Origin of the sequence: Paenibacillus sp. RUD330, from assembly GCF_002243345.2 — a bacterium.
In the GTDB taxonomy this organism is placed as follows: Bacteria; Bacillota; Bacilli; order Paenibacillales; family Paenibacillaceae; genus Paenibacillus_O.
In genome coordinates this window covers 3,264,934-3,320,700 of the sequence record NZ_CP022655.2, presented here as the reverse complement: position 1 = coordinate 3,320,700, position 55,767 = coordinate 3,264,934, and the positions used below count along the sequence as shown (strand labels likewise).

56 protein-coding genes (2 of these 56 cut by a window edge) are annotated in these 55,767 nt (G+C 60.2%); 41 read left to right on the top strand and 15 right to left on the bottom strand.

Features of this window, described 5'->3' with window-relative positions; translation table 11 throughout:
* A protein-coding gene (locus CIC07_RS15075; RefSeq protein WP_076354999.1) for a cytochrome ubiquinol oxidase subunit I crosses the window boundary here: on the bottom strand, positions 1–313 show its 5' portion. Its footprint begins 1,022 nt before the window's first position; 313 of the gene's 1,335 nt are visible here — the first part of the coding sequence; it begins with the start codon at positions 311–313; the stop codon falls past the left edge of the window.
* 162 nt (positions 314–475) lie between these two features.
* Here CIC07_RS15075 and CIC07_RS15070 point away from each other — a divergent pair, with 162 nt between their 5' ends.
* From CIC07_RS15070 to CIC07_RS15045, 6 genes are all read left to right on the top strand, one after another.
* Positions 476–898, top strand: coding sequence for a hypothetical protein (locus CIC07_RS15070; RefSeq protein WP_076355001.1), 423 nt, complete (start codon positions 476–478; stop codon positions 896–898).
* 238 nt (positions 899–1,136) lie between these two features.
* Entirely contained in the window at positions 1,137–2,294 is a 1,158-nt protein-coding gene (locus CIC07_RS15065) for a YhgE/Pip domain-containing protein (protein WP_076355003.1), read from the top strand.
* 68 nt (positions 2,295–2,362) lie between these two features.
* A complete protein-coding gene (locus CIC07_RS15060; RefSeq protein ID WP_076355005.1) occupies positions 2,363–2,968 on the top strand; it encodes a TetR/AcrR family transcriptional regulator in 606 nt (201 codons plus the stop codon).
* An 82-nt stretch (positions 2,969–3,050) separates the two neighbouring features.
* Positions 3,051–3,338, top strand: a complete 288-nt coding sequence (locus CIC07_RS15055) for a hypothetical protein (protein ID WP_076355007.1) — start codon at positions 3,051–3,053, stop codon at positions 3,336–3,338.
* A 140-nt stretch (positions 3,339–3,478) separates the two neighbouring features.
* Positions 3,479–3,760 (top strand): phage holin family protein, encoded by a 282-nt coding sequence (locus tag CIC07_RS15050; protein WP_076355009.1) that lies wholly within the window; start codon positions 3,479–3,481, stop codon positions 3,758–3,760.
* Between the two features lie 6 nt (positions 3,761–3,766).
* The gene (locus CIC07_RS15045; protein ID WP_157741919.1) at positions 3,767–3,934 is read left to right on the top strand and encodes a hypothetical protein; all 168 of its coding nucleotides are present in this window, start codon (positions 3,767–3,769) and stop codon (positions 3,932–3,934) included.
* Between the two features lie 390 nt (positions 3,935–4,324).
* Here CIC07_RS15045 and CIC07_RS15040 read toward each other — a convergent pair whose 3' ends face one another.
* Positions 4,325–4,480: a hypothetical protein gene (locus CIC07_RS15040; RefSeq protein WP_157741918.1), complete on the bottom strand. Its 156-nt coding sequence runs from the start codon at positions 4,478–4,480 to the stop codon at positions 4,325–4,327.
* 109 nt (positions 4,481–4,589) lie between these two features.
* Here CIC07_RS15040 and CIC07_RS15035 point away from each other — a divergent pair, with 109 nt between their 5' ends.
* The 4 genes from CIC07_RS15035 (at position 4,590) to CIC07_RS15020 (ending at position 6,352) form a co-directional block, all read left to right on the top strand.
* A complete protein-coding gene (locus CIC07_RS15035; RefSeq protein WP_076355011.1) occupies positions 4,590–4,841 on the top strand; it encodes a DUF3892 domain-containing protein in 252 nt (83 codons plus the stop codon).
* Between the two features lie 145 nt (positions 4,842–4,986).
* The gene (locus CIC07_RS15030; RefSeq protein WP_076355013.1) at positions 4,987–5,199 is read left to right on the top strand and encodes a hypothetical protein; all 213 of its coding nucleotides are present in this window, start codon (positions 4,987–4,989) and stop codon (positions 5,197–5,199) included.
* A gap of 208 nt (positions 5,200–5,407) precedes the next feature.
* The gene (locus CIC07_RS15025; protein WP_076355015.1) at positions 5,408–5,968 is read left to right on the top strand and encodes a stalk domain-containing protein; all 561 of its coding nucleotides are present in this window, start codon (positions 5,408–5,410) and stop codon (positions 5,966–5,968) included.
* Positions 5,969–6,043: 75 nt separating this feature from the next.
* Positions 6,044–6,352 (top strand): DUF1292 domain-containing protein, encoded by a 309-nt coding sequence (locus CIC07_RS15020; protein WP_076355017.1) that lies wholly within the window; start codon positions 6,044–6,046, stop codon positions 6,350–6,352.
* Positions 6,353–6,416: 64 nt separating this feature from the next.
* Here CIC07_RS15020 and CIC07_RS15015 read toward each other — a convergent pair whose 3' ends face one another.
* On the bottom strand, positions 6,417–7,886 hold the full coding sequence (locus CIC07_RS15015; protein ID WP_076355019.1) for an aminotransferase class I/II-fold pyridoxal phosphate-dependent enzyme: 1,470 nt from the start codon (positions 7,884–7,886) through the stop codon (positions 6,417–6,419).
* 122 nt (positions 7,887–8,008) lie between these two features.
* Here CIC07_RS15015 and CIC07_RS15010 point away from each other — a divergent pair, with 122 nt between their 5' ends.
* Positions 8,009–9,259 (top strand): MFS transporter, encoded by a 1,251-nt coding sequence (locus CIC07_RS15010; RefSeq protein ID WP_234992893.1) that lies wholly within the window; start codon positions 8,009–8,011, stop codon positions 9,257–9,259.
* Between the two features lie 69 nt (positions 9,260–9,328).
* Here the strand turns inward: CIC07_RS15010 and CIC07_RS15005 are convergent, their stop codons facing one another.
* Positions 9,329–10,015: a YktB family protein gene (locus tag CIC07_RS15005; protein ID WP_083687921.1), complete on the bottom strand. Its 687-nt coding sequence runs from the start codon at positions 10,013–10,015 to the stop codon at positions 9,329–9,331.
* 281 nt (positions 10,016–10,296) lie between these two features.
* On the opposite strand from CIC07_RS15005, the gene CIC07_RS15000 reads away from it, so the two are divergent.
* Both CIC07_RS15000 and gndA read left to right on the top strand, forming a co-directional pair.
* Complete coding sequence (locus CIC07_RS15000; RefSeq protein WP_076355021.1) at positions 10,297–10,893, top strand: YkzI domain-containing protein; 597 nt, start codon at positions 10,297–10,299, stop codon at positions 10,891–10,893.
* Between the two features lie 389 nt (positions 10,894–11,282).
* On the top strand, positions 11,283–12,704 hold the full coding sequence (gene gndA, locus CIC07_RS14995; protein ID WP_076356906.1) for an NADP-dependent phosphogluconate dehydrogenase: 1,422 nt from the start codon (positions 11,283–11,285) through the stop codon (positions 12,702–12,704).
* Between the two features lie 46 nt (positions 12,705–12,750).
* Here the strand turns inward: gndA and CIC07_RS14990 are convergent, their stop codons facing one another.
* Positions 12,751–13,050 (bottom strand): hypothetical protein, encoded by a 300-nt coding sequence (locus CIC07_RS14990; protein WP_076355023.1) that lies wholly within the window; start codon positions 13,048–13,050, stop codon positions 12,751–12,753.
* Positions 13,051–13,187: 137 nt separating this feature from the next.
* Between CIC07_RS14990 and CIC07_RS14985 the strand changes: the two genes are divergently transcribed.
* The 5 genes from CIC07_RS14985 (at position 13,188) to ptsP (ending at position 19,386) form a co-directional block, all read left to right on the top strand.
* Positions 13,188–13,742, top strand: coding sequence for a shikimate kinase (locus CIC07_RS14985; RefSeq protein ID WP_234992894.1), 555 nt, complete (start codon positions 13,188–13,190; stop codon positions 13,740–13,742).
* A gap of 36 nt (positions 13,743–13,778) precedes the next feature.
* Positions 13,779–15,077, top strand: coding sequence for a 3-phosphoshikimate 1-carboxyvinyltransferase (gene aroA, locus CIC07_RS14980; RefSeq protein WP_076355027.1), 1,299 nt, complete (start codon positions 13,779–13,781; stop codon positions 15,075–15,077).
* A gap of 46 nt (positions 15,078–15,123) precedes the next feature.
* A complete protein-coding gene (locus tag CIC07_RS14975; RefSeq protein ID WP_076355029.1) occupies positions 15,124–15,552 on the top strand; it encodes a CoA-binding protein in 429 nt (142 codons plus the stop codon).
* 184 nt (positions 15,553–15,736) lie between these two features.
* Positions 15,737–17,632 carry a glucose PTS transporter subunit IIA gene (locus CIC07_RS14970; protein ID WP_076355031.1) on the top strand — a complete coding sequence of 632 codons (1,896 nt, stop codon included), beginning with the start codon at positions 15,737–15,739 and terminating at the stop codon, positions 17,630–17,632.
* The gene (ptsP, locus tag CIC07_RS14965; protein WP_076355033.1) at positions 17,629–19,386 is read left to right on the top strand and encodes a phosphoenolpyruvate--protein phosphotransferase; all 1,758 of its coding nucleotides are present in this window, start codon (positions 17,629–17,631) and stop codon (positions 19,384–19,386) included. The genes CIC07_RS14970 and ptsP overlap by 4 nt, the downstream gene beginning before the upstream one ends.
* A gap of 108 nt (positions 19,387–19,494) precedes the next feature.
* On the opposite strand, the gene CIC07_RS14960 is transcribed toward ptsP, so the two are convergent.
* The gene (locus tag CIC07_RS14960) at positions 19,495–20,022 is read right to left on the bottom strand and encodes a type 1 glutamine amidotransferase domain-containing protein (RefSeq protein ID WP_076356908.1); all 528 of its coding nucleotides are present in this window, start codon (positions 20,020–20,022) and stop codon (positions 19,495–19,497) included.
* A gap of 331 nt (positions 20,023–20,353) precedes the next feature.
* On the opposite strand from CIC07_RS14960, the gene CIC07_RS14955 reads away from it, so the two are divergent.
* The 4 genes from CIC07_RS14955 to CIC07_RS14940 all read left to right on the top strand — a co-directional run bounded on the left by CIC07_RS14955 (position 20,354) and on the right by CIC07_RS14940 (position 22,941).
* A complete protein-coding gene (locus CIC07_RS14955) occupies positions 20,354–20,737 on the top strand; it encodes a hypothetical protein (RefSeq protein WP_327205364.1) in 384 nt (127 codons plus the stop codon).
* Positions 20,738–20,792: 55 nt separating this feature from the next.
* Positions 20,793–21,131 (top strand): bacillithiol system redox-active protein YtxJ, encoded by a 339-nt coding sequence (ytxJ, locus tag CIC07_RS14950; protein ID WP_076355035.1) that lies wholly within the window; start codon positions 20,793–20,795, stop codon positions 21,129–21,131.
* A gap of 92 nt (positions 21,132–21,223) precedes the next feature.
* Positions 21,224–22,234: a catabolite control protein A gene (ccpA, locus tag CIC07_RS14945; RefSeq protein ID WP_076355037.1), complete on the top strand. Its 1,011-nt coding sequence runs from the start codon at positions 21,224–21,226 to the stop codon at positions 22,232–22,234.
* Positions 22,231–22,941, top strand: coding sequence for a 5'-methylthioadenosine/adenosylhomocysteine nucleosidase (locus tag CIC07_RS14940; protein ID WP_076355039.1), 711 nt, complete (start codon positions 22,231–22,233; stop codon positions 22,939–22,941). The genes ccpA and CIC07_RS14940 overlap by 4 nt, the downstream gene beginning before the upstream one ends.
* Before the next feature lie 134 nt (positions 22,942–23,075).
* On the opposite strand, the gene CIC07_RS14935 is transcribed toward CIC07_RS14940, so the two are convergent.
* Together CIC07_RS14935 and CIC07_RS14930 are read right to left on the bottom strand one after the other, a co-directional pair.
* Positions 23,076–24,257: an acetoin utilization protein AcuC gene (locus CIC07_RS14935; protein ID WP_076355041.1), complete on the bottom strand. Its 1,182-nt coding sequence runs from the start codon at positions 24,255–24,257 to the stop codon at positions 23,076–23,078.
* 19 nt (positions 24,258–24,276) lie between these two features.
* Positions 24,277–24,909, bottom strand: coding sequence for a GNAT family N-acetyltransferase (locus tag CIC07_RS14930; protein WP_076355043.1), 633 nt, complete (start codon positions 24,907–24,909; stop codon positions 24,277–24,279).
* A 270-nt stretch (positions 24,910–25,179) separates the two neighbouring features.
* Here CIC07_RS14930 and acsA point away from each other — a divergent pair, with 270 nt between their 5' ends.
* Positions 25,180–26,901, top strand: coding sequence for an acetate--CoA ligase (gene acsA, locus CIC07_RS14925; RefSeq protein ID WP_076355045.1), 1,722 nt, complete (start codon positions 25,180–25,182; stop codon positions 26,899–26,901).
* Between the two features lie 137 nt (positions 26,902–27,038).
* Here acsA and CIC07_RS14920 read toward each other — a convergent pair whose 3' ends face one another.
* Positions 27,039–30,149, bottom strand: coding sequence for a transglycosylase domain-containing protein (locus tag CIC07_RS14920; RefSeq protein ID WP_076355047.1), 3,111 nt, complete (start codon positions 30,147–30,149; stop codon positions 27,039–27,041).
* Positions 30,150–30,691: 542 nt separating this feature from the next.
* Between CIC07_RS14920 and tyrS the strand changes: the two genes are divergently transcribed.
* The 3 genes from tyrS to CIC07_RS14905 all read left to right on the top strand — a co-directional run bounded on the left by tyrS (position 30,692) and on the right by CIC07_RS14905 (position 34,193).
* Positions 30,692–31,984: a tyrosine--tRNA ligase gene (gene tyrS, locus CIC07_RS14915; protein WP_076355049.1), complete on the top strand. Its 1,293-nt coding sequence runs from the start codon at positions 30,692–30,694 to the stop codon at positions 31,982–31,984.
* A 114-nt stretch (positions 31,985–32,098) separates the two neighbouring features.
* Positions 32,099–32,623, top strand: coding sequence for an NfeD family membrane protein (locus CIC07_RS14910; protein WP_076355051.1), 525 nt, complete (start codon positions 32,099–32,101; stop codon positions 32,621–32,623).
* Positions 32,624–32,633: 10 nt separating this feature from the next.
* Complete coding sequence (locus CIC07_RS14905; RefSeq protein ID WP_076355053.1) at positions 32,634–34,193, top strand: flotillin lipid rafts scaffold protein FloT; 1,560 nt, start codon at positions 32,634–32,636, stop codon at positions 34,191–34,193.
* A gap of 99 nt (positions 34,194–34,292) precedes the next feature.
* Here CIC07_RS14905 and rpsD read toward each other — a convergent pair whose 3' ends face one another.
* Positions 34,293–34,892, bottom strand: a complete 600-nt coding sequence (gene rpsD, locus CIC07_RS14900; protein ID WP_076355055.1) for a 30S ribosomal protein S4 — start codon at positions 34,890–34,892, stop codon at positions 34,293–34,295.
* A gap of 291 nt (positions 34,893–35,183) precedes the next feature.
* Between rpsD and CIC07_RS14895 the strand changes: the two genes are divergently transcribed.
* From CIC07_RS14895 to CIC07_RS14880, 4 genes are all read left to right on the top strand, one after another.
* The gene (locus tag CIC07_RS14895; protein WP_076355057.1) at positions 35,184–35,930 is read left to right on the top strand and encodes a hypothetical protein; all 747 of its coding nucleotides are present in this window, start codon (positions 35,184–35,186) and stop codon (positions 35,928–35,930) included.
* 93 nt (positions 35,931–36,023) lie between these two features.
* Complete coding sequence (locus CIC07_RS14890; protein ID WP_076355059.1) at positions 36,024–37,139, top strand: aminopeptidase; 1,116 nt, start codon at positions 36,024–36,026, stop codon at positions 37,137–37,139.
* A gap of 126 nt (positions 37,140–37,265) precedes the next feature.
* Positions 37,266–37,508, top strand: a complete 243-nt coding sequence (locus CIC07_RS14885) for an HPr family phosphocarrier protein (protein WP_021878361.1) — start codon at positions 37,266–37,268, stop codon at positions 37,506–37,508.
* Positions 37,509–37,670: 162 nt separating this feature from the next.
* A complete protein-coding gene (locus CIC07_RS14880; RefSeq protein ID WP_076355061.1) occupies positions 37,671–37,967 on the top strand; it encodes an Fpa/YlaN family protein in 297 nt (98 codons plus the stop codon).
* Between the two features lie 89 nt (positions 37,968–38,056).
* Here CIC07_RS14880 and cax read toward each other — a convergent pair whose 3' ends face one another.
* Positions 38,057–39,133 carry a calcium/proton exchanger gene (gene cax, locus CIC07_RS14875; protein WP_076355063.1) on the bottom strand — a complete coding sequence of 359 codons (1,077 nt, stop codon included), beginning with the start codon at positions 39,131–39,133 and terminating at the stop codon, positions 38,057–38,059.
* 173 nt (positions 39,134–39,306) lie between these two features.
* Here cax and CIC07_RS14870 point away from each other — a divergent pair, with 173 nt between their 5' ends.
* A complete protein-coding gene (locus CIC07_RS14870) occupies positions 39,307–39,696 on the top strand; it encodes an Asp23/Gls24 family envelope stress response protein (protein WP_076355065.1) in 390 nt (129 codons plus the stop codon).
* A gap of 51 nt (positions 39,697–39,747) precedes the next feature.
* On the opposite strand, the gene ftsW is transcribed toward CIC07_RS14870, so the two are convergent.
* Together ftsW and CIC07_RS14860 are read right to left on the bottom strand one after the other, a co-directional pair.
* The gene (ftsW, locus tag CIC07_RS14865; protein WP_076355067.1) at positions 39,748–40,953 is read right to left on the bottom strand and encodes a putative lipid II flippase FtsW; all 1,206 of its coding nucleotides are present in this window, start codon (positions 40,951–40,953) and stop codon (positions 39,748–39,750) included.
* Positions 40,954–40,966: 13 nt separating this feature from the next.
* On the bottom strand, positions 40,967–41,314 hold the full coding sequence (locus CIC07_RS14860; RefSeq protein WP_076355069.1) for a YugN family protein: 348 nt from the start codon (positions 41,312–41,314) through the stop codon (positions 40,967–40,969).
* Positions 41,315–41,583: 269 nt separating this feature from the next.
* On the opposite strand from CIC07_RS14860, the gene CIC07_RS14855 reads away from it, so the two are divergent.
* From CIC07_RS14855 to CIC07_RS14815, 9 genes are all read left to right on the top strand, one after another.
* On the top strand, positions 41,584–42,741 hold the full coding sequence (locus CIC07_RS14855) for an amidohydrolase (protein ID WP_076356912.1): 1,158 nt from the start codon (positions 41,584–41,586) through the stop codon (positions 42,739–42,741).
* Between the two features lie 97 nt (positions 42,742–42,838).
* A complete protein-coding gene (locus tag CIC07_RS14850) occupies positions 42,839–43,276 on the top strand; it encodes a CBS domain-containing protein (protein ID WP_076355071.1) in 438 nt (145 codons plus the stop codon).
* A 154-nt stretch (positions 43,277–43,430) separates the two neighbouring features.
* Positions 43,431–45,086, top strand: a complete 1,656-nt coding sequence (locus CIC07_RS14845; RefSeq protein ID WP_076355073.1) for a DNA repair helicase XPB — start codon at positions 43,431–43,433, stop codon at positions 45,084–45,086.
* Positions 45,083–46,840, top strand: coding sequence for a hypothetical protein (locus CIC07_RS14840; RefSeq protein WP_139334412.1), 1,758 nt, complete (start codon positions 45,083–45,085; stop codon positions 46,838–46,840). The genes CIC07_RS14845 and CIC07_RS14840 overlap by 4 nt, the downstream gene beginning before the upstream one ends.
* A gap of 86 nt (positions 46,841–46,926) precedes the next feature.
* Positions 46,927–47,388, top strand: coding sequence for a YlbF/YmcA family competence regulator (locus CIC07_RS14835; protein WP_307721783.1), 462 nt, complete (start codon positions 46,927–46,929; stop codon positions 47,386–47,388).
* Complete coding sequence (locus tag CIC07_RS14830; protein ID WP_234992895.1) at positions 47,388–47,693, top strand: YlbG family protein; 306 nt, start codon at positions 47,388–47,390, stop codon at positions 47,691–47,693. Before CIC07_RS14835 ends, CIC07_RS14830 begins: the two co-directional genes overlap by 1 nt.
* Before the next feature lie 195 nt (positions 47,694–47,888).
* Complete coding sequence (locus CIC07_RS14825) at positions 47,889–48,326, top strand: hypothetical protein (protein ID WP_076355077.1); 438 nt, start codon at positions 47,889–47,891, stop codon at positions 48,324–48,326.
* A gap of 207 nt (positions 48,327–48,533) precedes the next feature.
* Positions 48,534–49,445 (top strand): selenium metabolism-associated LysR family transcriptional regulator, encoded by a 912-nt coding sequence (locus tag CIC07_RS14820; protein ID WP_076355079.1) that lies wholly within the window; start codon positions 48,534–48,536, stop codon positions 49,443–49,445.
* Positions 49,436–50,281 carry a PHP domain-containing protein gene (locus tag CIC07_RS14815; RefSeq protein WP_076355081.1) on the top strand — a complete coding sequence of 282 codons (846 nt, stop codon included), beginning with the start codon at positions 49,436–49,438 and terminating at the stop codon, positions 50,279–50,281. Before CIC07_RS14820 ends, CIC07_RS14815 begins: the two co-directional genes overlap by 10 nt.
* Before the next feature lie 187 nt (positions 50,282–50,468).
* Here the strand turns inward: CIC07_RS14815 and CIC07_RS14810 are convergent, their stop codons facing one another.
* Together CIC07_RS14810 and CIC07_RS14805 are read right to left on the bottom strand one after the other, a co-directional pair.
* Complete coding sequence (locus tag CIC07_RS14810) at positions 50,469–51,140, bottom strand: phosphatase PAP2 family protein (RefSeq protein ID WP_076355083.1); 672 nt, start codon at positions 51,138–51,140, stop codon at positions 50,469–50,471.
* Positions 51,141–51,271: 131 nt separating this feature from the next.
* Positions 51,272–53,044, bottom strand: a complete 1,773-nt coding sequence (locus tag CIC07_RS14805) for an Rqc2 family fibronectin-binding protein (protein WP_076355085.1) — start codon at positions 53,042–53,044, stop codon at positions 51,272–51,274.
* Between the two features lie 181 nt (positions 53,045–53,225).
* On the opposite strand from CIC07_RS14805, the gene CIC07_RS14800 reads away from it, so the two are divergent.
* On the top strand, positions 53,226–55,767 hold the 5' portion of the coding sequence (locus CIC07_RS14800; RefSeq protein WP_076355087.1) for a calcium-translocating P-type ATPase, SERCA-type. The gene runs 251 nt beyond the window's last position; the window shows 2,542 of its 2,793 coding nt (coding positions 1–2,542); it begins with the start codon at positions 53,226–53,228; its stop codon lies off the right edge, out of view.

Genomic DNA, 55,767 nt, shown 5'->3' with positions numbered 1-55,767 from the left:
CCAGGAAAAATGCCCAGATCTCGATCTGGAAGGGCAGCGAGATCACTTGCCCAACGATTTCCATGAAGCCGGGCCAGAGCAGGGCCAGCATGACGCCGACAATCGTTCCCGAAGGGATCGCGACGCCGAGCAGGATGGCGAAGCCTTTGGTCCATCTGCGGGCCATGGTGGCGTAATCCGAATCCTTGCGGAGCTGAAACAGCACCTCCGCCGCGATGATCATCATCGGAAGGCCGACGCCAAGCGTCGCAAAGATGATGTGGAAGGCCATGGAAGAGCCGAATAGAGAACGGGCGAGCTGTACATGATCCATGCCAAAAACTCCCTTTTGAGATTGATGAGGATATTATTGGCAGGAGCATCCCGGATTATGTAAGTCTCCGTCTCTTCTATTAAAAGGCGCATTCCCTCTCACAATCTATCAATCTGCGAATATAGTATAGTATTCTTCGCCGGAGAAAGGAGGTGCACGAACATGTCTACTTTCCTTGATGCACGAACATCCCAGAACGCCAGCACGGCCGGTTCGATCGCGATTCCGATCACGGTTCTGAACACCCCTCAGCTGTGGGCGCAGCTGGGCTTGATCACCTCGGGCGCGGGCGCCAATCCGCGGGTCATCTTCACGGGAACGATGACCGTCACGCTGCCGCTCGCGCTGGTCGGAATCACGATTACGGTCGTACGCGGAACCGCGACCACGGATCCGGTCATCTTCTCCGCCACTTCCACATTCGAACTGAGCCTTCTCGCTCCGCAAATCATCACCTTCACGGCCGCTGATTATCTTCCTCCCATTACTCCCCAGCTCACGTACACGGCATTTGTCTCCTCCAACCTGCTCGGCACGGTGCGCGTCGGTCCCGAAAGCTTCCAGGGCATCCTCGTCAGCGACTAACCTCGTCCACGACGCCAGCAACACAGCACGCCGAATAGGCGCCTGCGCGAGACTTCCATCATGCGGAAGCGAGGCGAGGCGCCTTTTCCATGCCGGCCGTATCCGGCTTAATCGAGGCGCCTTGAAAAAGGCGCTTTTCTTTTTTATTGACAACCTAAAGATAAAGGAGATAAACTTCGGTTAAACACTTGTTTTAAACGAGTGTTTAACTACAGATAGCCTGGGAGGGCAAATAGGCATGTGGAGAGGAATCATCCTGTTTCTAAAAAAGCCGATGACGATCGTCGGAATCGTGACGGCTGTTCTGTTTCAAGTCATCTTCTCAAGCATCTGGATGACGGCCTACAAAGGCGTCAATGACCGGGCGGGCAATCTCAGCGTCGGCATCGTCAACGAGGACAGCGGCCTCGGCGCCAAGGTGGTCGAGTCGCTGGAAGCTCAGTCGGCCTTCCATCTGATCCGGCTGGAATCGGCCGAAGAGGGCATGGAGCGGCTGAACACCCGCGAGCTGCAGATGCTGGTCACCATTCCGGCTGATTTCACCCAAAAAGCGACATCGCTTCAAGACAAGGCCGAGCTGAAATTCACGGTCAACGAATCGAATCCCGCTCTCATCAAAAGCATCATGACCTCGGCGGCAGGCGGAATTGCCGGAGCCGTCAATGGACAGGCCGTCCAGATGGGAACAGCCGGCCTGCTGGAGCAGCTGAATGCGCCTGCGGAGCTGTCGAAAACCGCAGCGGCCGGGCTGGGGCAGCGGGTTGTCGCCGACATCCAAGCGGTCAATCCCGTCAAAGGCATGAACAACCAGATGGTTCCGATGATGCTCGTGCTGGCTTCCTACGTCGGGGCGATGATCATGGGCATGAACTTCGAGCAGGCATCGATGATGCTTCGCAGGGAGGGAATGGGCAAGTGGCGGCGTCTGCAATCCCGATTCGCCCTCAATGTCGCAGCCGCCGTTCTCGTCTCCCTGATCGGTACGATCATGCTGTTCTCTCTCGGAGGCCAGCATGGTCACGGCTTCCTGGCGCAATGGGGCTTCCAGGCGCTGTTCGTCGCCGTCTTCATGTTCGTGTCCCAGATGTTCCTGGTCGTGCTCGGAATGCCCGGCATGCTGTTCAATATCCTGCTGTTGTCCGTTCAGCTCGTAACGTCAGGCGCCATGGTTCCGCGCGAGCTGTTGTCCGGCTTCTACGGCCGTCTCGGCGATTTCCTGCCGGCCACCTATGCGGTGCAGGGCTGCATGAACCTGCTGTTCGGCGGCACAGGAACCGGCAAGGCTTCGTGGCTGCTCGTCGCGATCGGCGCCGCCGCGATCGCCATCAGCGTAGCGGGAGCCGCTATGCGCAAGGAAACCGCGCGTCAAGCCGAAGCGTCGCCGGCGGCGGCTTAATCAGGCCGCGGAGCCGGCATCGGCTTCAGCTTCAAATGAACGATCAAGCCTAAGAGGAGATGAGAGCCGTGAGCGAGGAAACGTCCATCCGGGAAAGGCTGCTTGCCTCCGCCCGCCGCCTGTTCGCCAGGCAAGGCTATGAAGGGACATCCGTCCGTCAGATCTGCGAAGGCGCAGGGGCGAACCCGGCTCTCGTATCTTATTATTTCGGGGGAAAGGAAGCGATGTTCGAGGAAGTGTTCCGGAGCCTGAAGATGTCTCCGGCGCTCGCTTCCCTGCTGTCGCAGCCCGATCAAGCGCCGGATGAAGGCCTCAGGACCTTCATCCGCGAGATGATCGCGCACAGGCTGGACAATCCGGATATTTCCCGCATCATCCAGATCGAGAAATGGACGGAAAGCGAGCGGAGCCATCTGATTAAGGAATGGAGCATGCCGATCTGGAGAAACCTTCGTTCCCTCATCGAAGAAGGCGGCCGGCAAGGCATGTTCCGGTACCGTTCCCTCGATACGGCGCTCATCTGCGTGCAGGCGCTGCTTCTGAACAACAGCTCATCCCCTTATTGGAAGGACCTGTTTTCGTACGAGACGGAAGAAAGGGAGGCGTTGGTGGAGGACATGACGAGGTTCATATTCAGAGGGCTCGACTACGATCCCAATCGTCCTTCCCCGTGACATGGGCTCCGGTCCGGGATTTTGAAGCATGCTTCTAGGTCCAGCCTCCTGTTTATTAATACTTGACAGGAGGTTGAGAGAGATGATGAGTACAGATGACCGCCATGCGCTGCAGCATCTGCAGCTTAAAGTTGTCGAACTTGAACATAGCAGGGACGCGCTGCGCCGTATCAGCCTGGAGCAGGCCGCCGTCATCCGCTCCCAAAACGAGAAGCTTGATGCGTTGACCGCCATGCTGGCGGCTCCGGACTGGTTCATGGCCGAATTCGGGCCCGCTGCCGTGTCCGAGGATACCCCGGCCGATATCCAGCGCACAACCGAGTTCTGGAGCGGAATCGCCGCAGCGCTTCGGGCGGCGGGCCGGCGTTAAACGACGCAATAGAATATCGATCATGCCAGCCGCATGCCAGCGGCTGGCTTTTTTTTGTGCTTGTTCCGCTGCAATTCGAAGTCATGAAGAGGCTTGCCGCTTCATATAGTAGCTTGTCGAAGAAATAGGGGGTGACATCCATGTCGTTGGAATCGCTGTCGGAGGTCCTGGACCCGGGCTTGGCCATCGTCGTTGCCGCATGCTGGGTCATCGGCATGATTCTCAAGGGGACGCCGCAAATCCCCGACTGGACGATCGTTTACGTCGTGACGGCGCTTGCCGTCGTTCTGGCGATGGCTTTGCAGGGCTGGACGCTGCATAACGCGCTGGAAGGGCTTGTCGCCGGCGCTATGGCGATATACGGCCATCAGCTGTTCAAGCAGACGCGGGAAGCGGTTCAATCCGTTTCGGGAAAGGAGTGAGGGGAGATGGCCATCTGGACGGCTCACCTGGCGGTATGGCTGCTTGGCCTGGGGGCGCTGATCGCGGCTGCGGTCGTTCCGCTTGCCCGGCTCATCCGCCATGACTCCATCCGTCATGATGAAGTATATGTCTGGCTGCGCAAGCTGGACGGACCGCCGCGGGAGGACAAGTAAAGCGGCGGAATACGGTTGAATGGCCCGCCCCAGGTGCATACTTCCTTTATAGGAAGGAAATACCCGAGGAGGCTGGACATGGCAACGAGGACATATCGCAGGGGACGACTAGGGAAGAGGCTGCTCATGCTGCTTGGAGCTGCGCTGCTTTTGGCTGGGCCGGCAGGCTGCGGCGGAATCCGTAACGCAGGAGAAGATGTCGGAGGCAGCCGATCCGCTGCCGAAGAGCTTGATCCTCTTGCTGATTCCGTGAGAGCCTCCCTGTATCCCGATTCCGTGCGCGCCTCGATCTATGGAGATGAGGACAGGCCTCGGCTTGCAAAGCCTCATGCGCACGATCGGGGACGCGATTGGAAAAAGTCATGAGGATAGGAAAAGGGACGAGGATCTTTATTCCTCGTCCCATTTTTTGGAATAGGCCTTCTTGGTGACGGCCAGCAGGAGCCATACCATGAGGGCGACCATCAATGCGGATAGAATATAGACAACGACCATGCGATCCTTCCTCCGTTCGTAGTTGGACAGCTTCCTTCTGCATGCTTCCATGATACCTTAAGCCTTCTTCGGAATGCCACCCTTTTATAAAGCGTTCCCTATCCGGGCAAGCTAGGATGGCATGCCGAAGATCACCTGACGGAAAGGAACGGTGTCCAGTATGGAAATCAACAGCAGCGGACAGCAGGCAAGGGAACGGATCGTGGCCGTCCAGAAGAACGGGGATGGCGATCTGACGTCGTTCAAAACCGAGAACGGGCGCATCCTCGCTTATGACGAGGCGATTGCGGAAGCGGGGCAGGGCAAGCTTGCCGGAGTGAATGTGTTCAAAGGACGGGACGGAGGCCATTACCTGCGCGGCGATGCCGATGGGGATCCGACCAACAACCTGGACAATTTGCCCCTTTTCTGACCCTTTCAACCGATTGAAGCCGTTCCATACGGGACGGCTTTTTTTTGCTGCGGCAGAACAGGGGGCCTTATGAGCCAACCATCCGGCTCCTGCATACGATAGCAGGGAAGCGCCCGCCCAGGGCGCCCGGAAGGAGAATGACATCATGAGCAAAGGCAAAGGCGGCTCATCGAAGGCGGCAAAAAAGAAAGCGCCGGCAAGCGACCGCAGGCAGGTCAATATGAAGCTGGTGCTGTCCGATACATGCGCCGTATGCAAAACCCCTTGCGGCCGGGGGATGCGCTACCTGGACCGGATGCGCCAGCCGGGAGCGCTCGGCAAAGGCGTTCCGTGCGTGCTCACGCGAACGTACGGCTGAGCGGAAATTAGAGGGATCATTTCCCGGGGAAGCGCATGGTTCTACATGTTGCGACAGCTTGCGGCAGGCGGGCATTCGCTTGCCGCGACCGCTTCGTTCGCGATTCGGGACCATAGTCCCGAATCGTCAGGGGGAGTCTTGAACCCGCGCAACTTTGGCCTGCGGGCTGAGTATAAAGCTGTATCGAACAATCGGGAAGAGGGATCGAATGAAAGGAAAAAAAGTCCTTGTGCTTACGCTTGCCATGGCTCTCTGGGGAGGCACGATGATTTTTGCGGATTCGGCCACCCAGGCCGTGAAGGTCATGTTCAACGGCAGCGAGCTCCAAGAGACGGGAATCATGTCGGACGGCAAGACTTACTTGCCGCTTCGTCAGGTCGCGCAGAAGATGCAGGCTCTCGTTGTATGGGATGACAGCAGCAAGAAGGCCAGCATCGTCAAGCCCAACGTACATATGGTGCTGTTCGACAAAGACAACAGTCCGTTCGGTTATGTCAAAAACAAGGGCACCACCTCGTTCAGCCTGCTTGCCCAGGTGGACAGCCTAACGGCGGAGGTCGATTCGTTCCGGATCACGATCACGGATCCCGCCGGCAAGGAGACGGTCCTCGCGACAAGCGCGACGAAGAAAGACAATTTCTTCTACCTCTCCAAGGAGATCAAATACGGCTTCGACAGCTCCGGAACCTATGCGATTCGCTTCTCGCTGCGCTTGAGTCCGAACGACGACTGGAGCGTCGTGTCGGAGAAGAACATAACCGTCGGATAGCGGTTTGACCCGGAGCGGGACAAGTGATACGATACGAAAGGTACTTTAAGGCAGACAGAAATGTGAGGGATATCGATGACTGAGCATCAGCATGACGACAACTGCGGCTGCGGCCAAGACCATGACCATGAAGAACATGTCTTTCTCGTGACGGATGAAGAGGGCAACGACCGCGAGATGGTGATGGTATATACGTTCGAATCCGAGAATCAGGCGTATGCCGTGCTTCTCGACCGCAACGATCCGGAGGAGGACGGCGTCATCTTCCGCATCGAGGAAGAGGACGAGGAAGCCTTCCTCGTCGGCATCGAGGACGATGCGGAGTGGGAGCGCGTGACGGCTATCTACGAGCAGATCGCCAAGGAACAGAACGAAGGCAAATAAGCGGCAAATGAAAAAGCCCGGCGGCGAGCCGGGCTTTTTGCTTTTGGAAGCAGGAATGATTTCCTTAGAAGATCGCGGATTCCTCTACGATGACTTTCACATATTGGATGCTGCGGTCCTCGGGACCTTTTACCGGAAGCCCCACTTCCACATGGTCGATGATATAGTCGATGTTGGACTGGGAAATGACCTCGCCCGGAAGCAGGATCGGAATGCCGGGAGGATAGACATAAATGAATTCGGCGATGATCCGGCCTGCGGATTCCTTGAACGGCACGACTTCCGTCTCGCCGTAGAAAGCCTCGCGCGGCGTCAGGGACAGCTGCGGGATTTCCGGAATCTTCACGACCAGCTCCTGCACTTCGTCCACTCGCGGATAATGGACGACCATGGCGCGCAGCGCTTCGACCAGCTGCCGGGTGGTATCTTCGCTGTCTCCCGGGGTAATGAGGCAGAGAATGTTGTACATATCCGACATTTCGACTTCAAGATTGAAGTTGTCCCTCAGCCAGTTCTCCGCGTCATAACCCGTAATGCCGAGATGGCGGACATGGATGGTCAATTTCGTCGGATCGTAGTCGAATGTCGCTTCGCCGCCAAGGATCTCCTTGCCGAAGCAATAGAGGCCGTCGATCCCGTTGATCTCCGTCCGCGCCTTTTGGGCCAGCTCGATGGCCTTGTCCGCCATCTCGTAGCCGTTGACCGCGAGGTTGCGGCGGGAAGTATCCAGCGAGGCCAGCAGGATATAGGAAGTCGAGGTCGTCGTCAGCATGCTGATGATCGTCTGCACCCGATGCGGATTGACGCGGCCGGCTTTCATGTTCAGCACGGAGCTCTGTGTCATGGAGCCGCCGAGCTTATGCACGCTCGTCGCAGCCATGTCCGCTCCCGCCTGCATCGCGCTCATCGGAAGCTTGTCGTTGAAGTGGATCAGGACGCCATGCGCCTCGTCGACGAGAACCGGTATATCGTAGCTGTGGACGAGATCGACGATTTCCTTCAGATTGGCGCAGATGCCGAAGTAGGTCGGGTTGATGACCAGCACGGCCTTCGCGTCCGGATGACGCTCAAGGGCGCGCCGCACCGAGCGCGTCGTGATGCCGTGGTCGATGCCGAGCTCGGCGTCGCGGGCAGGCGATATGAACACCGGGCGAGCGCCGGCGAAGATGATGGCAGACATGATCGACTTGTGGACATTTCTCGGCACGATGATTTTGTCCCCCGGCGCGCAGACGGACAGAATCATCGTCATGATGGCGCCGCTTGTGCCTTGTACGGAAAAAAAGGTATAATCGGCTCCGAATGCATCGGCGGCCAATTTTTGGGATTCCTCGATTACGCCTGTCGGCTGGTGAAGGTCATCCAAGGGAGCTATATTGATTAAATCGATCGACAAGGCGTTGTCGCCGATGAAGGCTCGGAATTCGGAATCGGTGCCTACTCCCTTCTTGTGTCCGGGAATATGGAACTGCAGGGGATTGTTCTCTGCGTGGCGGCGAAGCGCGCTGAAGAGAGGCGTGCGTGTATGGTCCATCGCTATGATCCACAGCCTTTCAGATTCAGGTATACAAACAAAAATGAGTATAGCATGTACGGGGGGGAATGCAAGCCTGCAAACCCCCGCCGTCTCAGATCGGGAAAGGGGTTCGTCGCTGCTTGGAACTGAAGATGCCCGCGAACGGGAAAAAGATCATTCGCTCGCCGTTCGTCATTAAACTTCTTCTTATTATGTTCGGAGTCGAATTTGTCAAAGGAGCCGTGCTCGTATCGGTGCTGCCCGTATATATGCGCGATGCCCTCGGGCTGTCCGCCTACGCCGTAGGCTGGGCGCTCGCGGCCCAATACATCGGCGACAACGCCTTCCGCAGCCCGCTCGGCTGGATCATCGACCGGATCGGCTACCGCACGGTCATGCTGCTCGGCGTGCTGTTCACCTGCACGTCCGTCGGCATCATCGCCTTCACCTCGGGCACAGGCTGGATCATTGCCGCCTGCGTGCTGCTCGGCGTCGGAACCTCCCCCCTGTGGCCATGCGTCATTACGGGGGCGACGGCCGTAGCCGGCGACGAGGCCGGCGGCAGCATGATGAGCGTCATCTACATGAGCTGGCTGATCGGAGTCGGCATGGGGCCGATCGTCATCAACTTCTTCATCATCAAGAGTTATGAGCCCGCCTTCTGGCTGATGGGCGCTATCCTGGTGCTCATCCTGCTCGTCACCTTGACGCTGCCCGGCCGCAGAGGATCCAGGGAAATCGAGGGCAAGCTCGAGGAGCAGGCTCCTCACGCATCGCGCGGACCGCTGATCCCGCGGATGCGCCGCTACTTCAAGAAGGTAGGGGAATCCCTGCATGCGAGCAAGCTGCTCTATCCGGCGATGTTCATCCAGAACTTCGCGCTCGGCCTGCTGACGCCCGTCCTGACGCAATATGCGCGGACGGTGCTGCATTTGACCCCGCAGCAATACAGCGCTTATCTGGTGGCCGGCGGAGCCGTCACGGTGCTTGGCCTGATTCCGGTCGGCAAATGGGTGGACCGCTACGGCACCCGCTGGTTCCTGCATGCAGGCTTCCTCGTCGCGGCCGTGGCGCTGCCTCTGCTCGGCTATACCCGGCAGCTGACGCTTGTCTTGCTCGTCGTCGCCCTCGTGGGACTGGGGTATGCATGCATCATTCCGGCCTGGAACGCCTTGATCGCCAAAGCGATTCCGAAGGAGGAGCGCGGAGCGGTATGGGGCTTCTTCCTCACCATCGAAGGCCTCGGCATGGTGCTCGGCTCCATCATGTCCGGGCGGCTGTGGGACAGCTACGGCTCCCATGCGCCGTTCCTCATCAGCGGCGGCTCGCTCGTCGTGCTGTTCGTCCTCCATCTGCTGATCATCCGCCGCGGCCGGATTTCACCGGCCTAGCTGCCGGAACAGACAAGCAAGCCCCCCTGCCGGTCCTCGACGGACCGGCAGGGGGGCTTTGTCGTCCAGTCATCGCACGGCCAGCCTGTAGAGGGGCATGAGCGTCTCGACGACCTGCTCCGCTCGGGCGACGAAAGCTTCGCCATCCTTCAGGATCGGGTCATGCCGGTCGATATGGATGCCGCACAGGATTTCGGCGGCCTTGACGTTCTGCAGGCGCCCGAACAAGGAGGCGAGCTCTCCGGGAGCAAGGGCGGACCCGGCGACGGCGCCGGGAACCGTATGATCTCCCGACCAGACGTAGGAGTCCGGAATGGCGGACTGGATGTCGTCCAGCTGCTTCAGGGCGTCGGCAGCGAATGCAGCCTTGCCGGCAGCCTCGTAGATGACGGCGAACTGGATGAAGACATGGCTTCCCCACAGGCCGATCTGGAAATGGGGATGGGCCTTGTAGCCGCGCTTGTTGGCGGCGAAAGCGACCCAGGTGTCGCTGGGAGGATTCACGGTTCTTCTGGCATGCTTGGCCACATGCGGGTAGAATTCGGTCCCGGCGAGCACGCTCAGCAGCGGGGTGATGCGGCTGCCCAGCTCTTCCAGCTTCGGGCGAATGCGGCCGATGAGCGCCTCCATCCGCGGCTCGAGACCCTGGATAGCGAATACGTCGAAGTCGCTTTGGGAAAATCCGGGAAACGGAGCGATGCGGCCGTCAGCCTGAGTGGCAGGAGCGGTTTGCGGCGCTGTGGCGGAGGTTGTCATAGAGTGTCGTCCCTTCGGAGTAAATAATGAGCCCCGCATTCCGCTCAAGCGGTCATGCCGGGGCTGTCTTGTCCATATAGTATACCACAGGGCAAGGCCGATATGGACAAGCCGCGGGCGTTGAACAGGTAACCGCTTCCAATCGGGAGGGGGCGGCAGCCCTTTTCTTCAAAATTAGTCAATAAACCAAGTTGCCAGCACATAAGATGGAGTATAAACTACAGGTAAGAACAAATTGTCAGAACATTTGGTCAACATTATCCAGACAGGGAGGGATTGCCGTGAACAAAAGCTACGAAGTGGAATATTGCAATTTGGAGCTGCGATTTGACCGCCGGCAAATCCAAAATCTCATTCGCGATTTGATTCATGAGGGGTATTCCCTGTATTGGAGCGAGACCGAGGCGCAGTTCCTGATCTCCATCCGCACGGGAAGAAAGCTCGTCAAGCTGCGCTTCCAGAAAATGAAGAGCCGCTACAAAATCGTGGGAGATTATATCATCAAGGATGAGAAGCTGTCGGAACTGATCGAGAAGCTGATTGGCGATACCCGGGGCCATGCTGTCGTGAAACGGATGAAGGACCGTCAGATCGTCATTGAAAATATCATGTTCGGCGAAATCATCCGATTGGTGGAGGTGTCGGGAATGGAGCACCGCATCATATATCAAAAACGTCCTGTCGTCACGCTGGAGGAGATCCTCAAGTCGTTCCAGTCGACTCGGGCCGAGGAGCGGGCCGCCGTTCTCCGCTACGAGCTGGATTACGAGCTGTGCGTGCTGCACGACGCTCTCAAGAGCGGCGACGAGGCGGCGGCCGATGTGAGCCGCGAGCGGCTGGCCGTCATGAGAAGCGAAATGCTTCAGCTGGAGCTGTAAGACCGAGACGGAAATTTCGTCGAGGTCTTCGGCTGGAGCTGCAAGGCCCGTCGTCGAGGCCTCCGGCTGGAGCTGCGAGAGCATGGGCCGTCCAGCAAGTTGAGCGGCGAGTCCCAGACGCAAGCCATAGACAACCGACAATCGCCGGAGAGCCCTGTGCTCCCGGCTTTTTTGCCGCAGCCGGACTGCCGGCAAAGGGGGCCGTTTCGCGCCGATCGGTCGAAATAGAGAGTGCCGCGGCATTTCCGGCCGAGGGTTCATCCAATATTCATCTGCTCCGGATTCGTTTCGGGAGGCGTTCATGGTACAATGACTTGCATAACGGAACAAAAAGGGTACACTAGTGGAAGTGCGTATCGCCTGTATAACTCAGCAAAGGAATGGTCAATATGTCGAAACAGCAGATCGGCGTCGTCGGCCTTGCCGTCATGGGCAAGAACCTCGCGCTTAACATTGAGAGCAAAGGCTTCACGGTATCGGTATACAACCGTTCCCGCGAAAAGACGGACGAGCTTGTCGCGGAATCCGCCGGCAAAAACCTGTTCCCAGCCTACACGATCGAAGAATTCGTCGCTTCCCTTGAAGTGCCGCGCAAAATCCTCATCATGGTCAAAGCCGGCCGTCCTACGGACGCCGTCATCGACGAGCTCGTTCCCCATCTGAGCGAAGGCGACATCATCATCGACGGCGGCAACGCCTACTTCCCCGACACGGAACGCCGCAGCAAGGATCTTGAAGCCAAAGGCTTCCGCTTCGTCGGCGCCGGCGTATCCGGCGGCGAAGAGGGCGCGCTGAAAGGGCCTGCAATCATGCCTGGCGGCCCTGAATCGGCCTACAAGCTCGTCGAGCCGATCCTGACCGGCATTTCCGCCAAAGTGAACGGCGACCCTTGCTGCACGTACATCGGACCTGGCGGCGCCGGCCATTACGTCAAGATGGTCCATAACGGCATCGAGTACGGAGACATGCAGCTGATCACCGAAGCCTACCACCTTCTGAGCTCCGTGCTGGGCCTGTCCACGGACGAGCTGCACGAGATTTTCACGGAGTGGAACAAGGGCGAGCTGGACAGCTACCTGATCGAGATCACGGCCGACATCTTCTCCAAGAAGGATCCGGAGACGGGCAAAGCGATGGTCGACGTCATTCTCGATTCCGCCGGCCAAAAGGGCACGGGCAAATGGACGAGCCAAAGCGCCCTGGATCTCGGCGTGCCGCTGTCCATCATCACGCAGTCCGTCTTCTCCCGATTCCTCTCCGCGATGAAGGAAGAGCGCGTCCATGCCAGCAAAGTGCTGAGCGGACCGCAAGCCGCTCCGTACCAAGGCGACAAAGCCGCTTTCATCGAAGCGGTCCGCAAAGCCTTGTTCGCGAGCAAGATCTGCTCCTACGCCCAAGGCTTCGCCCAAATGCGCGCGGCTTCGGATGAGTTCGACTGGAACCTGCGCTACGGCGACATCGCCATGATCTTCCGCGGCGGCTGCATCATCCGCGCCCGCTTCCTGCAGAAGATCAAGGATGCTTACGACCGCGACGCGGGACTCAAAAACCTGCTGCTCGACGATTACTTCAAAGGTGTCGTAGAGGAGTATCAAGGCGCATGGCGCGAAGTCGTGACGGCTGCCGTAGCAAGCGGCATTCCGGTGCCGGGCTTCTCCAGCGCGCTGGCCTACTTCGACAGCTACCGCACGGAGCGCCTGCCGGCCAACCTGCTTCAGGCGCAGCGCGACTACTTCGGCGCCCACACGTTCGAGCGCGTGGACAAGGAAGGCACGTTCCATTTCGAGTGGATGGAATCCAGCGAGGGCTGATGGCAAGCTGCGGGGATAGAGCCGAGGAGGCCGGCCAGGCCGGACTTCAGCCTTGCTTCTTCAGGCCGTGCAGAGCTTCGCGAAGCATGCCCCGGAGCCGGTCCGCCTCAAGCGGGCCGGTGCGGGGCGAAGCCAGCAGGCTCATGGCCGCTTCGGCGAATCCCCGATAGTTTTTGAGCAAGCGTGGCTGCGATAATTCCGCTAGGGCGGAATCTTCGTCGGCCACTTTTTTTTTGATATAATCCAGCGCCCATACGACATCTTCCCGGCATAACGGCGATCCTGGATCGAGAATGTGGCGAAGCTTGCGCTCCGATTGCGCCTGCGGTTCCTGTTCCATCGGCATGGCTGGCCGTCCTCCTTCAAGAGGTGTAATGATCTCCTCTATCCTTATGGTAAAATAAGAATTTTATACCCTGTCTCTAGCAATTGATGATATGATATTTGAAAGATTGACATCGCATGGGAAGGTGTGAGCATCAGGTGGTCGGAGAAGATCAGCCCTCGCGCAGCAAGATCGTTCTCGTGGGCTTCATGGGAACCGGCAAATCCACCGTCGCGGGACAGCTTGCCGGAAGGCTTGGATATGGCTGGACCGACACGGATTCCGAGGTGGTCGCCGCGGAAGGCTGCTCCATTGCGGAGCTGTTCGCCCGGCATGGCGAGCCTTATTTCCGCCAAGCCGAAACCCGGGCATTGACCCGGCTGCTGACAGCGGACACGCCTCTCGTCATCGCCACGGGCGGAGGAACGGTGCTGTCGGAAGCGAACCGCGAGCTGATGCTGCGGCATGGCTTCGTGGCCGCACTGCGAGCGAGCGAAGCCGTCATCGTGGAGAGGGTCGCCGGCGACACGGCCAGACCTCTGCTTGCAGGAGACCCGGCGGCCAAAGTGCGCGAGCTCATGAAAGCCCGCAGCGGTGCCTACGACTTCGCCCAGCTGAGCGTGGATACGGACGGCCTGGATCCCGGCGCCGTCGCCGAATCCGTGCTGTCGGGCTATCTCGGGACTTCAGGGCTTTACCGCGTTTCAGAATAATTCCATTCAATCCAGCATAAAGGGGAATACACTCCAATGGACGTGATCGTAACGCCTACGCCGGAGCTCAAGGGCAGCATCCAGGCGCTTTCATCCAAAAACTACACGACGCGGTACTTGCTTGTCGCCGCCCTGGCCGAAGGAACCAGCACGATCTACTATCCGGCGCATAGCGAGGACAGCGACGCCATGCGCCGCTGCATCCGCGACCTCGGAGCCGAGCTTCAGGAGGATGACGAGAAGATCGTCATCAAGGGCTTCGGCAGCCGCCCGCGCGATGTGAAGGAGCTCAATGTAGGCAACGCTGGAGCGGTGCTCCGCTTCCTGATGGGCATTGCCGCTCTCTGCCCGGAGGTGACGTTCGTGAACGCCTACCCCGACTCGCTCGGCAAGCGCCCGCATCATGACCTGATCGATTCCTTGCGCCAGATGGGCGTCGAGGTGGACGATCATGAAGGCAAGCTGCCGATCACGATCCGCGGCGGAAGCGCCAAGGGCGGCCGCATCGCCGTATCGGGCAGCGTCAGCTCGCAGTTCCTGAGCGCGCTGCTGTTCCTTGCGCCGCTCCTCCAGGAGGACAGCGAGATCGAGGTGCTGCACGACCTCAAGTCCAAGGTCGTGATCGGGCAGACGCTCGAAGTGCTGGAGGAGGCGGGAATCGTCGTCGAAGCGTCCGAAGACCTCATGAGCTACCGAATTCCCGGCGGGCAGCGCTATGCCGCGCGGACGTACCGGGTTCAGGGGGATTATCCCGGATCGGCTGCCGTGCTCGCGGCGGCCGCCGTCACCCGCTCGGATATCGTCATCCACGGATTGCCGGAGAAGAGCCGCCAGGGCGAGCGCGCGGTCGTCGACGTGCTCCGCATGATGGAGGTGCCTCTGGAGCACAAGGACGGCGACATCCGGGTGCGCGGCAACGGACGCCTCAAGGCGGTAGAATTCGACGGGGACGCGGCGACCGACGCGGTGCTGGCCATGGTCGCGGCCGCCGTCCACGCCGAAGGCACCTCCCGGTTCTACAATGTCGAGAATCTCCGCTACAAGGAATGCGACCGCATCACCGACTACTTGGCGGAGCTCCGCAAGGCCGGCGCCGACGTCGAGGAGAAGCGCGACGAGATCATCGTGCACGGCAAGCCGGAAGGGCTCGAGGGCGGCGTCGAGATCAACGCCCATTACGACCACCGGGTCATCATGGCGCTGACTGTCGTCGGCCTGCGCTGCCGCAAGCCGCTGCGGATCAAGGATGCGCATCATGTCGCGAAGTCCTATCCGATCTATTTCGACCATCTGCAGGCGCTCGGCGCGCAGGTGGAATGGACGGAATCCAAGTAAATAATCTCTATCATGGTTAAGTTAACTTGAAAGGGAGGGCTTGCAAATGGCTTTTGAAAATCCCGCCAGGGACGAAATCAAGAAGCTTCTCGAACAGAATCCTGTCGTTGCCGTCGTCGGACTGTCCGACAATCCGGAGCGGACATCCCATTCCGTATCCGCCGCCATGAAGGATCGGGGCTACCGGATCATCCCGGTCAACCCCGCCGCTCCCGCCATACTCGGCGAGACCAGCTACGCCTCTCTGCTGGACGTGCCGGAGCCGATCGGCATCGTGAACGTCTTCAGGCGCAGCGAGTTCACGCCTGCGATCGCACGCGAAGCGGTGCAGGCCGGCGCCAAGGTGCTCTGGCTGCAGCTCGGCGTCTACAGCGAGGAAGCGGCCGACATCGCCCGGGCTGGCGGCTTGACGGTCATCATGGACCGCTGCATCAAGGTCGAGGATTCCATTCTCCGGCCAACGATCGGCGGCTAGCCTGACTGGAGGAGCGTCTGCCTCGCGACGCTGCCTTTCTCGAATGTGCCGGCATGGGGCAGGACCTTTGAGGGCCTGCCTTTTTGCTTTTGACAAAGGGAAATGAAACGCTTACCATACTCATAGACCTCGGGCGGAGCCGTTCATATGCGGCCGCGCGAGCGATCGGAATAGGAGGTCCAGCATGAAATTCATGGGCAATCTGCAGCAGCTCGGCCGTGCGGTCATGCTGCCGATGATCATTCTGCCTGCCGCAGCCATCTGCCTGAGCTTAAGCACGCTTCCATGGGAAACGCTCGGACTGCCGTCGCTGGGGGAATATTTATCCGTTGCCGGCTATTCGCTGTTCGCCTTCCTGCCGTATTTGTTCGCTGCCGGCGTTGCCTGGGGAACCTCCAGCAACGGGGGAGCATCGGCCTTGTCGGCGCTGGCGGGCATGTTCATCTATACGGGCATCGTCAAGTACAGCCACTACGATATCGAGCCGACCGTCCTGATCGGAGCGCTCATCGGCATGCTTTCGGGATACAGCTATGAACGATTCAAATCTATCCGGCTGCCCGAGTACATACAATTTTTCGGAGGGCCTCGTTTCGTCCCTCTCTTCGTCAGCTTCGTCTCGGTGCTGTTCTCGGTCGCGATGATCGGAATCGCTCCGCTGCTCGGCAAAGGACTGCTGCTGCTCGGAGATGTCGTCTCCTCGGCGGGGGGCTTCGGGGTATTCCTCTACGGCTTCCTGCACCGCATTCTCGTCGTGTTCGGGCTTCATCATCTGCTCAACCACGTTTTCTGGTTCCAGGTCGGCGGCTACCGGCTTCCGTCAGGCGAGATGGTGAACGGGGACCTGCCGAGATTTTTTGCAGGAGACCCGACGGCCGGAGCGTTCATGGCGGGCTTGTATCCGACGATGATGTTCGCGCTGCCGGCCATCGCCATCGCCATCATCCAGGAGGCCAGGGAGGACCTCAAGCCGAAGATCCGCAAGACGTTCCTGACGGCTGCGCTGGCGTCGTTCCTGACCGGCGTCTCCGAGCCGGTGGAATTCGCCTTCCTGTTCGTCGCGCCCTACCTGTTCGTCATCCATGCGCTGCTGTCCGGCGTCATCATGTGGCTGGTATACGAGCTGGGCATCCTGCACGGATTCTCTTTCTCGGCCGGAGCCATCGATTACATCCTGAACATGCATCTGGCAACGAAGGGATGGCTGCTGCTTCCGATCGGCGTGATCGTGTTCATCCTGTACTATGGATTGTTCCGCTGGGCGATCCGGCGCTTCCGGATCCCGACGCCGGGCCGCGAGGAAGGATCGGCTCTCGACGACTGGGCCGAGGATATCCCGTCCCGGGCGCCGCTCATCCTCCAGGCGATCGGGGGCAAGGCCAATCTCGATACGATGGAAGCCTGCATCACGCGCCTGCGGCTGAAGCTGAAGAACGATCGCCTGCTGGACAACACGGCGCTGCGGGATCTGGGAGCCGCCGGCGTCATCCGGCTCGGCGGAGGCAACGTGCAGATTGTATTCGGCACGTTCTCGGAGCTGATCCGGGAAGAAATCGTCAAGACGATGCAGCGGGACTCCGCCCAGGTTTTATTCAGCTCCCCGGTACAAGGCAGGATGATTCCGCTGGAGGAGGTACCGGATCCGATCTTCTCCGGCAAGCTTGTCGGAGACGGAGTCGCCTTCCTGCCGGACAGGGGCGAGCTGGTGGCGCCGGTGCGCGGCAAGGTCATCATTTTATACCCGACGATGCATGCCATCGGGCTCCGCACCGGGGAAGGGCTGGAGGTGCTGCTCCATATCGGAATCGACACCTCCTCGCTCAAGGACGGCAGCTATTTCCAGGCCGCCGTGAAGGAAGGCGATGATGTTGCGCCGGGCCAGCTGCTCATTTCCTTTGATCTGCAGAAGCTGCGGGCGGAAAGCAAGTCGCTGGCCACACCGATGGTCATCACGAATTCCCAGCTGGTCCGCTCCTGGGGCTTCGGAGCCTTCAAGTCGGTGAAGAAGGGGCAGTCGTCGGTCATGTCCGTGATGCTGAAAGAACGCAAGGATAGTCATGTTGGAGGGATTAGGCCATGATGCAAGGAATCGGAGCTTCTTCCGGGATCGCGATCGGGAAATGTTTTGTCCTGCCGAACTGGGAATGGGATTTGCCGGAGCAAAGAATCGACGTCGCGGATCTCGCCCGCGAATTCGAGCGGCTGTACGAAGGCATCCGCACCTCCAAGGTCGAGATCGAGCAGATGAAGGATGAGCTGCGGGAGGTTGTCGGTCCGGATGAGCGGAGCATTTTCGATGCGCATCTCGCGATACTGGACGATCCCGTCTTCATGAACGAGATCCAGGGGATGATCGAGCGGCAGTACAAAGCGGCCGAGGTGGCGGTCAAGGAAGCGATCGACCATTTCGTCACGATGTTCGACCTGCTGGACGACGAATATATGAAGGAGCGGGCGCTGGACATCAAGGATGTCGGCAACCGCCTCCTCAAGCATCTGCTCGGCGCGCCCGAGATCACGCTGCCTTCGGACACGCAGCCGTACATCCTCGTCGCCAAGGAGCTGTCTCCTTCGCAGCTGGCTCATATCAATCCGCAGAACGTGCTCGGCATCGCCACTTTCGGCGGCAGCACAACGTCGCATTCCGCGATCATGGCGCGGGCGCTCGGCATTCCGCTCATCGTGGGGCTCGACAGCAGGCTGGAGGAAAGCATCGCCACCGGCGACTTCCTAATCATCGACGGATCTACGGGGCATGTGGAGCTCAATCCGAGCGAGGAAGCTGTCCAGGCGTTCGCGGCTCTGCGCAGCCGCCAGACCGAAGAGCATGACCGGCTGCTCGGCATCGCCCATCTCGACACGTCGACGCCGGACGGCAAGCATCTGGAGCTGTCGGCCAACATCAGCTCGCTCAAGGAGCTTGAAGTCGCCCTCACGAGCGGAGCGCATGGCGTCGGCCTGTTCCGGACCGAATTCCTGTATATGGACCGCACCCGCTTCCCCAAGGAAGAGGAGCAGTACGAGGTGTACCGGAGCGTGGCGGAGAAGCTGGACGGGAAGCCGTTGATCATCCGCACGCTCGATATCGGGGGCGACAAGCATCTGGACTACTTCGAGCTTCCGGAGGAAGAGAATCCGTTCCTCGGCTACCGGGCAATCCGGATCAGCCTCGACCGCAAGGATCTGTTCAAGACCCAGCTGCGGGCGATCCTGAGGGCGTCCCATTACGGGAATGTGAAGGTGATGTATCCGTTGATCTCTTCCGTGGAGGAGGTCAGAGCGGCCAACGCTCTGCTCCGCGAGTCGATGCGGGAGCTCGAGGCGGAGGGCAAGCCGTATAACAAGGCGATACCCGCAGGGATCATGATCGAGCTTCCGGCCGCGGTCATGATCGCCGATCTGCTGGCCCGCGAAGTTGATTTCTTCAGCATCGGGACGAATGACCTCGTCCAGTTCACGCTGGCTGTCGACCGCATGAACGATAAAATCTCGCATCTGTACGAGCCGCTCCATCCAGCCGTTCTGCGCATGCTGCGGACGACAGTGGAGGCTGCCCGGGCGGCGGGCATCCACGTCGGCGTATGCGGAGAACTGGCCGGGGACGCCAGGGCGCTTCCCGTCTGGCTCGGCATGGATGTCGACGAGCTGAGCATGTCATCCCACTCCATTCTCCATGTCAAGGAGCGGCTGCTGCAGACCACGCAGCGGGACAGCCGGAGCGTATATGCGGAAGTGATGGCTTGCGGCACGACCTCCGAGGTCAAGCGGCTGCTGGAGCAGAGCAGGGATAACGCGGACGGCTCCAAAGTCGGGACCGCAGCGGGAAGCGAGTGACGGCAGCGGGAAGCGAATGACTGCAGCGGGAAGCGAACTGGCGGCAGATGAAGAAGAACCCTTGCATCGGCAAGGGTTCTTCTTCATTCCATTCGCTGCAGGATTTTGTCAGCTGCGCTGCTTCAGCGCCTCCACAAATGCCTTCGCATAAGGCGGCAGGTCAGGCGGACGGCGCGCGGAGATCAGGTTGCCGTCGACGACGACCGCTTCATCCACCCAGCGCGCTCCGGCATTTTCCATGTCGTCCCGGATGCCGGGAGTCGATGTCACCGTGCGGCCCTGCAGGATCTTGGCGGATACGAGCACCCAGCCCGCATGGCAGATCTGGCCGATCGGCTTGCCGCCGGCGTCCATTTCCTGCACGAGCTTCAGCACCTCGGGGTAACGCCGGATTTTGTCGGGCGCCCATCCTCCGGGAACAAGAAGGCCGTCGATGCCGCCGGCGTCGAGCTCGCCGTAGGACAGATCGGCCGTTGCCGGCACGCCGTATTTGCCGATATGGACCTTTCCTTTTTCCGGACCGGCGAACAGAACCTCCGCTCCTTCCTCGCGCACGCGGTACACGGGGTACCACAGCTCGAGGTCCTCGAATTCATCGTCAATCAGGCAGATGACGCGCTTTCCTTGCAAGGTCAACATGCATTCCTCCTCTGTAAGGGCCTGTCCCGGGATAGGCCGGGTTCCCGGTTCATTGTAAGGCAGCCGGCCCGGAGGCGCAAACGGCTTCCTGATCCTGCCTTTCCCCGGACGGCGGGGGAGGCGGAGCCGCCGCCGATTTATTTTACAGAAATTGCATGTGCCCTCCCGGCAGGAAAACAGGCGAAAAAGGTCGAAGTAAGGAGGCAAGCGACACTGCGCCCGTGCTGATCTCCTGCCGCCCCTCCAAGGGCTTGAGGCGGTGATGGGCAGGCGCGTTGACGAAGGAGCGGACTTTCCGATGCATAAAACCTGTTCTTGCGGCCATAAAATGAACATGAAATTAAGGACGGTTATCTACTCGAATAAAGTGGAGATCGACAATGTTCCCATTTATTCGTGCGCCGGCTGCGGCCGCAGCGAGGTGCTTCCCGAGGTGAAGCCGGATCTGACCGGCTTGATCGGCCAGCTTGGCGAAGAGCCGGGCAAGCAGACCTTCTTGTTTAACGAGCTTAACGAGTGGGCAGATTTACTGGTAGAAGCTTCTTCGAAGCGAAGGAGTCCGGATCCCGCGGCTGTGCAGCAGATCGTCGGCGAACGGATCGATTCCTTGCTGGAGCTGCTGCTTGTCGCGGGTTCGGTCGGAGACGAAGCATGGAGGCGGGAAATCGAGAAGAGGCTCGGCCAGCTGAGCCGCTGCATGATGCATACATAGCCGAGGGAAGCCCGAAAGACCCCAGCCAAAGAAACGACAATAAGGAGTGTGGCGTATGAGCAGCAAGCAATTGCACACGATGGAAGATTGGAAGCAGATTTTGGAGCTTTCCCATGAGAAGCCGGTGCTCGTATTCAAGCACAGCACAAGCTGTTCGGTGAGCGCGGAAGCGATCGAGGAATGGACCCGCTGGCACGAAGGAAGCAAGGGAGAAGGAGTCGAGACGGCTCTCGTCCGCGTCATCGAGGAGCGTCCGGTATCAAATGTCATCGCCGAGGAGCTCGGGGTGAAGCATGCTTCTCCGCAAGCGATCCTGATCCGCGACGGCAAGGCGGAATGGAACACTTCCCATTGGAATATCACGGAAACGGCGCTGTCCGAGAATGCTCGCTGACATTGCATAAGCACGGTATTTGTCGTATGATAACCGTAATGTAAAGGGGTAAAGCCTGCCAATAAATTCGTTTACAATGGAGAGAAGGAACCGTGACTGTAACCATTTACGATGTAGCAAGAGAAGCGGGAGTGTCGATGGCTACGGTCTCCCGGGTCGTCAACAACAATCCCAATGTCAAGCCGCAGACCCGCAAGAAGGTCTACGAGGCGATCGAACGGCTCGGATACCGCCCGAATGCCGTAGCCAGGGGACTTGCGAGCAAAAAGACGACGACGGTCGGTGTCGTCATTCCTGACATCTCCAATTCCAACTTTGCCGAGGTGGCCCGCGGCATCGAAGACATCGCGAACATGTACCATTACAATATCATTCTCTGCAATGCGGACAAGCGCAAGGACAAGGAGATCCGCGTCATCAACACGCTCCTCGAGAAGCAGGTCGACGGCCTGCTGTTCATGGGCGGCGCCGTGACAGAGGAGCATCTCCAGGCGTTCAAGACGGCGAACGTGCCTGTCGTGCTCTGTGCGACGACGGACGAGCAGGGAACCATCGCGTCGGTGGACATCGACCATGAGGATGCCGCCCATGATGCGGTCAAGCATCTTCTGGATCAAGGGCATGCCGACATCGCCATGATCGGCGGCACTTTGCAGGATCCGTCGAACGGATATGCGAGGTTCCACGGCTACAAGCGCGCCTTGGAAGAGAACGGCATCGCCTACAACGAGGACAATGTCCGCATCGGGAACTACCGGTACGAGTCCGGAGTGGAAGCGATGAACCATTTCCTCGCCAAGGACAAGCTTCCGACAGCTGTATTCGCGGCAACGGACGAGATGGCTATCGGGGCTATCCATGCGATTCAGGACAAAGGATTCAAAGTGCCGCAGGACATCTCCGTCATCAGCGTGGACAACAGCCGCATGGCTTCCATGGTGCGTCCGCAGCTGTCCGCGGTTGCCCAGCCGATGTATGACATCGGCGCCGTGTCGATGCGCCTGCTGACCAAGCTGATGAAAAAGGAGCCGGTCGAGCAGGCCAAGGTGATCCTCCCTCATGAGCTCGTCAAACGGCAGTCGGTAGGAGCTCCGAAGCAATGAGAACCTATCGCACGATCGGCATCATCGGAGCGATGGCAGAGGAGCTGGAGCTCCTTCACCGCCATGCGCAGATGGAATCGGAGACGGTCAAGGCCGGCCTCGTCTTTTATCGCGGGACGCTCCATGGCATGGACATCATCGCGGTCAAGTCCGGCGTCGGCAAGGTCAATGCCGCGGTATGCACGCAGGCGCTCATCGATCTGGGAGCGGAATGCATCCTGTTCACGGGCGTTGCGGGCGCGGTCGATTCCAGCCTGACGATCGGAGACATCGTCGTGTCCACGGCTTGCGTCCAGCATGACATGGACGTTACGGCGCTCGGCTTCGCTCCGGGGGCGATCCCTTACCAGGAAATCTCCGTCTTTCCGGCGGATGAGGATCTGCGCAGCCTTGCTGTCCAAGCGAGCCGCGATGCGGTGAAGGGCCGCGTGCTCGAAGGCGTCGTCCTGTCGGGCGACCAGTTCATCGCGAGCCGCGACAAGGTCCAGAGCCTTCGCGACGTCTTCCAGGGCGCCTGCGCCGAGATGGAAGGCGCTGCCGTTGCACAAGTCGCTCATATGAACGGCATTCCCTATGTCGTCATCCGCTCCATGTCGGATCAGGCCGACGGCAGCGCGCACATGAATTTCGCCGAATTCACCGTGCTGGCCGCCGGCCAGTCCTATGCCGTCATCGAAGGCATGGTGCGCAGCCTGCAGCAGGCTTGATCTTCGTTCGGCAGCCTCGTTCTTCCCTTTGGAAGAATGGGGCTTTTTTCACTTGCGCCGAAGATCCTTCCAGAACGACTGCAGGGCTCCGTTCAGAGACGGGAACGTCGTTCTTGCCGGGAGGGACGCGGCTGCTAGAAGTCCTGCACGGCCAGTTCCCAGGCGGCGCGGTTCTGCAGGCGGATTTCCTCGCGCCGCGGCATAGGCTCCCAGATGTCGAGAGGATCGAGCCAATGTTCCGGCAGCGGCTCCGGACTTAGCGGCTGCCAGCGGCGCAGCCATTGCTCCGGAAGCGGAGCCGGGGAGGAAGGAGCGGCAGCGAGCCGGCTTGACAGCTCATGACCGGACATCGCCATCCAGACGAGCGACCAGGCTCTTGGAACGACTTTCCATAAATCGTATCCGCCGCCTCCGAGAGCGACCCAGCGTCCGCCGCAATGCTCGTGGGCGAGCTCATGGATGATGCGGGGCATTTCCAGGTAGATCCTCATGCTGCAATGAATATGGGAGAGCGGATCGAAGGCATGCGCGTCGCAGCCGTGCTGGCTGACGATGAGATCCGGCTTGAACGCCCTGGCCACGCGAGTGATCGATTCCGAGAACGCCTCCAGCCACGATTCATCCTCCGTGTAAGGCTGCAGGGGGATGTTGCAGCAGGCTCCATATCCTTTGTCGAGGCCCTTCTCATGCGTGAAGCCGGTTCCGGGGAACAGGTACTTGCCGGTCTCGTGGATGGAATACGTGAACACGTCGGGATCTTCATAGAAAGCGTACTGGACTCCGTCCCCGTGATGGACGTCCGTATCGATATAAAGAATCCGCGCCTTGTATTTATCCTTCACGGACGCGATGGCCACGGCAGCGTCGTTGTAGACGCAGAAGCCGGAGCCATGGCCCGGAAACGCATGATGCAGGCCGCCTCCCATATGGTAAGCATGCAATGCCCGTCCCGACATGACGGATTCGGCTGCAAGGATGGAGCCGCCGCTAATGGCGGCGGCGGCCTCGTGCATGCCCTCGAAGTAAGGCGTATCCTCCGTCGTCAATCCATACCGGGCTGCCAGGGCGAGGGAATCGGGCCGAGGAGCCGGAACACTGAGCTTGCGGACCGCATCCATATAATCGGCGCGGTGGATCCGCTCCAGCTCGAGGCGCTTCGCGGAAGGCGCTTCCATAATCATGTCGGGAGAAAGAGCGCCGGCCGATTCAAGCAAGGAGCCGGCAAGCTCCAGACGAAGCGGATTGAAGGGATGCTCATCATTGAATTTATACCGGCTCGCGCCGGATGAACGGATGAATAGGGCTGTATCCTTCATGATCTTCCTCCTGAGAGCGTCAATACATGAACCGCTGCCTGAACCGGACCCGGTCGAACTGCTCCACGGAATCGAGCGGAACCTGCTTGCCGATGCGGACCATCAGGCAGTTGGCCGGATGAGAGCAGATTTCGGGATCGTCCGTCGCATACCAGACCATGCCGACGGACTTCATCAGCTTCTCCATCATGGAGCGGTATTCCCAGATGCCGAGTCCCGTTCCTTCCAGATCCCAATGCCAATAATACTCAGTCGTATAAATAATGCTGTTTTCCAGCTGATTCTCCATGAAGGCGAGCTGGATCATTTTCTTGCCCAGCCCGACCGAGCGGTATTCGGCGGCGACTTCGACCGCCCCGAGCTCGATGAGATCGTCCATGCCGCCTTCCGACCAGCGCTCCAGCTCGTCCGGATAGTGGAAGGTCACATAGCCGACGACGACCTCGCCGTCCCGCGCTGCAATGATGCGGCCTTCCGGCAGGCCGGCGATCTCCACCAGGGCGGTCTGCTGCTCGGCCGGCCGGCGGAATGCGTTCAGTCCCGGATGCATCGTCCAGTCCGCCAGGCGGCCGGGCTCGACGGGACCCTCTATATCCAAGCTTCTGCCTTGAAAAGGTATCGTTTGGGAATGGTAACGCTTGATATGTTCCAACGTTATCGCTCCTTCAAGCTTCTAGTGGCCAAGCGGCAAGCCGCCTTTGCCTCTTATCACTTATAGCAGAAAAAAGTAGGGATGAAAAGGACGGTCCTTCCGCAAGAGGGGGATTTTTCAAGCGGAAGGGGTAAATTTCGATAGAAGTAGGCGCATACATTTCCATTATGCTATACTAGTAAGCGACATGAACCGCGTTTCACCCTGTGTTTGAAAGCGCATCCGATTTCCATCTGCCCTAAAAGACGACGACTATGGAAGGTGATTAGCATGTCGATTGACCATCAGGAAAAGCTGGCTGTAACCGCGAAATCTCCCAATATGGCCGATTACGAGCAATCGTACCGGGACTTTGACTGGAGCGAGGTGGAGAAGCATTTCACCTGGCACGAGACCGGCAAGGTCAACATGGCGCATGAGGCGATCGACCGCCATATCGGAGAAGGCAGAGGGCAGAAGACCGCTCTGCATTACAGCGACCCGGAGCGGGATGAGTCCTATACATTCGAGGAGCTCAGCCTGCTGTCGAACCGCTTCTCCAACGTACTCCGCAAGCACGGCCTCGCCAAGGGAGACCGGCTTTTCATTTTCATGCCGCGCACTCCGGAGCTTTATGTAGCCCTTCTCGGCTCGCTCAAGACCGGAGTCGTCGTAGGACCTCTTTTCGAGGCCTTCATGGAGACGGCGGTCAAGGACAGGCTCGCGGACAGCGGAGCGGTGGCGATCGTGACGACGCCGGCGCTTCTTCCGCGCATCAAGCGCGACGAGCTTCCCGAGCTCAAGCATATCTTCGTCGTCAGCCCGTCGGAGAACCCGGAGGGCACCATTTCCTACCACGAGGAAATGAAGGCGGCTTCCGACGAAGCCGAGATCGAATGGGTGGACCGCGAGGACGGACTTCTGCTCCACTATACTTCCGGGTCTACCGGCAAGCCGAAGGGCGTCTACCACGTCCATAACGCCATGATCCAGCATTACCACACCGGCCGGGTCGTCCTTGACCTCAAGGAAGACGACGTCTACTGGTGCACGGCCGACCCGGGCTGGGTGACGGGAACGTCCTACGGCATTTTCGCGCCATGGCTCAACGGAGCGAGCAATGTCATCCGCGGCGGACGATTCAGTCCTCAGGACTGGTACACGACGATCCAGCGCTACGGCGTCACGGTATGGTACAGCGCCCCGACCGCCTTCCGGATGCTGATGGGGGCAGGAGACGATGTGTCGACCCAGTTCGACCTGTCCTCCCTGCGCCATGTGCTCAGCGTCGGCGAGCCGCTGAACCCGGAAGTGGTCCGCTGGGGGCTCAAGGTGTACGGCCAGCGCATCCATGATACATGGTGGATGACCGAAACCGGCGGCCAGCTGATCTGCAACTATCCGGCGATGGAGATCAAGCCGGGCTCCATGGGCCGCCCGCTGCCGGGCGTCCAGGCCGCGATCATCGACGATTCCGGCAACGAGCTGCCGCCGTTCCAGATGGGCAATCTGGCGATCCGCACGCCATGGCCGTCCATGATGCGCGCGGTCTGGAACAATCCTTCCAAGTACGAGGAATACTTCCACATTCCGGGCTGGTACATTTCCGGAGATTCGGCTTACCGGGACGATGAAGGCTACTTCTGGTTCCAGGGACGGATCGACGATGTCATCAACACCTCCGGCGAGCGCGTCGGCCCGTTCGAGGTGGAGAGCAAGCTCGTGGAGCATCCGGCGGTCGCCGAAGCCGGCGTCATCGGCAAGCCCGATCCGATGCGCGGCGAGATCATCAAGGCGTTCATCTCGCTGCGCGAAGGCTTCGAGCCTTCCGACGAGCTGAAGGCGGATATCGCCCGCTTCGTCAAAATCGGCCTGTCGGCGCATGCATCGCCGCGCGAGATCGAATTCAAGGATAAGCTTCCGAAGACGCGCAGCGGCAAAATCATGAGGCGCGTACTCAAGGCTTGGGAACTGAATCTGCCGACAGGCGATCTTTCCACCATTGAAGACTAAGCAAGAATCAAGCTGCCTCCCGGTCATTTCCCGGGAGGCTGTTTTTTCAGACTTAGCAGGACTGCAACCAAAAAAAACCGCCCCTGAGGGGCGGTTTTTTGGTTGGGGCAGACAGGCCGAGAAGCCTGCCTGATCGATCAGGAGCCGTAAACGACGGCTGAAGAGTAAGGCGAAGCTCCGGCGGCGTTGACCGCATTGATCCGGTACGTGCCGGCCGTGCTGGCCATCATAGCCGAGAAGCTGTTCGTCGTAGCGGACCCGATGCTTTGGTAGTTCCCGTCATTGTTGGGGCTGTAGTACACCTCATAGCGGGTGACTCCCTCCGTATCGGCATTCAAGGTCCAGCTCAGCTTGACGGTCTTGCCGTCGACGGATACATCCAGACCGGCAGGAGCGGAGGGAGGAGCCGCTCCCGGAGCTGTCGCGCCCGTGTCCGGAGGCGTGACGCCTCCGGGGTTGTCGGTGCCGGCGCCGCCGTTGTCGCCGCCTTGGCCCGTATCGCCTGGAACACCGGGAAGGACTGCGCCAAATGGGCTTACGGTCGTGCTTGGGGCCGACTCATGGCCGCCAACATCCACTGCGGTCACGTAATAGGACGACAGCAGGGAGCCGGAATGATCCGAGAAGGACAGCTTGCTGCCCGTCAGGACGGATTCTCCATGCTTGCTGAAGCCGAGTCCTTGCGAGCGGTACAGCCGGTAGCCGACGACATCCTTCTCGGGGCTTGCCGCGAAGGAAATCCGGTAAGCGCCGTTCACCGCTTCCAGCGATACGTTCGATGGAGCGGAAGGAGCGGCGCCGTCGTCTTGACGCGGATCGACCATCGTCGGCGCGTCGTCGGTCGCATCCTTGGGGATGAAAGCCGACAGCGGCCTGCGGTATTCGGCCGGCATAGCTTGCTGAGCTTTGCTGATTTCATCCATGAGCTCGCCAAGCGGCTTTTCCCTCTTGATGACGGTCTTCGTGAAGACGAAGTCGGATGGAGTCGTGTCCTGGGCGATATAATTGACGCCATTGTACGTAATGAACGACATGCTGCCGAGAACGTTGTCCACTTTGGTCGGGACGTATTTCTTGTTGAACCAGTCGGTGACGAGCAGGCCGCGGGAGCGGATCAGATCGCTCGGCAGCATCCCGCTGACGGTAGAGACGGTCGCCTTGACGAGTCCGTCCGGTTTGGGGAACGCCTCCGTCTTGAACAGCTCGGGCCTGTCGGCGACCGTCTGGTTCATGATCTCGGTCCAGAGCGAGCGCGCCCTGGAATGGGAGTCCTTGAGGAGCACGTTCTTCTGCTCCTTGTAGCCGGCCCATACGCCCAGCGTGATGTCCGGCGTGAAGCCCATGAACCAGACGTCGCCGTAGCTCTGGGTGGAGCCGGTCTTGCCCGCGATCGGAATCTTGCCGTAGGATTTGAAGGTACTCGTCAGGCTGTGGGCCGTGCCGCTTGCATCCGAGATGACCGTGCGCAGCATGTCCGTCATCAGGAAAGCGGTCTGCTCGGAATAAACGCGCTTCGGCTTGATCTCGTGCTGGTAGACGATATGGCCTTCCGAATCGACGATCTTGCTGATCATGAACGGCTCATTGTAGACGCCGCCGTTCGGAATGGTCGCATAGGCATCGGTCAGCTCTTCCACGGTCACTCCCTTGCTCAGGCCTCCAATGACACCCGTTTGTGCGTTGTCGTCGCTAGGCTGCAGGGTCGAGATGCCGAGCGAACGGGCGAAATCCCAGGCTTTCGGAATCGTCACCTTGTCCAGGAACAGCTTGAGGGCCGGCGTGTTCAACGAGCGGTTGAGAGCTTCCCGTGCCGTAACGAGGCCGTTGAACTTCTTGTTCGCGTTCATCGGGATATGGAAGCCCTTCTGGCCGTCCTTGAGAATGATCGGCGAGTCGTCGATGACGCTGGCCGGCTGGACGAGCCCGGCCTCGAGCGCCGGCAGATAGGCGCCGATCGGCTTCATAGCGGAGCCTGGCTGGCGCGTCATCTGCGTCGCATAGTTCATCTGCTCGATGTTGAAGTCGCGCCCTTCCATCATGCCGAGCACGGCGCCGCTGCGGTGGTCGATCATGATGGCTGCGGCCTGCTCGGGGCCTTTGGTCTTGCTGGCTGGTCCGAAGTTGTCCGGGTTGCTCGCGACTTCGCGCATGTTGTTGTAGATCACCTTGTCGATCGTCGTGAACACCCGGTAGCCGGAGCGGAGCAGCTGCTCGCGCGCGCTGGCCAGAATTTCGGCGTTTTCCGTCTTGGCCAGATCGCTCTTCTTGAGATTCGGGTTCTGCTTCATGGCGAGAATCGTTGCCGCTTCCCGCTCCGTCTCGAGCATCAGATAAGGGAAGGTGTTGTACGCCTTCTCCTTATGCGGGGCTAGCGTGCTCTTGAGATCGAAGGCGATCGCCTCGTCGTATTGGGCCTGGGTGATGCGGCCGGTGACGAGCATGCGGGACAGGACGATCTTCTGCCTCGCCGTGGCTCTCCGGAATCCGTCCGGGTTGAACACGCCCTTGCCGTTGAAGGCCGAATAGGACGACGGAAGCTGCGGAAGGCCTGCCAGATAGGCGGATTGAGCCAGATTGAGCTTGCTGAGATCGGAGATGTTGAAGATTCCGATCGCCGCGGATTTGATTCCGTACAGATTGTAGCCGGAAGAACCGTTGCCGAACGGCATTTTGTTCAAATAAGCCGCGAGGATCTGGTCCTTCGTCAAATATCTCTCCATCCGGATGGAGAGCAGGATTTCCTTGACCTTGCGCGCATCGGTGCGGTCGAGGCTGAGGAATACCCTTCTTGCCACCTGCTGGGTGAGCGTGCTGCCGCCGGTCTGGCTGCTTTCATTGAGCAGCTTCTGCTTGACGGCGCGTCCGAAGCCCATGTAGTCGATTCCGATATGGGAATAAAAATTGCTGTCTTCCGTCGACAACAGGGCGTCGATGACGGATTGCGGGATGTTCTGCAGGTCGACGAGACGCCTGTCCTCGTCTGTTCTGAGTTGTCCTACGGGGGTTGTCCCGTCGTTGAAATAAACGAAGCCGGTCAGGGCATTCTCGTTGACCATGGCTTCCAGCTCGCTGCCGGGCCGGACGGGATCGTCCTTGACCAGGGCGGCCACATATCCGGTCGCGATGCCGCCGGCAAACAATGCGCCGGTAATGCCGAAGATGATCAGCCATTTCGCCGTGATCCACACGACGAGACCGAACGTCCTCCAGCCGCTGCGCCCGGGAGCTTGTTCATGCTCTTGAGCCATATGTACCTTTCCTCCTCCAAGTAAGCACAGCTATTATAGCACATGTCGCCGGAACCCGGCACCAGATGTCATTTCCATCGTTGAAATCTTCCCCATTCCGGCAATTGCTGCCGAAGCTTGGAAGTTGACACTCCTGGCGGGGCATGATATAACATGCAAAACGATTCCGCACGGCTCGGCCGAGCCTGCGGACCATACGGCCAACGGCGTGGATGGGCATCCAGTAGCCGGACGGCAGGCGTTCACAGAGACCCGGTGGCAGGTGCGAACCGGGACGCCCCGTCCGCGTGAATTACAGTCCTGAGCCGGCCGGGGGAACCGCGGGCTGCCAGCCCGGCGCGTAGCCCGGTCCCGGAAGCAGCCTTCCGTTATGCACAACGAAGTGGGAATCCATTTGGCTTTGCTTGTCTTAGCATGCGCAGGCGGGGCGGATTCCAACAAGGGTGGTACCGCGAGCTGATCCTTCTCGTCCCTTCGGACGAGAAGGATTTTTTGCGTTTTCAGCGCCATGGGCGCACATCGGAGAAAGGGGAGCGAAGAAAATGAATCAGCAGGAGAGCAAGGAGCGGAACGGACAGCGTCCCGGATCGAAGCTGACTTCGGAGCAGCGGCAGGAGGTAGCGCGGCAGCTGGCGATTCTCGCGAGGGGAACGGCTGAAATCATTCCGGAGAGCGGTCTCCGGGAGAAGCTGGAGGAGTCGGTGGCGACGGGCATTCCGCTGAAGGTGAAGCTGGGACTGGATCCCTCGGCTCCGGATATTCATATCGGCCATACTGTCGTGCTCCAGAAGCTGCGGCAGTTCCAGGAATGCGGACACGAGGTCCAGCTGCTCATCGGGGACTTTACCGGCCGGATCGGCGATCCGTCGGGCAAGTCGGAAACCCGCAAGGCGTTGTCCGAGGAGGATGTCAGGCACAACGCCCAGACGTACAAGAACCAGATCTTCAAAGTGCTCGATCCGGAGCGGACGACGGTCTGCTTCAACTCCGAATGGCTGTCGCCGCTCACCTTCAATGAAGTCATCGGCCTCGCGGCCAAGTCGACGGTTGCGCGCATGCTGGAGCGGGACGACTTCACGAAGCGGTACAGATCCAACCTGCCGATCAGCATCCACGAGTTCTTCTACCCGCTTATGCAGGGATACGATTCGGTCGCGCTCGAGACGGACATCGAGCTGGGCGGGACGGATCAGAAGTTCAATCTGCTCATGGGCCGGAGCCTGCAGAAGGAATACGGCAAGCGGCAGCAGACCGCCATCACGATGCCGATCCTCGAAGGGCTCGACGGCGTTCAGAAAATGAGCAAGAGCCTCGGCAATTACATCGGCATCCAGGAGGAGCCGGAGCAGATCTTCGGCAAAGCGATGAGCATGCCGGATGGCCTCATGCCCAAATATTTCGAGCTGGCGACGGATTTGGACTCGGATCGCTTGGCCGCCGTGGCATCGGGCTTGGAGGACGGCACCCTGCATCCAAGGGATGCCAAGCTGATGCTGGCTCACGCGCTCGTCCGCCTGTTCCATGGATTGGAAGCGGCTGATTTCGCCGAGTCTCGGTTCCGGGCGGTATTCTCGGAAGGCGCCTTGCCGGATGATATCGAGGAAGCTGTCCTGCATGCGGCAGAGCTTGAGGATGGCAAGATCCGGCTCGTAAAGCTCCTCACCGTCCTGGATCTGCTGCCGTCGGGCAGCGAAGCCCGCCGAAGCGTCCAGCAAGGAGCCGTCAAGCTCAACGGGGCGAAGCTGGAGGATGTCTCCGCGGTCGTGGAGCCGCGCGAAGGGGATGTCCTGCAAGCCGGCAAACGGCGCATGGCCCGGATACGGATCCAATTGTAAGGGCGGTCCGAAATTTTCGACAAGAAAATGTCTAAGTTGTGAAACAAATGGCCGATTGCAGCGTATAGAGTACCGGGCAGTTAACATTAGATGCCAAATATGGGGAGGTGCGGGATGGAAACGGTTTACCTGTCATGCCTAGCCTTCGGTGTCCTTTTCGCCATCGTAAGCGTGGTGTTGGGGGATATACTGGGCTCTTTCCTGGACGGGGCGCTCGATTTCCTGTCTGTGGACGGTCATCATATTTTCCAGCCGGCCGCCGCTGCCGGCGCCGTTACGGCATTCGGCGGAGCGGGACTTATGATGGAGAAGTATTCGAGCCTCCCGGCCTCCGGCATTGCGCTCCTGTCCGTCCTCGCTGCGGCGGCATGCTCCTTGCTCGTGTTCTTCCTGTATGTGAGGCCCATGCAGAACTCCGAATCCACTTCGGGATACTCCTTGCAGGAGCTGGGCGGATCGATCGGCGAGGTGCTGACGGCCATTCCGGCCCATGGATGCGGCGAAGTGCTGGTCCGGATCGGAGCGGGAGTGACGAACCACACGGCCGAGAGCTTTGACGGCACCGATATTCCAACCGGAAGCAAGGTCGTCGTCGTCGAAGTGAAGCCGGATGCCCTGGCGGTATCCATTTTGAAATGAGAGAGGGGAAATGGGTTTGATTCCAGATTATTTGGTTATTCCTGCTATCGTTGTCGGCGTCATTGTCGTATTGGGTCTTGCCTTCTGGGCTAGGTACAAGACGGTCAGTCCGGATGAGGCGATGATCGTCACGGGTACGTTCCTCGGAGCGAGCAACGTGGCCTCCGACGAGTCGGGCCGCAAAATCAAAATCGTCCGCGGAGGAGGCGCCTTCATCCTGCCGGTGTTCCAGCGGGCGGAGTTCCTGTCCCTCCTGTCCATGAAGCTGGACGTATCCACTCCGGAGGTCTATACGGAGCAGGGCGTGCCGGTCATGGCGGACGGAGTCGCCATCATCAAGATCGGCGGCTCGATCGAGGATGTGGCGACGGCGGCCGAGCAGTTCATGGGCAAGCCGGTCGAAGCTCTGAAGTCCGAGGCCCAGGAAGTTCTCGAGGGCCATCTGCGGGCGATTCTCGGTTCCATGACGGTGGAGGAAGTGTACCGCAACCGGGACCGTTTCGCGCAGGAGGTCCAATCCGTAGCGGCCAAGGACCTCAAGAAGATGGGCTTGCAGATCGTCTCCTTCACGATCAAGGATCTCCGCGACAAGCACGGCTACCTCGACGCGCTCGGCAAGCCGCGGATCGCCGCGGTCAAGCGGGATGCGGAAATCGCCGAGGCGCAGGCGGTGCGCGATGCCCGGATCCAGAAAGCTCAAGCCGAGGAGGAAGGGCAGAAGGCGGAGCTGCTGCGCGATACGAATATCGCAGAGGCTTCCAAGGAGAACCAGCTCAAGGTCGCTTCCTTCAAAAAGGATCAGGATACGGCCAAGGCCGACGCCGACCAGGCGTATACGATCCAGGAGGCGCGGATCAAGCAGCAGGTCGTGGAGGAGCAGATGAAGGTCGAGCTCGTCCGCAAGGAACGCGAGATCGACCTCGAGACGAAGGAGATCCTTCGCCGCGAGAAGCAGTATGATTCCGAAGTGAAGAAAAAAGCCGACGCCGATCGTTATGCGGTCGAGCAGGCGGCCGAAGCGGAAAAGGCCAAGCAGATCAACGCGGCGGACGCCACGAAGTATCGGATCGAAGCCGAGGCCCGCGCCAACGCGGAGCAGAAACGTCTGGCAGGCCAGGCGGAAGCAGACGCCCAGCGGGCCAAAGGTACGGCCGAAGCCGAAGTCATCCGGCTGCGCGGTCTGGCCGAAGCGGAAGCCAAAGAAAAGCTGGCGCAGGCGTTCGAGAAGTTCGGCGAAGCGGCCGTGCTCGACATTATCGTCAAGATGCTGCCGGAGCTGGCCGGCAAGATTGCCGAGCCGATCAAGGCCATCGACAAGCTGACGGTCGTCGATACGGGCAATGGAGCCGGAGCGGCCCGTCTGAGCAACTATGTGACGGATCTGATGGCGACAGCGCCGGAAATGCTGAAGAGCGTCGCCGGCATCGACGTCAACGCGCTGATGAAAAGTCTCACTTCCCGCGTTCCCGCAGCGGGCGTGAAGCCGGCGGCCGCAGATGTTCCGGCGCTGCCGGCCGATGCGGCAGCTGCGATGGCTGCGGCAGCCTCGGATGCAGCCGACAAGAAATAAGACGACTTGGATGCAGAAGTCATAAGGATAGAAAAAAACCCCCTTGCGGCAATTCGCAAGGGGGTTTTTCGGGTCTCTTCCGAGGAAGAGAAGCCGGTATTAACGGCTGTAGAACTCGACGATTTGCTTTTCGTCGATGTCGGAGCTCAGCTCGCCGCGCTCTGGCAGACGAACGTATTTGCCTTCCATGGCAGCTTCGTTGAACTCGATGTAGCTAGGAAGGTGGTGACGGCCTTCCATGGCTTCTTTGATCGATTTCATGCTGCGGCTGCGTTCGCGCAGGCCGATCACGTCGCCAGGCAGGACTTGGTAGGAAGCGATGTCGACTTTTTTGCCGTTGACCGTAACGTGGCCGTGGGCAACGAGCTGGCGAGCGCCCGGACGGGAGTTCGCGAAGGCAAGGCGGTAAACCAGGTTGTCCAGGCGGGACTCAAGCAGGAACATGAAGTTCTCGCCGGAGATGCCTTTCAGCTTGGAAGCCTTGTCGAACAGGTTGCGGAATTGCTTCTCGTTGACTCCGTACATGTGGCGGAGTTTTTGCTTCTCAGCCAGCTGCAGGCCGTAGCCGCTCACTTTTTTGCGTTGGTTCGGACCGTGTTGGCCCGGTGCGAAGTTGCGCTTGAGTTCTTTGCCGGTGCCGCTCAGGGAAATGCCGAGACGACGGCTGAGTTTAAACTTGGGACCTGTATAACGTGACATATTGGGTGTAACTCCTTCTTCAAATGGAATGTTTGAAAAGGGTCCAATGATTTCGCCGGATACTGCATGGACATGGACAAGCCATGACCCCGAAGGACTAGTTCAGCCGCTGGCCCTCCAGCTGCAGCACCCCATGAGGGTGTCACAAAAATCTTGGCCTATATTCAAAAACTAATTTTATAGGAATCAGGCATCCAGTGTCAAGCCGAAACCCGTTGCGGACAGCTGGATTCGCATATTATTTGTTTCGGGTTGGAAATGCTAGTGGAAACGAGCGGGAGGTGGAATGACATGGGATGGAAGCGGGCGGGAACGTTCGCCGCCGGAACGGGCGCGATTGTGGTTATGGCCTTGGGCGGCTGCGCGGCGGTGCAGGCAGACCGAACGCCGGAGGAGCTGTTCAGTCTTGCCGTGTCGGGGCTGGCGGCTCAGGACAGCTACAGCTTCAGCGGCTTCTCCACGTCGGCCGGCAGCTCCGCGCCCAAGACGCAGTTCAAGGGAGAGGTGCAGCGGCATGAAGGGGTCCGGCTGCTGGAGAGCAGAGAGGGAGAGGCGGGCGTGCTGGAAACCGAAGGCGGAATTCCGGCCGGATATGATCCGGCATGGCTGCTGGGCCGGCTGCTGGACAGCAAGGCGGCTGTCGGCCTGGATGCTGCCCGATCGGAGGGAGGCCGCGCCGTGCTCGTCATCCGCCCGAACCCGGCGGAAGCCGGGAGCATATGGCGCAGCCGGCTTCAGGAGCAATGGAGCCGAATCGCGAACAGCTCCCCGGAAGACAGCGGGGTCTGGGGCAGGCTGGACGGCCCCCGGCGGGCCGAGCTGAAGCGGGAATGGAACGAGGAGCTTGTACGCAGCTCCGGACAGTGGCAGGAAATGATGGAATCCTTATCCGCGGATTCCTCCTATACTCTCGTCGTCGACCGGAGCCGGCTCGTGCCTTTGAAATTGGCTGAAAATGCGGATCTTCATTATAAATCGGGCGGGAACAAAGCGGATGAGCAGAGAAAGACGGAGTTCCTGTTCCATCTGGATCATTAGCACAATAACGCATAACCGTGCAACAGAAGCGGCGTTCATGATAGGATGGTTCGCGTAAAAAGTTTTTTAGACCGAAGGGAGATTCAACCGTTCATGCGTGATCCTAGACTTCAAACACTCGCCGCGAACCTGGTGAGCCATTCCGTCCAAGTGCAGCCTGGCGAGAACATCCTGATCGACTTGATCGGAAGCGAGCTTGAGCTCGGCAAGTGCCTCATAGAGGAAGTGGTCAAGCGCGGCGGCCGTCCATTCGTGGAAACAAGCGACCGTTCCATCCTGCGTTCCCTGCTGCAAAATGCCTCCAAGGAGCAGATCGAACTGTGGTCCAAGCTCGACCAGGAAAGAATGAGCCAGATGCAAGGCTACATAGGCGTCCGGTCCGGAGAGAACGTCAACGAGCTGGCCGATGTGCCGGAAGAAAGCATGAGGCTGTACCAGCAGCTCTACTCTCATCCGGTCCACTCCGAAATCCGGGTAAAGCGCACGAAATGGGTCGTGCTCCGCTATCCGAGCGCCTCGATGGCGCAGCTCGCCAAAATGAGCACCGAGGCTTTCGAGGACTTCTACTTCAATGTATGCAATCTGGACTACAGCAAGATGGAAGAAGCGATGACGCCGCTCAAGCAGCTCATGGACCGCACCGACCGCGTACGCATCACCGGCCCGGGCACGGATCTCAGCTTCTCCATCAAGGGAATCGGATCCGTGAAGTGCGCGGGCGAGCGCAACATTCCCGACGGCGAGCTGTACACAGCTCCGATCCGCGATTCCGTGCAAGGCACGATCACGTACAACACGCCCAGCGTCAATTCCGGCGTGACCTTCGACAACATCTCCTTCACGTTCGAGAACGGACGCATCGTCAAGGCGACCTCCAACAACACCGACCGCATCAACGAAATTCTCGATACGGACGAAGGAGCGCGTTATATCGGCGAGTTCAGCCTCGGCTTCAATCCGTACATCCTGCATCCGATGAACGATACGCTGTTCGACGAGAAGATCGCGGGCTCGCTGCACTTCACGCCGGGACAAGCGTACGAGGAAGCCGACAACGGCAACCGTTCCGCCGTCCATTGGGATCTCGTCCTCATCCAGCGTCCGGAATACGGCGGAGGAGAAGTGTATTTCGATGACGTGCTGATCCGCAAGGACGGCATCTTTGTTCTGCCGGAGCTCGAAGGCCTGAATCCGGACGGCTTGAAATAAATCCGCTGCGTTTGTCCGGCCTTGATTGAGGTTAAATTTTACATGTTCCATCTTGAATGGGCATCCTGATTCAGTTATGATGAAGGAAACGTTTTCTTTATCGACTTCTTACAAGGAGGAATCCCTATGTCCAACAATGCGGCTATCGTAGAAATTTCTCAAATTGCCAGCCGGTTCCGCTCATCGATCGTTCTTCAAGCCGACAACAAGTACATCGATGTGAAGAGCATCCTGGGCTTGTTCACGACGTTGGTCGGAGGCCATTCCTATGAGCTGCACGTTCACGGGCCTGATGCCGACGAAGCGAAAGCAGCCCTTTCCGAGGCTTTCTCGAAGCATAACCTCGACGTGAAAGTCATCGGCGAGTAACTTCATTTGGCAGCAACCGGTAAGCCCGGCCGCGCATGCGGCCGGGCTTATTTTCATGGTCGGGTTCCCGCAATGACCTTGTGTATTGGACAGAGATCGTCTAATATTAAAGATACTATCGTAACATGAAGACGGCGAGACATCCGCACAGGGGGGGAAACTATGTCTTCACCGGAAGTCCTGGTCCATCTGCATCAGAAGGCGGTTCAACTGCTGCAGGATGACGCGAACAAAATCGAGAAGCTGATTGAGGTTCAGATGGAGAATCTTGCTACCCGCAAGTGCCCTCTGTACGAAGAGGTCCTCGATACCCAGATGTACGGCTTCTCGCGGGAAGTTGACTTTGCCGTAAGGGCGGGGCTTATCGAAGAGGCGGCTGGCAAAGCGATCATCAGCCGGCTAGAGCGCAACCTTGCCCAACTGTATGAAGCGCTGGACCAAAAGTCCCAGCTCCTATAGCAGCCAGCAACGGTGGCTTCCCGGCCATCCGCAGCAAAAAGGCGCATCCCCCGCGGCCGGCGGGAGATGCGCCTTTTTGCTGCGCGCTCCTAGACGAGGAAGAAGGCGAAGCCAAGAATGATATAAACCATGATCAGCAGGAAGCCTTCATACCAGTTGGTCCTTCCGTCGCTGGAAACCGCTTTGGCGATGAATACCGCGACCGCAATGGAAGCCAGCTCGATCGGGGTGAAGACGATGTCCATCGTCGGACCGAACAGGCCGCTGATCAGCACGAGCACCGGGGCGACGAAGAGTGCGATCTGCAGGCTGCTGCCGACGGCGATTTCCACCGCTGCGCCCATCTTGTTTTTGAGCGCGAGCATGATGGCCGCGCTGTGCTCGGCGGCATTGCCGACAATCGCGACGACGAAGGCGCCGATGAACAGCTCGGAGAGGCCGAAGCGGGCCGACACCTCATGCAGCGTTCCGACAAGCCATTCGCTGACGAAGGCGACCATGACGGTGGCCACGACCAGATAGAGGATGGAGCGGCCTTTGCTCCAGGCGGGCTCTTCGTGGTGGCTGTCCGCCGACGCATCGGCCTTTTCCTCCATGTCGGAGAGCATGTTTTTGTGCGTGACCATGGAGAAGACCAGCCAGAGCAAATAGCTGACGATCAGAATGATCGCGACCGTGATGCTGAGCACCTTGTCCGCCTGTACGGAGAAATGCTCCGCTGCGACGAAGATGGCCGGCACGATGAGGGCGATGACGGCCATCACCATGAGCGTCGAGTTGTGGGTGGCCAGCTGGACGTTGTAGCGCTGCTCCTTGTACTTGAGTCCGCCCAGGAAAATGCTGAGGCCGAGCACCAGCAGCAGGTTGCCGATGATCGAGCCGGTCAGGCTCGCTTTGACGGTCTCGAAGGAGCCTGCCCGAACGAGGAAAATCGCGATGATCAGCTCGGCTGCGTTGCCGAAGGTGGCGTTGAGGAAGCCGCCGAGGCGCTGTCCCGCATAATGCGCCACGGACTCGGTGGCCTGCCCGAGAAACCCGGCCACGAAGATGACGGAGATGGCGGAGACGACGAATTGGAACATTTCGTTCCAGTGGGCGTAATGGGCGATTCCGCTCAATACGAAGCTGACGATCAGCCCGGCGAAAAACAGTTGACGACGACTCAAGCAGCGGCACCTCGATCATTTTGGGATATGTAATACGGCAAAATCTGTATCTTAATATACCCATCCTGCAGGGAAAAGTAAACGCTCGGAATGAAGCGTGCTTGTCTTGCATTCGGAAGAGAACATCCCTTACAATGGAAGAAAGAGTGGATTCATTGAAGGAGTTGAACGTGATGGCGGAAGACCTTCAAACTGGCTTGATCCGGATCTCGGATGACGTTGTCGCTACCATCGCCGGACTGGCGGCGCTTGAGACCCCGGGAATCGCTGCGATGTCGGGCGGCATATCCGAAGGTCTCGCCAAGAGGCTCAGCGGAAAGAACGCCCAGAAGGGCGTATCCGTCGAAGTCGGCCAGCTGGAAGCGGCCGTCGATCTCAGGGTAATCGTCCAATACGGCATTCCGATCCAGGAAGTATGCAGGCAGCTGCAGCTGAATGTCCGGGAAGCCGTAGAGAATATGACCGGGCTCAATGTGGTCGAGATCAACGTCAAGGTGGATGGCGTCCTGTTCCGGGATGAACCGGTGGAGGAAGCCGGAACCGGCACGGCAAGGCTGAAATGAAAGAAGGAGCCGCTCGTGAGAGCGGCTCCTTCTTTCATTTGACCGATGCGGCTACGAATTCGCCTGCCGGCCGACTGCGCGAAGCGGGCTGTCCGTCGCGCGCTTCGCCGCCGCAGGCTGACGGTTGGCTTCGCGGCTGATGCTGAGAAGCACGCCGACGGACATCAGGCTCGCCAGCAGGGAAGAGCCTCCATAGCTGATGAACGGAAGCGTGACGCCGGTCAGCGGAATCGCATTGGTGACGCCGCCGATGTTGATGAATGCCTGCACCGCGAACAGGGAGACGATGCCGGCCCCCACGACCGTGCCGTAAATATCGGGACAGCGCAGGGCGACGATCAGGCCGCGCCAGAGGAAGAGCAGGAATACGATCAGGAACAAAGTGCTTCCGATGAAGCCGAGCTCTTCCCCGATGATGGCGAAGATGAAGTCGTTGTAGGCGAACGGCAAGTACTGGACCTTCTGGATGCCGTGACCGAGGCCGGCTCCGCTGAATCCGCCATGGCCGAGCGCCATCAGCGAGCGGGCGACCTGATAACCGTCTCCCAGGGAGTCGGCCAGCGGATCCTGATAGCTCGTGAACCGGCTGATCCGGTATTCCCACTTCGTTGGCGAGATGAGGAAGGCTACGGCTCCGACAGCGGTCAGGACGATGCCGCCGAAAAAGGCGGAGGCGGCCAGCTGGCGCAGGTTGGCTCCTCCTGCGACGATCATCAGGAAGGCGCAGGCCGATATGACGAGGCAGGAGCCGAGATCCGGCTGCAGCATGATCATGCCGCATACGATGCCGACGATGACGATGACCGGCACGAGCCCTTTTTTGAAGCTGCGGAACCGTTCGCCTTTCTTGGCGATCAGAGTGCCGAGATAGAGGATGAGCGCCAGCTTCGCGAATTCCGTCGGCTGTACCGCGAACCCCATCACATTGAACCAGCTTCTTGCCCCGTTGATCTCTCTCGCCACGAACGGAACGATCATGAGCATGAAAAAGACGGGGAGAAAGAACAGCATGAACCCGCGCTTGAACACCTGATAGCGGAAATTCATCACCACCAGCATGATGGCCGTCCCGAGAGCGGCGAACAGGAATTGCTTCTTCAAATAATAAAGAGGATCATTTCCTGCAGTCCGGCTGACGGCGGCCGTGCTGGAGCTGGAGCTGAACACCATGACGAGACCGAAGCCGACAAGCGCCAGCGTCAGAATCAGGAGCAGGAAGTCCGGCCTGCCGCGGCGGCCCTCCGGATTGACCTTCATGGTTGGCTGTCACCTACTCGGAAAGCTTATTTTTGAGGTCGGCGAGCTTCTGCTTGGCAGCGCTCAGAATAGGCTGGGGCACGGCGGACTCGTATTCGAGGCCGTGCGGGAAAGTGGCTCGTCCGATATAGACGGATTCAACGGTGAGCACGGCTGCCGGGTTTTCCAGCTTGCCTTCGACGGCCCGCGTGCTGATCCGCAGGAAATATTCGTCGTTCGTGCCGCGGTCGACGAATTTCAGATCGTATGTAGCGCGGTAGTATTCCCATTGCCAGCGGACGAATCCGAGGCTCTCGGCGCTTTCGTCAAGGTGGGCCAGATCGCTTTTCAACCCGTTCAAGCCTGAATTTTCAATTAACATGGGGGAAATCCTCCTCAGCAGCATGGCAAAGACTGTATTCCCTTTCATATTAGTATGTTTCCAAAGCCAGTGCAACCCTGCGCGGCCTGTGTAGCGAGCGCCGCGGCAGACTCGTCTACCCCGGCGGTGCCCGCATCTGGTACACTACAAGAACAGCAGGAAGATTATAAACGGCCGCTGCGGGAGCCGCCTCGAGCGCCCCGGCATGCGGCAAGGAGGGCAACAGCTTGAATCGAGACCATACCGCCGCGGCGGACAAGCTTCTGGAAATGTATCCGCGCATGGTAAGCGACCGCCGCCATCTGCACCGGCATCCTGAAATAAGCTTCCGGGAGGAGCATACATCCGCCTGGATCGGAGACCGTCTGGCAGAGATCGGCTGCGCCGCTGTCCGCAAGGGAGTCGGAGGCTACGGATTGATCGTCGATCTGAAAGGCAGCCATCCGGGTCCCGTAATCGCGCTGAGAGCCGATATGGACGCTTTGCCGCTCCAGGACCTGAAGGAAGTGGAATACCGCTCCCAGACACCGGGCGTCATGCATGCTTGCGGGCACGACGCCCATACGTCCTCGCTGCTGGCGATCGCGGAATATTATCATTCGCTGGACGGCGGCTTCAGCGGAACCCGCAGGCTGCTCTTCCAGCCCGCGGAGGAGCTTACTCCGGGCGGCGCGCTGCCGATGATCCGCGATGGAGCGCTTGAAGGCGTCGACGTCATCTACGGCGTGCATCTCTGGACGCCGGTCCAAGCCGGCACGGTCAGCATCCGCGGAGGCGCATTCATGGCCGGCGTGGACGAGTTCACGATCGAGATCACCGGCAAAGGCGGGCATGGAGGGATGCCGGAGCATACCCGCGACACGATCGTCGCGGGGTCTGCGCTCGTCCAGGCCCTGCAGTCGGTCGTAAGCCGCAATGTCAGCCCTCTCGACACGGCGGTCCTTTCCATCGGCTCTTTCCAGGCCGGAGAAGCGAGCAATGTCATTGCCGGCCACTGCCGGCTGAAGGGAACGGTGCGCACCTTCGACAAAGGCGTGCGGGACCTGATGCGTCAGCGCATCTCCGAGCTCGTCCGGCTCGTATGCGCCGGATTCGGCACCGAGGGGGAGATGGATTACCGGGAGGGCTACCCTCCGGTCGTCAACGACGAGCTGGAGGCGGCCCGCTGCCTGGCTGCGGCGGCAGAGCTGTTCGGAGACGGGAATGTCCGCGAGTCCGAGCTGATTACGGCAGGCGAGGACTTCGCGTATTATCTCGAACAGGTGCCGGGCTGCTTCATGTTCGTCGGCGCAGGCAACCCGGAGGCGGGGGCGGTCCATCCGCATCATCATCCGAGATTCGACCTCGACGAAAGCTCGATGCTCCAATCCGCCCGGCTGATGATCGGCTGCGCGGAAAACTATGCGGCCGCGTTCTCCCGTGAATGACCTTATGGCGACATGCGCACGATAAGGAAACAGCCGGGCTTCCCGTGCTGGAAAGCAGGACGGAACGAACCGGGCAATTCCTTGGGAGGTCATGCGCATGCCACTTGCGGTATCACAGATCATGAGCAAGCCCTGCATCACTGCTACGCTGAAGGACAATGTGTATGAACTGGCCGTGCTGATGAAGGACCATGGCATCGGCTTCGTTCCGATCGTCGAGGGAGAGAGGCTGGTCGGAGTGGTGACGGACCGGGATCTTGTCGTGCGGGGGTACGCCGTCAAGCATTCCGGCTCCACCGCCGTAATCGAAGTCATGACGCCGAACCCGGTCACGCTGAGCCCGGAGGACACTGCCGAGGAAGCGGGCCGCCTGTTCGCGGAAAAGGAAATCCGCAGGCTGCCCGTCGTGGAAGACGGCCGCTTGATCGGCGTTGTCGCGATCGGTGATCTCGCCGTGCGCGACAGATTCGCGGATGAAGCGGGACAAGCGCTGAGCGCCATCTCCGAGGCGGCTCCGTCCCCGTTCGTCCATTGACAGGCATAGGAATGGAAAGGCCGGCGTCCCTTCGGGGACTGCCGGCCTTTTTGCTCCTGTTCTCCCATGAACGGCCCAAGCGGCATAAAAAGGCTGAATTTTGCCCCATACTGTCAGCATTGGCAAGTGATGTGACAAAAGGAGGCTGGCTGACATGCTGAAGCGGAAAAGCGGCCCGCTTGTCGTGCTGGAGGACGGCACGGTGCTGCTGGACGATGCCCATCCCGGAGCCGAAAAGGCCAGGGAAGCGCTCGCGGGCTTCGCGGAGCTCGTCAAGCGTCCCGGCACGATGCATACCTACCGGATGACCCCGCTGAGCGTATGGAATGCTGCTTCCCAGGGCAAGCCGGCGGAAGAAATACTGGACTGCCTTGAAGCCAATGCGCGGTACGGGGTGCCGGGAGCGGCCGCAGGCAAAGTGAAGCAGTGGCTCAGCAGGTACGGGGAGCTGGAGCTGACCGCGATCGGGGGCGCGCTGCTGCTGTCCGGACCCGCCGCAAGGCTGCGGGAAATTACGGACGAGAGCATCGCTTCATGGGGAGCGGCCCGCGCAGCCGATGGCATCGCCGTTCCGGGCGAACGCCGGGGAGATCTGAAGAGAGAGCTGCTGCGGATGGGCATGCCGGTCGTCGACCATGCCGGCTACCGGGAAGGCGAGGCGCTCAGCATCGGCCTGCGCGGCGAGCTGCCCTCGGGCAAGCCGTTCCGGCTGAGGGACTACCAGCGGCAAGCGGTGGAGCGGTTTTGCCGGGACGGCGTCCAGGGAGCGGGCGGCAGCGGCGTCATCGTGCTGCCTTGCGGAGCGGGCAAGACCGTCGTTGGCGCCGCGGCTCTGGCCAGGCTCGGCTGCGCGACGCTGATCCTGACATCGGGTTCGACCTCCGTGCGGCAGTGGCGGCGCGAGCTGCTGGAGAAGACGACGATCGCAGAAGATGACATCGGCGAATATACGGGGGAGAAGAAGGAAGTGCGGCCGGTCACCATCGCCTCGTATCAGATTATGGGGCGCCGGGGCAGCGGAGGCCATATGGATCTGTTCAGCCGCAGGGATTGGGGCCTCATCATTTATGACGAGGTGCATCTGCTTCCGGCTCCCGTATTCCGGCTGACCGCCGAGCTGCAGGCGACGCGGAGGCTGGGTCTGACAGCGACGCTCGTACGAGAGGACGGGCGCGCCGAGGATGTGTTTTCCCTGATCGGCCCCAAGCTGTTCGAGCTGCCGTGGAAGGCGCTTGAGCGCGAAGGCTGGATCGCCGCGGTCAGCTGCCGGGAGGTGAGGGTGCCGCTGGCGGAGGAAGACGGGGCAACATACGATGCGGCGGGAGCCCGCACCCAGCTGCGGCTCGCCGGAGAAAATCCCCGCAAGGCGGAGGCGGTGCGCCGGCTACTGGAGAAGCATCCGGGGAAGCCGGCGCTCGTCATCGGCCAGTATCTGCGGCAGCTGTCCAGCCTCGGGAGGCAGCTCGAAGCTCCCGTGCTGTCGGGCAGCACGCCGCCCGAGGAGCGCGAGGAGCTGTACAGCCGCTTCAATTCCGGAAGCTTGCCCGTACTGGTCGTATCCAAAGTCGCGAATTTCGCGATCGATATGCCCGACGCGGCCGTCGCCATCCAAGTATCGGGGAGCTACGGCTCCCGTCAGGAGGAAGCGCAGCGGATTGGCAGGCTGCTGCGCCCGAAGGAAGATAACCGGGCTTACTTCTATACGGTCGTGACGGAAGGGACGAAGGAAACGGAATTCGCCCTGAAGCGGCAGCTGTTCATGATCGAGCAGGGCTATACGTACGAGATTGCGGAAAGAGGGTCATTATGATGGGCTCGGACAAGCCTTGGGAGCGCAGCAAAGCCGTCCGTCTCACCCCGGGACGCAGCGGTCCGGCGCATAGGCCGGAGCAGCCGGGCTCTGCCGGACCCTTCTCCGGAGCGGATCCGGAGGCGGAGATCTGGAGCCGCCTGAGTCCGGTCTCGAAGGATGTGCTCCGCTGCCTGCTGACGAGATTCGGCGTCCATCCGGCCGAGGAGGAGCGGCTGCTGGAGGAAGCCGCCGCAGGCTGCTGGTCGGGACTGGAGCTGCGCGCCGGCCTGTCCGGCCTGCAGGCTGCCGGAGCCGTTCAAGCGAGGCTGCGCTTCTGGGGAGAGCGCGCCGTCGCCGTGACGGCCGGCTCGTACTTGAACTGGGCGGCGGTCGCCTGCCCGTGGACTTCCGCGGAAGAAAAGCTGGCGCGCCGCAGCGCCGCGTCGGCAGTGAGCGGAGGCGGCGCTCTGTACAGCCGCGCTCTGCTGGGGGCTCTGGCGGAGCTTGCCCGGAGCGGACCGGTCCTCACCGTGAAAGGAAAGCTTCATCGGGGCACCGTCAAAGCTCTGGAGCAGGCAGCGGGCTTGAACCCCGAATCCTTTATCCGGCTGGATCCTTCCTTGAGGCTGGACTATCCCGGATCGGTCGCGCTCGTGCTCGACTGGTCTTTCAGCAGCGGCATATTGCGTCCTGGAGCAGCCTGGAGCTGGGATGTGCAGAAACTGCGGACATGGCTTGACGAGCCTCTGATGGAGCGGGAAAGGAGGCTGTTCCGATGGATATTGGATCGGGCCGTCCGCCATTCGGCGGAAGCGGCCGCCGCTGCGTCCGTCGTCTCCAGCCTGAGGGAGGATGTCTGGTACAGCGTGCCCAGGCTGGAGCTTCTATGCCGGTCCCGCTTCGGCTGGCCAGCCGGCCGTCCGGGCCGGGACAGCCCGGCACATGCCGGGCTGCTGGAATGGCTGGCGGGCTGCGGCTGGGCCGAATGGGGCGAGACGGAGCAGGGAAAGTCCTGCTTCCGGCTGCTGCTCTCTGCCGAAGGCCGCGAAGAGGAGGATTCGGATGGGGACGAGCCTCTTCTGCTGCAGCCTGACGGAGATATATGGGCGGGAGCCTGGACGTCGTATCGTCAGCTCTGGCCGCTGGAGCTGGCTGCCGAACGGGGAGAAGTGAGGGAGCTCACCGCCTACCGGCTGACAGAGAAATCCCTGAAAAGGGCGGCGGCGCTCGGCATTGGGGCGGGACAGCTGCGGGAATGGCTGTCCGGCGCCTCGGGAATGGCATTGCCGCCGCCGGTGGAAACGCTTCTGGCGCAAGGCTTGCCCGGGACGGGGAGCCGCAGCGCCCTCTTCGCCGTCGAGGAGAGCGGGGAAGAAGCAGCCGGACTCGCCGGCAGGCCTTCCTGGCAGTCGTCGGACCCTTCCTTGACCTTTGCCGCGCTCGAACCGGCGCCGCCGGCCGAGGTGCAGCCTGGGCTTGTCCTGCAGGCGGAGAAGCTGCCCGCTGCATGGACAGGCGTCCCGCGCAGCTATCGCCCGTCCACCTGCCGCCAGCTGCTGGAGAGCGCGGTCCGGCTGCATATTCCCGTGGAGCTTCATGACGGGGAAAGCGCCGGGATATTCGTACCGCTCCAAGTCCAGGGGGACGGCGACGGCTGGGCCGCGGAAGGCTTCTACCGGAAGGACAATGAGGCCCGAGTGCCGGCAATGCTGATTCCCGGCCAAGTCGGCCGAATACGGCTGCTCATGCCCGGAAATGCGGCCGCCCGCTGAAGGCGTCTACCGAAGCTCAATCGGGTATGCTATGATAGGAGCAAGCCGGAAGGAGACCTTCCCCGGCAGGAAGGAGTGGACCGATCTTGCAGCAGCTTGAGATTGCGGAGCAGACGCCGCTGGATATGGCGCCAGTCGTGCTCTGCGCCTATGAACTAGGCGATTACATCAACCAATCGGCCGAAGTGGCGGATTATTTATATTGGAAGAACGAAGTCGAACACAACCCGGAAGTCGCCTCGCTGAGGGCGAGATTCAACCGGGCGAAGGAATTCTTCTCCGAATGCGAGCGCTTCGGAAGGTTCCATCCCGACTACCATGCGGCCAAGGATAAGGTGAAGGCTGTCGAAGCCGAGATGGCGCAGGTGGAATGCATCCGCCGCTACAAGGAAGCCGAGGAGGTCGTCGATACGCTGCTCTATGACGTATCCCTGATGATCGCCGAATCGGTATCCGGCTCGATCAAGGTGCCGGGCAACAATCCGCTGCCGTCGGGCGGCTGCGGCGGAGGCGGCTCCTGCAGCTGCGGAAGCGGGGGGTGCGGCTGATGGAGCATTCCGAGTCGATGCCGGCCGTCGAAGCGGCTGCGTTCCCTGAACAGCGCACGGGCTACATCGTCTGGGTGAGCGACGTCAAGTCGGCCCGCAGCCTGGAGAAGTACGGCAACGTGCATTACATTTCGCGGCGGCTGCACTATGCCGTTATCTATATCGATTCGGGGCGCGAGGAAGAGACGCTGCGCAACATTCATCGCCTGCCGTACGTCAAGAAGACGGAACGCTCCCTCCGGAACGAGATCAAGACGGAATACACCAAGGAAAATCCGGATAAAACGCGTTTCTACAGCATGTAGATGCAGCGTCCGGCTTCGGCGGCTCAAGACCTTCGACCTCTGGCGGGCGGGGGTCTTTTTTCTTTTATAAAAACCCAAAATGTGACAATAATGGAGAGTCCTATTTTTTAATTTGAAATTGGAAATAGACATGGTAGAATAAACCTAATCATAAACTAGATATAAAGGCCTGCTTCCCAGGGAGGAGTGGACAAGATGAAGGATAGAACGACGGAACGCTGGAACACGTATGAGACGTTCCATGTTGAACTGGGCGATAAGCGAGTGGCGGATGTCATCATCACTCATCATGCGAAGCTCCGCTGGGCGGACCGGGTAGAGAGCGTCAAGACCGGTTTCGACGACATCGCGGATTATATCTGGCAGTGTCTCAAGCAAGGACGGATCGAATCCTATTACCGGAACGAAGAGGACGTCTACCTCATCGACGACGACCTGGTTTTCGTGGCGGAATTTAGCGATTCGGAGAAGGAATTCGATCTTGCCGGCACACCGCTCCAGAAAATGATCGTCGTCACATTTTTGGGAAGAATGTCGGAAACGATCGAGCTTAGGGACTTAAAGTCCTATTACTCCTGGCTGCGGCATTCCCGGCGCATGACCCTGATCAAAAATAGCCGCAAAAGGAAATGACATATTATACCAATTATTATGGATGTAGATGACAATAGTGGAAACGGGCTTTCTGCTCCTATGCGGCGAGGCCCGTTTTTTTCTATTTATACCGATAGTTATGTTTTATGCGCGGGTACGTTATAATGAACAAAAAAATGAGCGGGCAAGTCCGGCCGGCAGCCGAAGCCGGATCAGGCCGATGCCGCCCGAAAGGATGACGACAAGGTGGCCATCAACTTCCATCAGCTGCATATTTTTTATACGGTCGCTGAAAAAGGCAGCTTTTCCGCGGCAGCGCAGGCACTGCACATGACTCAGCCGGCCGTAACGATGCAGGTCCAGTCTCTGGAGGACCAGCTCGGCACGAAGCTGCTGCTCCGGTCCACGAAGAGAATCGAGCTGACGGACGCGGGGAGCGTCCTGCTGCCCTATGCCAAGCGGAGCATGGACTTGATCCGGGATGCGGATACGGCCATGGCGCGTTACGCGAAGGGCCTCAAGGGACGTCTTCAGCTCGGCTCGAGCCTGACGATCGGAGAGTACATCCTGCCGCGGCTGCTTGGACCGTTCAACAAGGAGCATCCGGATATTTCCATCCGCATGAAGATCATGAACACGACCCAGATTCTCGAGCACATCCTGAACCATCAGCTCGACTTCGGCCTGCTCGAAGCTCCGGTCAGCCATCCGGACGTACATACCGAGCCGGTGCTGAGCGACGAGCTGCAGCTGATCGTCGGTCCCGGCCATCCGCTGTCGGGACGGGGCGAAGTCACCCTTGCGGAAGTCATCACGTACCCGCTCGTCCTGCGCGAGCAAGGTTCGGGCACGAGGCAGGTCATGGAGGATCAGCTGGCGATGAAATCCATCGATGCCGAAGACCTGAACATCGTCATGGAGCTCGGCAGCACCGGCGCGGTCAAGTCGGCCGTGGAGGCGGGAGTCGGCATGAGCTTCATCTCCGCTTCCTCCATCAAGCATGAGCTGGCTCTCGGCCTGCTGGAGACGGTGGCCATTGCGGACGCCGATTTCACCCGGGAGTTTTATTCGATCTATTTGAAGTCGGCGCTGCTGCCGAAACCGGCCGTGTCGTTCCTCAGCTTCCTGAGAGGCAGGGATCTCGCCCAATGGCTGTAATCCGCGCGGATCTGCATGCGCATACGACGGCGTCGGACGGAATGGATTCGCCGGCCGAGCTCGTTGCCAGAGCGGCGGCTCGGGGATTGGACGCGATAGCCGTGACGGACCATGATACGATGGATGGCGTCGAGGAGGCGAAGCTTCAAGGAGAGCGATCCGGCGTCATCGTCATTGCAGGCGTGGAGCTGAGCACGGCGCGGGGCGGCAAGGACATCCATGTGCTCGGATACGGCCCCGACCGGAGCGATCCGCTCTGGCTGGAGCGCCTCTCCGCGCAGGGGAAAGTCCGGGAACGGCGCAACGAGCTGCTGCTCCGGCGTCTTGGACAACTGGGCATCGATTTGACGCTGGGCCAGGTGCTGGATGCCGCGGCGCTGGGAGGAGGAGGCGTTCCGGCGAGCCTGGGACGCCCGCATTTCGCCGCCGCTCTTGTGAAGGCTGGCGCCGTGTCCACTGTACGCGAAGCATTCGAGCTTTATCTCGCGGAAGGAGCTCCGGCCTATGTGGAGATTCCGCGCATAACGCCCGAGGAGGGCATACGCTGGATCGTCGAGGCCGGCGGAACAGCGGTGCTGGCCCATCCCGGACTGTACCATGACGACGCTGAAGTGGAAAGGCTCGCCTCGGCCGGGGGACTGGCCGGAATCGAAGCCTTCCACTCCGACCATACGCCGGAGGAGGAACTCAAGTATGCGCGTCTTGCCGAGAGGCACGGCCTTCTTGCGACCGGCGGCTCGGACTATCACGGCAGCCGCGGCGGGGAGATTCGCCATGGCGACTTGGGAAGCCGGACCGTGGATGCCAGGGCGCTCATGGAACGGATGAAGGGCTGATGTCGAGGCTATGGGCCCGGTTTGGCGAGAGGCGGGCAGAGGGCAGACGCTCGCATGAAGGCAGGACGGGGATCCTTTCCCATCCCGCATAAAAAGAAAGCCGGCGCTGCAGGGGGTCAGTCCCCAGTCAGCGCCGGCTTTCTTTTTATCCATTCGGCGAGCTACGCCCTTCCTTGAGCCGCTGCTGTCAGCCGCGGCCGGCGGAGCGTCGCTTCCTCGAGCTCCATCTCTCCTTCAGATAGCGTTCATACCATCCGATGCTTGCCGTCAGCCAGGCTGCGCTGATCAGATAGCCTCCCAGCACGTCGCTGGGGTAATGGACGCCCAGATAGATCCGGCTGATTCCGATCATGAGGATCATGGCGATTCCCGCCGACACGGCGGCGGCCTTCATCCAGAAGCGGGCCAGATGCTTCCAAAGGAAATAGACGGTAATGCCGTAAAGCGTGAAGGCAGCCATGGAATGGCCGCTCGGAAAGCTGTAGCCCGCCGCGTCGATGATCCGGTGGACATCCGGTCTGGCGCGGCGAAAAACAAGCTTGAGCAGCAGGTTCAGCAGGCTGGACCCGACGATTACGCCGGCAAAGAAGATCAGCTCCCTGCGATAGCCGAGGAGGAGCAAAGCGGCGGCGATCACAAGCATGATTCCTGCGACCCAAGGGCCGGAGCCCGCTGTCGTAAATCCCTTCATGACGGCTGTCAAGGGATGGGAGGCGATTCCCTGGACGGCATCGGCCACCCGCTCGTCGAAGACGGCGGCATGATGCCTTCCGATCAGCAGAGCCCATGCTGCAAACAAGCAGAGGAGGAGCAGCGAGCTCGCCAGGGGACGGATCAGAACTGCTGTCAAAAAGCGCATAGGCATTCCTTCCCCTTTGAAAAATGCTGGAGCCGGCCCTTTCTCCCGAACGTCTTCAGGGATTCCAAGGGAGGTCCCATTTTCCGAAGCCGGACGAGTTCAGCCCGGGAATAGCGGCAATGCCGCGGTCATCAAGCTTTGACAACGGATGGAAGCTCCTGCAGGCGGGCTTCATCCGGGGTGATGAAGAGCGTTTTCTGCCGGTCGTAGATGACGAACCCCGGCTTGGAGCCGCTCGGCTTGTGCACGTGGCGGATCAGCGTGTAGTCGACCGGAACCATGCTGGAGCTGCGGGCCTGGCTGAAGCGGGCGGCCAGCATGGCGGCCTCCTCGAGCGTAGCGTTCCCGAATTCGGCGGAACGGATGACGACATGGGAGCCGGGAATATCCTTCGTATGCAGCCAAGTATCGCCTTGGGAGGCGAGCCGGTTGGTCAAGTATTCATTTTGCGTATTGTTTTTGCCTACATAGATGGCGATGCCCTCGGATGACGTGTAGCAGAGCAGGGCGGGCCTAGCCGCCTTCTTGCGCTTCGCTCCCCGCTTCCCGCGCGCGCGCAGGTAGCCTTCCGCTACAAGCTCCTCGCGGATTTCCTCGATATCCTCCAGGGAAGCGGTATCCAGCTGCTGCAGCAGGGAGTCGAGATAGGCGATCTCGGTGCCGGCGAGCGCCATCTGCTCCTTCACCGCTTCGGTGCTGTTGCGGAACTTCGTGTAGCGCCGGAAATACCGCTGGGCGTTGTCCGATGGGGAGAGCTGCGGATCGAGCTCGATCGTGACGCTTGCCGCATTCTCGTCATAGTAGTTTTCCAGCTCCACGGAACGGTCGCCTTTGGAAAAGGCATGCATGTAGGTCGTCAGCAGCTCTCCGAGAATGCGGTATTTGTCGGCGCCCTTCGCTTCTTCCAGCGTCTCGTTCAGCTTGTCCACTTTCTTGACGTTTTTGGCTTTCTCGTTCTGGAGGAAGCGGATCATGTCCGATACCCGCTGCTTGACGGTGTCGCGGCTCGCCTTTTCCCCATAGAAGGCTTCCAGACACTGGCTCATGCTCTCGAAGCCGCGGCGCTCTCCTTCCAGATGCGTCAGTTCGATAATGGAGAAATAGCTTTTGCCGGCCGGCGTCTCCACGATGTTGGGAGCGTAGCTGCCGCCGCGCACCGACTCCATGAAGGAGGAAAAGACGGTCCACAGCCGATGCAGCTCCGAGCCATCGCCGGCTTCGACGGAGCCGGCGCGGTAGGCCAGCTCCCGCGCCAGCAAGGGACTGAAGCCGCTCAGCGCCGCGACAAGCAGCTTGTCGAGCGGCTGGCGGGTCAGAGCCTCATCGGCTTCGCCGCCAGCCGCCTCGCTCAGAATGCGGGCGAAATCAGTTTCCTGCGTTATTTGGAGCGGGTCCTTCTTGTGCTGGTCGGGCGGAGCCGTATAGGCTGTGCCCGGCATGACGATGCGGTAGCTGCTGATCGCCGGCGTCACGTGATGGATGCCGTCGTGGATCGTTCTCGTCGCGGTATCGACCAGAATGATGTTGCTGTGGCGGCCCATGAGCTCGATGATGATCGTCTTCAGCGTCAGATCGCCAAGCTCGTCGCGCTGGCGGATGTCCAGCTCGATGACGCGCTCCATGCCGACCTGGCGGACCGCTTCGATCTGGCCGCCTTCGCAGTATTTGCGCAGCAGCATGCAGAACATCGGCGGCTCCATCGGATTCTGGTAGCTGCGTTCCGTGAAGTGGATTCTCGGATAGGTCGGGTTGGCCGAGATCAGAAGCTTGCGTCCCCCGCCTGCTCCGCGGGTCTGAACAACGAGATCGTGCGCGGTCGGTTGATGGATTTTATGAATGCGTCCGCCGACGAGCTGCTGGAGCTCGCTTACGGCGGCGCGGGTTACGATGCCGTCCAATGCCATGAGGGTCGTTCCTTTCGTGCGCGCCTTGTCGTCCACGCGGCGCAGGTTGTTTTGCCGTCTTATTCTACCATAACCACAAGGACAAGGGATATTTCGGGGATTGTCCTCATATAGTGTCCTAGAGCCTTGCGGGTGCTGCCCGCAGCATTATCGTGCCATCTGCGGGAGGGAGAAGAGTCGAATGGAGAATAGGAATTGGCACCAGCTGACGGAGGAACAGCTGCTGGGCCAGCTCGGCAGCTCTCCGGACAACGGTCTATCGGCGGAGGAGGCTGCCAAGCGGCTGGCCGAGCATGGCCGCAACGAGCTGTCCGAAGGAGAGAAGCTGTCGCCGGTGAAGCTGTTTTTGAACCAGTTCAAGGATTTCATGGTGCTCGTCCTCATCGGGGCGACGCTGATTTCGGGTCTGCTGGGGGAATATCTCGACGCGATTACGATCATCGCCATCATTGTCATCAACTCGATTCTCGGATTCGTGCAGGAGTTCAGGGCGGAGCGTTCGCTGCGCGCCCTCAAGGAGCTGTCCGCTCCGACCGCCCATGTCCTGCGCGGCGGCAAATCGGATGCGGTTCCGGCCAGCGAGCTCGTGCCGGGCGATATCGTGCTGCTGCAAAGCGGCGACCGCGTTCCGGCCGACCTGCGCTTCTTGAAAGCCAACAGCTGCCAGGCCGAGGAGTCGGCGCTGACCGGGGAATCCGTGCCGGTGAGCAAGCATTGCCTCGCGATCGCCGAGGAAGAGCTGCCGCTCGGGGACATGCGGAATATGGGCTTCATGGGCACGATGCTGACCGGAGGCACCGGCACCGGCATCGTCGTGAGAACAGGCATGAATACGGAGATGGGCAAGATCGCCGATCTGATCCAGCAGACGGACGAGATGGAGACGCCTTTGCAGCGCAGGCTGGAGCAGCTGGGCAAAATCCTCATCGTCGTCGCGCTTTTCCTGACGGTGATGGTCGTCGTGGCCGGCATCCTGCACGGCCAGCCCGCCTACGGAATGTTCCTCGCGGGCGTCAGCCTGGCGGTGGCGGCCATTCCGGAAGGGCTGCCGGCAATCGTGACGGTGGCGCTCGCTCTGGGCGTCCAGCGCATGATCAAGCGCAAGGCGATCGTGCGCAAGCTGCCGTCGGTCGAAACGCTTGGCTGCGCCTCCGTCATCTGCTCGGATAAGACCGGCACGCTGACGCAGAACAAAATGACGGTCACCCGCATCTGGAGCGGAAGCCGCCAGTTCGAGGTCACCGGAGAAGGGTATGAGCCCGCCGGAGGCTGCTACGCGGACGGCCAGCAGATAGAGGCCAAGGACGATCCTTCGCTGCGGCGCATGCTGCAGGTCGCGGCTCTGTGCAACAATGCGGAGCTGATCCATGCGGAGGAAGGGGAAGAGCGCAAAAGCAAAGGCGGCCAGGGAGAGCCGAAGGAGGAATGGACGCTCAAGGGCGATCCGACGGAAGGCGCGCTCGTCGTGCTGGCGGCCAAGATGGGGCTAAGCCAAAGCTCGCTCGGCGGCCTGTACAAGCGCGAGCAGGAATTCCCGTTCGACTCGGAGCGCAAGCGCATGTCCGTGGTCGTGTCGCATCAAGGAGGCCGGATCGCCTGTGTCAAGGGCGCGCCGGACATGCTCCTGGAGCGCTGCTCCTATATTCTGTGGGAAGGCAAGGTCGTGCCGTTCACCGGCACGCTCCGGCAGAAGGTGCAGCAGGCGCAGGAGGGCATGGCCCAGTCCGCGCTGCGGGTGCTCGGACTGGCTTACCGGGATCTGCGTCCGCATGACAAATGCGAGAGCGCTGAGGACACGGAGTGCCAGCTCATATTCGCCGGCCTTACCGGGATGATCGATCCGCCGCGCCGGGAAGTCCAGGGCGCCATCGCCACATGCCGCCGCGCCGGCATCAAGACGGTCATGATTACGGGAGACCACCAGCTGACCGCCGAAGCGATCGCCGCCCAGCTCGGCATCATGCCGCGCGGCGGGCTGTCGATCAGCGGACGCGAGCTTGCCGGCATGTCCGACGACGATCTGGACAAGGTGGTCGACAACATCTACGTCTACGCGCGGGTCTCGCCCGAGCACAAGCTGCGCATCGTCAAGTCGCTCCAGCGCAAGGGGCATGTCGTCGCCATGACGGGAGACGGCGTCAACGACGCCCCAGCCATCAAGGCGGCGGATATCGGCATCGCCATGGGCATCACCGGCACGGATGTGTCCAAGGAAGCTTCCTCGCTCGTGCTCGGAGACGACAACTTCTCGAGCATCGTGGCCGCGATCGAGGAAGGAAGGGGCATTTACGAGAATATCCGCAAGTTCATCCGTTATTTGCTGGCTTCCAATGTCGGGGAGATTTTGACGATGTTCCTGGCGATGATGGCCGGACTGCCGCTGCCGCTGCTTCCGATCCAGATTCTGTGGGTCAACCTTGTGACCGACGGGCTGCCGGCGATGGCTCTGGGCGTCGATCAGGCCGAGAGCGACCTCATGACGCAGAAGCCGAGGTCCGCCAAGGAAAATATTTTTGCCCGCCGCCTCGGATGGAAGATCGTCAGCCGCGGCGTGCTGATCGGCGTCTGCACGCTGGGCGCGTTCTGGATCACCTTGAGGACGGCTCCGCAAAACGCGGACGGACTGGTGCTCGCCCAGACCGTCGCCTTCGTGACGCTCGTCATGGCGCAGCTCATCCATGTGTTCGACTGCCGCAGCTCCAGGTCGATCTTCCACCGCAACA

What these genes read in the sequence shown, in the direction of transcription:
- CIC07_RS15070 (WP_076355001.1), top strand. Translation starts at nt 476, where the DNA reads ATGTCTACTTTCCTTGATGCACGAACATCCCAGAACGCCAGCACGGCC.
- CIC07_RS15065 (WP_076355003.1), top strand. Translation starts at nt 1,137, where the DNA reads ATGTGGAGAGGAATCATCCTGTTTCTAAAAAAGCCGATGACGATCGTC.
- CIC07_RS15055 (WP_076355007.1), top strand. Translation starts at nt 3,051, where the DNA reads ATGATGAGTACAGATGACCGCCATGCGCTGCAGCATCTGCAGCTTAAA.
- CIC07_RS15050 (WP_076355009.1), top strand. Translation starts at nt 3,479, where the DNA reads ATGTCGTTGGAATCGCTGTCGGAGGTCCTGGACCCGGGCTTGGCCATC.
- CIC07_RS15045 (WP_157741919.1), top strand. Translation starts at nt 3,767, where the DNA reads ATGGCCATCTGGACGGCTCACCTGGCGGTATGGCTGCTTGGCCTGGGG.
- CIC07_RS15040 (WP_157741918.1), bottom strand. Translation starts at nt 4,480, where the DNA reads ATGGAAGCATGCAGAAGGAAGCTGTCCAACTACGAACGGAGGAAGGAT.
- CIC07_RS15035 (WP_076355011.1), top strand. Translation starts at nt 4,590, where the DNA reads ATGGAAATCAACAGCAGCGGACAGCAGGCAAGGGAACGGATCGTGGCC.
- CIC07_RS15030 (WP_076355013.1), top strand. Translation starts at nt 4,987, where the DNA reads ATGAGCAAAGGCAAAGGCGGCTCATCGAAGGCGGCAAAAAAGAAAGCG.
- CIC07_RS15025 (WP_076355015.1), top strand. Translation starts at nt 5,408, where the DNA reads ATGAAAGGAAAAAAAGTCCTTGTGCTTACGCTTGCCATGGCTCTCTGG.
- CIC07_RS15020 (WP_076355017.1), top strand. Translation starts at nt 6,044, where the DNA reads ATGACTGAGCATCAGCATGACGACAACTGCGGCTGCGGCCAAGACCAT.
- CIC07_RS15015 (WP_076355019.1), bottom strand. Translation starts at nt 7,886, where the DNA reads ATGGACCATACACGCACGCCTCTCTTCAGCGCGCTTCGCCGCCACGCA.
- CIC07_RS15005 (WP_083687921.1), bottom strand. Translation starts at nt 10,015, where the DNA reads ATGACAACCTCCGCCACAGCGCCGCAAACCGCTCCTGCCACTCAGGCT.
- gndA (WP_076356906.1), top strand. Translation starts at nt 11,283, where the DNA reads ATGTCGAAACAGCAGATCGGCGTCGTCGGCCTTGCCGTCATGGGCAAG.
- CIC07_RS14990 (WP_076355023.1), bottom strand. Translation starts at nt 13,050, where the DNA reads ATGCCGATGGAACAGGAACCGCAGGCGCAATCGGAGCGCAAGCTTCGC.
- aroA (WP_076355027.1), top strand. Translation starts at nt 13,779, where the DNA reads ATGGACGTGATCGTAACGCCTACGCCGGAGCTCAAGGGCAGCATCCAG.
- CIC07_RS14975 (WP_076355029.1), top strand. Translation starts at nt 15,124, where the DNA reads ATGGCTTTTGAAAATCCCGCCAGGGACGAAATCAAGAAGCTTCTCGAA.
- CIC07_RS14970 (WP_076355031.1), top strand. Translation starts at nt 15,737, where the DNA reads ATGAAATTCATGGGCAATCTGCAGCAGCTCGGCCGTGCGGTCATGCTG.
- ptsP (WP_076355033.1), top strand. Translation starts at nt 17,629, where the DNA reads ATGATGCAAGGAATCGGAGCTTCTTCCGGGATCGCGATCGGGAAATGT.
- CIC07_RS14955 (WP_327205364.1), top strand. Translation starts at nt 20,354, where the DNA reads ATGAACATGAAATTAAGGACGGTTATCTACTCGAATAAAGTGGAGATC.
- ytxJ (WP_076355035.1), top strand. Translation starts at nt 20,793, where the DNA reads ATGAGCAGCAAGCAATTGCACACGATGGAAGATTGGAAGCAGATTTTG.
- CIC07_RS14940 (WP_076355039.1), top strand. Translation starts at nt 22,231, where the DNA reads ATGAGAACCTATCGCACGATCGGCATCATCGGAGCGATGGCAGAGGAG.
- CIC07_RS14935 (WP_076355041.1), bottom strand. Translation starts at nt 24,257, where the DNA reads ATGAAGGATACAGCCCTATTCATCCGTTCATCCGGCGCGAGCCGGTAT.
- acsA (WP_076355045.1), top strand. Translation starts at nt 25,180, where the DNA reads ATGTCGATTGACCATCAGGAAAAGCTGGCTGTAACCGCGAAATCTCCC.
- CIC07_RS14920 (WP_076355047.1), bottom strand. Translation starts at nt 30,149, where the DNA reads ATGGCTCAAGAGCATGAACAAGCTCCCGGGCGCAGCGGCTGGAGGACG.
- tyrS (WP_076355049.1), top strand. Translation starts at nt 30,692, where the DNA reads ATGAATCAGCAGGAGAGCAAGGAGCGGAACGGACAGCGTCCCGGATCG.
- CIC07_RS14910 (WP_076355051.1), top strand. Translation starts at nt 32,099, where the DNA reads ATGGAAACGGTTTACCTGTCATGCCTAGCCTTCGGTGTCCTTTTCGCC.
- CIC07_RS14905 (WP_076355053.1), top strand. Translation starts at nt 32,634, where the DNA reads ATGGGTTTGATTCCAGATTATTTGGTTATTCCTGCTATCGTTGTCGGC.
- rpsD (WP_076355055.1), bottom strand. Translation starts at nt 34,892, where the DNA reads ATGTCACGTTATACAGGTCCCAAGTTTAAACTCAGCCGTCGTCTCGGC.
- CIC07_RS14895 (WP_076355057.1), top strand. Translation starts at nt 35,184, where the DNA reads ATGGGATGGAAGCGGGCGGGAACGTTCGCCGCCGGAACGGGCGCGATT.
- CIC07_RS14890 (WP_076355059.1), top strand. Translation starts at nt 36,024, where the DNA reads ATGCGTGATCCTAGACTTCAAACACTCGCCGCGAACCTGGTGAGCCAT.
- CIC07_RS14885 (WP_021878361.1), top strand. Translation starts at nt 37,266, where the DNA reads ATGTCCAACAATGCGGCTATCGTAGAAATTTCTCAAATTGCCAGCCGG.
- CIC07_RS14880 (WP_076355061.1), top strand. Translation starts at nt 37,671, where the DNA reads ATGTCTTCACCGGAAGTCCTGGTCCATCTGCATCAGAAGGCGGTTCAA.
- CIC07_RS14870 (WP_076355065.1), top strand. Translation starts at nt 39,307, where the DNA reads ATGGCGGAAGACCTTCAAACTGGCTTGATCCGGATCTCGGATGACGTT.
- ftsW (WP_076355067.1), bottom strand. Translation starts at nt 40,953, where the DNA reads ATGAAGGTCAATCCGGAGGGCCGCCGCGGCAGGCCGGACTTCCTGCTC.
- CIC07_RS14860 (WP_076355069.1), bottom strand. Translation starts at nt 41,314, where the DNA reads ATGTTAATTGAAAATTCAGGCTTGAACGGGTTGAAAAGCGATCTGGCC.
- CIC07_RS14855 (WP_076356912.1), top strand. Translation starts at nt 41,584, where the DNA reads ATGTATCCGCGCATGGTAAGCGACCGCCGCCATCTGCACCGGCATCCT.
- CIC07_RS14850 (WP_076355071.1), top strand. Translation starts at nt 42,839, where the DNA reads ATGCCACTTGCGGTATCACAGATCATGAGCAAGCCCTGCATCACTGCT.
- CIC07_RS14845 (WP_076355073.1), top strand. Translation starts at nt 43,431, where the DNA reads ATGCTGAAGCGGAAAAGCGGCCCGCTTGTCGTGCTGGAGGACGGCACG.
- CIC07_RS14840 (WP_139334412.1), top strand. Translation starts at nt 45,083, where the DNA reads ATGATGGGCTCGGACAAGCCTTGGGAGCGCAGCAAAGCCGTCCGTCTC.
- CIC07_RS14830 (WP_234992895.1), top strand. Translation starts at nt 47,388, where the DNA reads ATGGAGCATTCCGAGTCGATGCCGGCCGTCGAAGCGGCTGCGTTCCCT.
- CIC07_RS14825 (WP_076355077.1), top strand. Translation starts at nt 47,889, where the DNA reads ATGAAGGATAGAACGACGGAACGCTGGAACACGTATGAGACGTTCCAT.
- CIC07_RS14815 (WP_076355081.1), top strand. Translation starts at nt 49,436, where the DNA reads ATGGCTGTAATCCGCGCGGATCTGCATGCGCATACGACGGCGTCGGAC.
- CIC07_RS14810 (WP_076355083.1), bottom strand. Translation starts at nt 51,140, where the DNA reads ATGCGCTTTTTGACAGCAGTTCTGATCCGTCCCCTGGCGAGCTCGCTG.
- CIC07_RS14805 (WP_076355085.1), bottom strand. Translation starts at nt 53,044, where the DNA reads ATGGCATTGGACGGCATCGTAACCCGCGCCGCCGTAAGCGAGCTCCAG.